The organism is Streptomyces flavofungini, from assembly GCF_014650815.1.
Classification (GTDB): domain Bacteria; phylum Actinomycetota; class Actinomycetes; order Streptomycetales; family Streptomycetaceae; genus Streptomyces; species Streptomyces flavofungini.
In genome coordinates this window covers 573,369-631,039 of the sequence record NZ_BMVR01000004.1, presented here as the reverse complement: position 1 = coordinate 631,039, position 57,671 = coordinate 573,369, and the positions used below count along the sequence as shown (strand labels likewise).

44 protein-coding genes and 1 pseudogene (2 of these 45 cut by a window edge) are annotated in these 57,671 nt (G+C 72.6%); 15 read left to right on the top strand and 30 right to left on the bottom strand.

Going from position 1 to position 57,671, the window contains the following annotated elements; all coding sequences use genetic code 11:
* From IE274_RS13065 to IE274_RS13000, 14 genes and pseudogenes are all read right to left on the bottom strand, one after another.
* Nucleotides 1–980, bottom strand: partial view of an inositol-3-phosphate synthase gene (locus IE274_RS13065; RefSeq protein WP_229909499.1) — the 5' portion only. It extends 367 nt beyond the left edge of the window; the window shows 980 of its 1,347 coding nt (coding positions 1–980); it begins with the start codon at nt 978–980; the stop codon falls past the left edge of the window.
* 382 nt (nt 981–1,362) lie between these two features.
* A complete protein-coding gene (locus tag IE274_RS13060) occupies nt 1,363–2,937 on the bottom strand; it encodes a ThuA domain-containing protein (protein WP_229909498.1) in 1,575 nt (524 codons plus the stop codon).
* Between the two features lie 15 nt (nt 2,938–2,952).
* Nucleotides 2,953–5,412: a PQQ-dependent sugar dehydrogenase gene (locus IE274_RS13055; RefSeq protein WP_190115820.1), complete on the bottom strand. Its 2,460-nt coding sequence runs from the start codon at nt 5,410–5,412 to the stop codon at nt 2,953–2,955.
* Nucleotides 5,413–5,655: 243 nt separating this feature from the next.
* On the bottom strand, nt 5,656–6,660 hold the full coding sequence (locus IE274_RS13050) for a sugar phosphate isomerase/epimerase family protein (protein ID WP_190115819.1): 1,005 nt from the start codon (nt 6,658–6,660) through the stop codon (nt 5,656–5,658).
* 12 nt (nt 6,661–6,672) lie between these two features.
* Entirely contained in the window at nt 6,673–7,905 is a 1,233-nt protein-coding gene (locus IE274_RS13045) for a Gfo/Idh/MocA family protein (protein WP_229909520.1), read from the bottom strand.
* 432 nt (nt 7,906–8,337) lie between these two features.
* Nucleotides 8,338–9,381 carry a substrate-binding domain-containing protein gene (locus tag IE274_RS13040; RefSeq protein ID WP_190115818.1) on the bottom strand — a complete coding sequence of 348 codons (1,044 nt, stop codon included), beginning with the start codon at nt 9,379–9,381 and terminating at the stop codon, nt 8,338–8,340.
* 13 nt (nt 9,382–9,394) lie between these two features.
* Nucleotides 9,395–10,414 (bottom strand): ABC transporter permease, encoded by a 1,020-nt coding sequence (locus tag IE274_RS13035; RefSeq protein WP_190115817.1) that lies wholly within the window; start codon nt 10,412–10,414, stop codon nt 9,395–9,397.
* Nucleotides 10,411–11,994, bottom strand: coding sequence for a sugar ABC transporter ATP-binding protein (locus IE274_RS13030; RefSeq protein ID WP_190115816.1), 1,584 nt, complete (start codon nt 11,992–11,994; stop codon nt 10,411–10,413). The genes IE274_RS13035 and IE274_RS13030 overlap by 4 nt, the downstream gene beginning before the upstream one ends.
* A 167-nt stretch (nt 11,995–12,161) precedes the next feature.
* Complete coding sequence (locus IE274_RS13025; RefSeq protein WP_190115815.1) at nt 12,162–13,343, bottom strand: ROK family transcriptional regulator; 1,182 nt, start codon at nt 13,341–13,343, stop codon at nt 12,162–12,164.
* 307 nt (nt 13,344–13,650) lie between these two features.
* Entirely contained in the window at nt 13,651–14,328 is a 678-nt protein-coding gene (locus IE274_RS13020) for a GntR family transcriptional regulator (protein WP_190115814.1), read from the bottom strand.
* Between the two features lie 157 nt (nt 14,329–14,485).
* Nucleotides 14,486–15,434 (bottom strand): annotated as a pseudogene (locus IE274_RS13015) (beta-ketoacyl-ACP synthase III).
* A gap of 122 nt (nt 15,435–15,556) precedes the next feature.
* Nucleotides 15,557–15,748, bottom strand: a complete 192-nt coding sequence (locus IE274_RS13010; protein WP_190115944.1) for an MFS transporter small subunit — start codon at nt 15,746–15,748, stop codon at nt 15,557–15,559.
* Complete coding sequence (locus IE274_RS13005; RefSeq protein WP_190115813.1) at nt 15,717–17,051, bottom strand: OFA family MFS transporter; 1,335 nt, start codon at nt 17,049–17,051, stop codon at nt 15,717–15,719. Before IE274_RS13005 ends, IE274_RS13010 begins: the two co-directional genes overlap by 32 nt.
* A 192-nt stretch (nt 17,052–17,243) precedes the next feature.
* Entirely contained in the window at nt 17,244–18,173 is a 930-nt protein-coding gene (locus IE274_RS13000; RefSeq protein ID WP_190115812.1) for a LysR family transcriptional regulator, read from the bottom strand.
* An 84-nt stretch (nt 18,174–18,257) separates the two neighbouring features.
* On the opposite strand from IE274_RS13000, the gene IE274_RS12995 reads away from it, so the two are divergent.
* From IE274_RS12995 to fdhD, 8 genes are all read left to right on the top strand, one after another.
* Nucleotides 18,258–19,019: a sulfite exporter TauE/SafE family protein gene (locus IE274_RS12995; protein ID WP_190115811.1), complete on the top strand. Its 762-nt coding sequence runs from the start codon at nt 18,258–18,260 to the stop codon at nt 19,017–19,019.
* Between the two features lie 4 nt (nt 19,020–19,023).
* Nucleotides 19,024–19,512, top strand: coding sequence for a hypothetical protein (locus IE274_RS12990; RefSeq protein WP_190115810.1), 489 nt, complete (start codon nt 19,024–19,026; stop codon nt 19,510–19,512).
* 212 nt (nt 19,513–19,724) lie between these two features.
* Entirely contained in the window at nt 19,725–21,152 is a 1,428-nt protein-coding gene (gene rox / locus IE274_RS12985; RefSeq protein ID WP_190115809.1) for a rifampin monooxygenase, read from the top strand.
* Nucleotides 21,153–21,317: 165 nt separating this feature from the next.
* Nucleotides 21,318–22,298, top strand: coding sequence for a 2-dehydropantoate 2-reductase (locus IE274_RS12980; RefSeq protein WP_190115808.1), 981 nt, complete (start codon nt 21,318–21,320; stop codon nt 22,296–22,298).
* Nucleotides 22,295–24,283 (top strand): molybdopterin oxidoreductase family protein, encoded by a 1,989-nt coding sequence (locus IE274_RS12975; RefSeq protein WP_190115807.1) that lies wholly within the window; start codon nt 22,295–22,297, stop codon nt 24,281–24,283. The genes IE274_RS12980 and IE274_RS12975 overlap by 4 nt, the downstream gene beginning before the upstream one ends.
* A 6-nt stretch (nt 24,284–24,289) precedes the next feature.
* A complete protein-coding gene (locus IE274_RS12970) occupies nt 24,290–26,191 on the top strand; it encodes an NADH-ubiquinone oxidoreductase-F iron-sulfur binding region domain-containing protein (protein WP_190115806.1) in 1,902 nt (633 codons plus the stop codon).
* The gene (locus IE274_RS12965; protein WP_190115805.1) at nt 26,188–27,048 is read left to right on the top strand and encodes a 2Fe-2S iron-sulfur cluster-binding protein; all 861 of its coding nucleotides are present in this window, start codon (nt 26,188–26,190) and stop codon (nt 27,046–27,048) included. The genes IE274_RS12970 and IE274_RS12965 overlap by 4 nt, the downstream gene beginning before the upstream one ends.
* 5 nt (nt 27,049–27,053) lie before the next feature.
* Nucleotides 27,054–27,920, top strand: a complete 867-nt coding sequence (gene fdhD, locus IE274_RS12960; protein WP_190115804.1) for a formate dehydrogenase accessory sulfurtransferase FdhD — start codon at nt 27,054–27,056, stop codon at nt 27,918–27,920.
* Nucleotides 27,921–28,022: 102 nt separating this feature from the next.
* Here the strand turns inward: fdhD and IE274_RS12955 are convergent, their stop codons facing one another.
* A complete protein-coding gene (locus IE274_RS12955; RefSeq protein ID WP_229909519.1) occupies nt 28,023–28,457 on the bottom strand; it encodes a MarR family winged helix-turn-helix transcriptional regulator in 435 nt (144 codons plus the stop codon).
* Between the two features lie 171 nt (nt 28,458–28,628).
* Here IE274_RS12955 and IE274_RS12950 point away from each other — a divergent pair, with 171 nt between their 5' ends.
* The 3 genes from IE274_RS12950 (at nt 28,629) to IE274_RS12940 (ending at nt 33,083) form a co-directional block, all read left to right on the top strand.
* Nucleotides 28,629–29,552, top strand: a complete 924-nt coding sequence (locus tag IE274_RS12950; RefSeq protein ID WP_190115935.1) for a quinone oxidoreductase family protein — start codon at nt 28,629–28,631, stop codon at nt 29,550–29,552.
* Between the two features lie 146 nt (nt 29,553–29,698).
* Complete coding sequence (locus IE274_RS12945) at nt 29,699–31,681, top strand: sialidase family protein (protein WP_190115802.1); 1,983 nt, start codon at nt 29,699–29,701, stop codon at nt 31,679–31,681.
* Nucleotides 31,682–31,748: 67 nt separating this feature from the next.
* On the top strand, nt 31,749–33,083 hold the full coding sequence (locus IE274_RS12940; protein ID WP_372447063.1) for a DUF5005 domain-containing protein: 1,335 nt from the start codon (nt 31,749–31,751) through the stop codon (nt 33,081–33,083).
* Here the strand turns inward: IE274_RS12940 and IE274_RS12935 are convergent.
* Nucleotides 33,019–34,161, bottom strand: coding sequence for a bile acid:sodium symporter family protein (locus tag IE274_RS12935; protein ID WP_229909497.1), 1,143 nt, complete (start codon nt 34,159–34,161; stop codon nt 33,019–33,021). The genes IE274_RS12940 and IE274_RS12935 overlap by 65 nt on opposite strands.
* 195 nt (nt 34,162–34,356) lie before the next feature.
* Between IE274_RS12935 and IE274_RS12930 the strand changes: the two genes are divergently transcribed.
* Nucleotides 34,357–35,253, top strand: a complete 897-nt coding sequence (locus tag IE274_RS12930) for a LysR substrate-binding domain-containing protein (protein WP_190115800.1) — start codon at nt 34,357–34,359, stop codon at nt 35,251–35,253.
* Nucleotides 35,254–35,331: 78 nt separating this feature from the next.
* Here IE274_RS12930 and IE274_RS12925 read toward each other — a convergent pair whose 3' ends face one another.
* Nucleotides 35,332–36,276: an Lrp/AsnC family transcriptional regulator gene (locus IE274_RS12925; RefSeq protein WP_229909496.1), complete on the bottom strand. Its 945-nt coding sequence runs from the start codon at nt 36,274–36,276 to the stop codon at nt 35,332–35,334.
* 162 nt (nt 36,277–36,438) lie between these two features.
* On the opposite strand from IE274_RS12925, the gene IE274_RS12920 reads away from it, so the two are divergent.
* Together IE274_RS12920 and IE274_RS12915 are read left to right on the top strand one after the other, a co-directional pair.
* A complete protein-coding gene (locus IE274_RS12920) occupies nt 36,439–37,962 on the top strand; it encodes an MFS transporter (protein WP_190115798.1) in 1,524 nt (507 codons plus the stop codon).
* 204 nt (nt 37,963–38,166) lie between these two features.
* Nucleotides 38,167–39,990, top strand: coding sequence for an AMP-dependent synthetase/ligase (locus IE274_RS12915; RefSeq protein ID WP_190115797.1), 1,824 nt, complete (start codon nt 38,167–38,169; stop codon nt 39,988–39,990).
* 38 nt (nt 39,991–40,028) lie between these two features.
* Here IE274_RS12915 and IE274_RS12910 read toward each other — a convergent pair whose 3' ends face one another.
* The 10 genes from IE274_RS12910 to pqqA form a co-directional block, all read right to left on the bottom strand.
* Nucleotides 40,029–41,600 carry a glycoside hydrolase family 28 protein gene (locus IE274_RS12910; protein WP_190115796.1) on the bottom strand — a complete coding sequence of 524 codons (1,572 nt, stop codon included), beginning with the start codon at nt 41,598–41,600 and terminating at the stop codon, nt 40,029–40,031.
* 154 nt (nt 41,601–41,754) lie between these two features.
* A complete protein-coding gene (locus IE274_RS12905; protein WP_190115795.1) occupies nt 41,755–42,861 on the bottom strand; it encodes a PQQ-dependent sugar dehydrogenase in 1,107 nt (368 codons plus the stop codon).
* Between the two features lie 56 nt (nt 42,862–42,917).
* On the bottom strand, nt 42,918–43,949 hold the full coding sequence (locus IE274_RS12900; RefSeq protein WP_190115794.1) for a chitinase: 1,032 nt from the start codon (nt 43,947–43,949) through the stop codon (nt 42,918–42,920).
* A 37-nt stretch (nt 43,950–43,986) separates the two neighbouring features.
* Nucleotides 43,987–44,781: a heparin lyase I family protein gene (locus IE274_RS12895; protein WP_190115793.1), complete on the bottom strand. Its 795-nt coding sequence runs from the start codon at nt 44,779–44,781 to the stop codon at nt 43,987–43,989.
* Between the two features lie 7 nt (nt 44,782–44,788).
* Nucleotides 44,789–46,090 carry a glycoside hydrolase family 88/105 protein gene (locus tag IE274_RS12890; protein ID WP_229909517.1) on the bottom strand — a complete coding sequence of 434 codons (1,302 nt, stop codon included), beginning with the start codon at nt 46,088–46,090 and terminating at the stop codon, nt 44,789–44,791.
* Entirely contained in the window at nt 46,087–47,181 is a 1,095-nt protein-coding gene (gene pqqE / locus IE274_RS12885) for a pyrroloquinoline quinone biosynthesis protein PqqE (protein ID WP_190115792.1), read from the bottom strand. Before pqqE ends, IE274_RS12890 begins: the two co-directional genes overlap by 4 nt.
* Nucleotides 47,178–47,507, bottom strand: a complete 330-nt coding sequence (gene pqqD / locus IE274_RS12880) for a pyrroloquinoline quinone biosynthesis peptide chaperone PqqD (RefSeq protein ID WP_190115791.1) — start codon at nt 47,505–47,507, stop codon at nt 47,178–47,180. Before pqqD ends, pqqE begins: the two co-directional genes overlap by 4 nt.
* Complete coding sequence (pqqC, locus tag IE274_RS12875; RefSeq protein WP_190115790.1) at nt 47,500–48,273, bottom strand: pyrroloquinoline-quinone synthase PqqC; 774 nt, start codon at nt 48,271–48,273, stop codon at nt 47,500–47,502. Before pqqC ends, pqqD begins: the two co-directional genes overlap by 8 nt.
* Nucleotides 48,270–49,181, bottom strand: coding sequence for a pyrroloquinoline quinone biosynthesis protein PqqB (pqqB, locus tag IE274_RS12870; RefSeq protein WP_190115789.1), 912 nt, complete (start codon nt 49,179–49,181; stop codon nt 48,270–48,272). Before pqqB ends, pqqC begins: the two co-directional genes overlap by 4 nt.
* 9 nt (nt 49,182–49,190) lie before the next feature.
* On the bottom strand, nt 49,191–49,331 hold the full coding sequence (gene pqqA / locus IE274_RS12865; RefSeq protein ID WP_190115788.1) for a pyrroloquinoline quinone precursor peptide PqqA: 141 nt from the start codon (nt 49,329–49,331) through the stop codon (nt 49,191–49,193).
* 326 nt (nt 49,332–49,657) lie between these two features.
* Here pqqA and IE274_RS12860 point away from each other — a divergent pair, with 326 nt between their 5' ends.
* On the top strand, nt 49,658–50,440 hold the full coding sequence (locus IE274_RS12860; RefSeq protein ID WP_190115932.1) for an aldo/keto reductase: 783 nt from the start codon (nt 49,658–49,660) through the stop codon (nt 50,438–50,440).
* A 45-nt stretch (nt 50,441–50,485) separates the two neighbouring features.
* Here the strand turns inward: IE274_RS12860 and IE274_RS40050 are convergent, their stop codons facing one another.
* The 3 genes in view from IE274_RS40050 to IE274_RS12845 are tightly spaced (at most 1 nt apart) and all read right to left on the bottom strand, a layout consistent with a single transcriptional unit that may run on beyond the window.
* Nucleotides 50,486–54,847 (bottom strand): SAV_2336 N-terminal domain-related protein, encoded by a 4,362-nt coding sequence (locus IE274_RS40050; RefSeq protein ID WP_190115787.1) that lies wholly within the window; start codon nt 54,845–54,847, stop codon nt 50,486–50,488.
* Nucleotides 54,837–56,081 (bottom strand): AAA family ATPase, encoded by a 1,245-nt coding sequence (locus tag IE274_RS12850; RefSeq protein WP_190115786.1) that lies wholly within the window; start codon nt 56,079–56,081, stop codon nt 54,837–54,839. Before IE274_RS12850 ends, IE274_RS40050 begins: the two co-directional genes overlap by 11 nt.
* Before the next feature lies 1 nt (nt 56,082).
* On the bottom strand, nt 56,083–57,671 hold the 3' portion of the coding sequence (locus IE274_RS12845; protein WP_190115785.1) for a VMAP-C domain-containing protein. It continues 202 nt past the right edge of the window; 1,589 of the gene's 1,791 nt are visible here — the last part of the coding sequence; the start codon falls outside the window, past its right edge — the gene reads right to left on this strand; the stop codon is at nt 56,083–56,085.

The following is a 57,671-nucleotide window of genomic DNA, read 5'->3' as shown; positions in this document are numbered from 1 at the left end:
TTGGCGGCGGCCGCGGCGGGGTCGGCGAGGGCGGCGCCGTCGCCGCCGCCGAGGAGGTTGGTGCCGGACCAGGCGCGGACGGCCAGGGCGCGCTGGGCGAACATCGGGCCGAGCACGGACCGGAGCAGGGTCTGCCCGGTCTTGCCGTCCCGCCCGGCAAAGGGCAGCCGGGAGGCGGCGGCCAGGTCGGCGAGGGCGGGGTGGTGCAGGCCGGTTGAGGGGGTGAAGTTGACGTAGGGCGCACCGGCGCGGAGCGCGGCGGCGGCGTAGAGGGAGCTGGGGGGCAGCCGGTCGGCGGAGGCAGTTGCCGATCCGGCGGACGCGGTCGTCGGCCCGGCGGAGGCGGTTGCCGATCCGGCCAAGGCAGTCGTCAGCCCGGCCGAGGCGGGCGCCAACTCGCCTGAGCCTGCACCCGCCCCGTCGGAAGCCGACGCCGACCCGGCCGAGCCCACGGCCGACCGGGCCGGGCCCGCCGCCGACCCGCCCACGCCAACCGCCGGTTCCGTCGAGGCCACGTTGATCACGACCACGCGGGCCAACCCGTGGCGGTGTGCGAAGTCGCGGATTTCCGCGGCGAAGGCGGTGATCAGTTCGTCGTCGGTGCGGGAGTCGCCCGGGAGGGGGCCGCCCGGGCGGATCTCGGCGTCGGCGGCGGCTAGTTCGGCGTGCACGGCTGCCGGGAGGCCGTGGGGCAGGACGCCGCCGGCGGCGAGGTGTTCGGCGCGTTTGGGCAGCGGGCACTCCATGGTGTCGTGCCCGCCGAAGACGAGGGAGGACAACGTTGGCAGTCCGGTGCCGGAGAAGGGAGGTGTTTCGGTGACCAGGCCGGTGGGCGGGTGCAGCCCCGCCGACATCGCCGCGCAGCCCGCGATGGCTGTGGTCGCGACGGAGCCGCGCGCTCCGATCAGCCACACCCCGGTCGGGCCCGGGGCGTCGGAAGCGGTCGGGCCCGCGTTGGCAGAAGGGGACTCGGTGGACACGGCTGCCTCCTGTCGTCAGACACGTACGGTCGTCACCCGCGCCGCGCGGAAGGGGGCTCGCGCCTCGCGGTACATCAGCCACGCCGCACGGTGCGGACTCCACGCCTCCCGGCACGGGATCCACGCCCTGCGGTACCTCACCCGCGCCACACGGACCACAGCCCGCACCTCGCGGCACATCAACCACGCCGCGCGGAACAAGGCCCGCGCCCCGCAGCACATCAACCACACCGCACGGAGCAAGGCCCGCGCCCCGCGGCGCAGGTATCTCACCCGCGCCGCACGATGCGGACTCCGTCCCGCACGGAACAGCACCCGCCCCGCGCGGCGCGGGCCGGGCAAGACGGTGGGCGGAGGTCCGGCGTCCTCCGCCCACCGCCGTCTATCGGCCGCCCGCCTCCTCACCCGCGGGCAGCTCCGTACCGGTGGACAGCTCATGGCCACCGGGCAGCGCCTTACTGGTGGGCAACGCCACGCCGGTGGACAGCCCCACGCCGGTGGGCAACCGCTTGCCGGTAGGCAGCCCCACGTCGAGGGGCAGCCCCACGCCGGTGGGCGCCCCCTTGCCCGCGGACATCTCCTTGCCCGCAGGCAGTTCCCGCACCCGGATGTCCCGGAAAGCGACCTGATCATCAGCCCCGTGGTTCTGGATGCCGATGTGGCCGTCGCGCAGGCTCCGGGCGGGGTCGGTGTTGGTGAAGTCGTTGATCTTCACACCGTTGAGCCAGATCTGGAGGCGTTCGCCCTCGACGCGGAGTTCATAGGTGTTCCACTGCCCCGGTGGGTTCAGGGCCTTGTCGCGGGCGGCGAGGTCGGCGGACTTGAAGCCGTAGACGGAGCCGGTGGTCTTCTCGGGGACGTCGGTGGCGTCGATCTGGATCTCGTAGCCGTTGTTGACGGCGGTCCAGGGGTCGTCGGAGGGCGGGAAGCCCACGAAGATACCGGAGTTGTCGTCCTTGTCGGTGCCGGAGATCTTCCAGTCGAGCTTCAGGGAGTACGAGCCGAACTGCTGGGGCTCGTACCAGAGCAGGCCCATGCCGCCGACGGAGGTGATGGTGCCGTCGTCCTTCCGCTCGAAGGAGCCGGGTCCGGCCTGCTTCCAGCGGGCGAGGGAGGCGGCGGTGCCGTCGAAGAGGGGGGTGTAGCCCTGTTCGGGACGGCAGTCGGCCTGGGCGGCGCCGACGGCGTAGCGGATGCCGCCGAGGAGGTGGGTGCGGAAGGCGGGGTCGGCGTAGGACTCCCTGGTGTGGCCGCCGCCGGTGTAGAAGGAGCGGCCGGGGGTGCCGTCGACGGATCCCTGGCACCAGGCGATCGGGTGGTCGCCGCCCATGGACCCGCCGCTGTAGGACGACTCGTCGAGGGAGGCGAGCACGCGGGCGCGATCGCGCGGGTTGGCGCGGTAGTTGTACCACTCGTCGGTGCGGTCCCAGGCCGCGCCGAGGTGGGCGGTGGCCGGGTGGGCATGGTCCTCGACCTTGATCTTCGCGGGCTGGATCGCGGGGTGGGACTGGAAGTAGGCGCCCGCGAGGCGGCCGTAGAAGGGCCAGTCGTACTCGGTGTCGGCGGCGGCGTGGACGCCGACGTAGCCGCCGCCCGCGCGGATGTAGCGCTCGAAGGCGGACTGCTGCTTGCTGTTCAGGACGTCGCCGGTGGTGGAGAGCCAGATGACGGCGTCGTAGCGGGCGAGGTTCTTGGTGGTGAAGGCGCCCGCGTTCTCGGTCGCGTCGACGGTGAAGCCGCCTGCGGCGCCGAGGTCCTTGACGGCGGCGATGCCCTCGGCGATGGAGTCGTGGCGGAACCCGGCCGTCTTGGAGAAGACCAGGACGCGTTCGCCCGCCTTCTTCCGTTCGCCGTCGGGGCGGGTGGAGTCCGGCTTGGACGCGGCCGGGCCGGACACGCAGCCGATGAGCAGGGCGGCGGCCGCCGTCGCGACGGTCAGGCGTACTGGTGCGCGCATGGGGTGCCCCCTTTCTCAGCTCGTGGTGAAGGTGAAGTCGTCGACGTCGTAGAGCGCTCCGGTGCCTTCGCCCTTGAAGACGAGGAACAGTGCCGTGGTTCCGGCGGGTGCCCCGGCGAGGTTCGCCGAGACGTCGGTGTACGTCTCCCACGACCCGGTGGGGTCGGCCTTCGCGGTGCCGAGGAGCGTGCCGTCCACGGATCCGGCGCGGACTTCGAGGGTGCCGCCGGACCCGGCCGAGGCGACGCGCGCGGTCAGCTTGGTGGCGTTGGAGAGGACGTACGGCTTGAAGGAGATCCAGTCGCCGTTGTTGATGTCGCCGACGGTCTTGCCGCCGTGGGCCGGGGTGTGGCTGACGATGGAGACGCCCTTGGAGTCGCCGTAGTGCTCGCCCTGGCGGTGCTTGGGCTGGACGACGTTCTGGTCGTGGGTGGTGAGGGCGGGCTGGCCGTTCGCGCCCTTGTCGGTGTACTCGGCGTCGAAGACCCCGAAGATGTTCGCGTTCGGGTCGTGTTCGCCGTCCGCGGTGGTCTGCAGGGTGCCCTCGCAGCCGTTGGCCGAGGTCACGGGGTGGCCGTGGCTGTCGTGGCCGAGGATGTGGGTGACCTTGACCTTGGTGCAGTCGATGGTCCCGTCCTCCGGGTCGGTCACGGTGACCTTGAAGGGCACCTTGTCGCCGAAGGTGAACAGCTGCCCGTCCGCGGGGAGTTCCAGCTTCACGGTCGGCGCGGTGTTGCCGACGGTGACGTGGGCGCTCGCGGTGCCGGTGCGGCCCGAGGGGTCCTTGGCGGTGACGGTCGCGGTGTAGACGCCGTTCTTGTCGTACGTGTGCGAGGGGTTCTGCTCGGTGGACTTGCCGCCGTCCCCGAAGTCCCAGCTGTACGTCAGCGCGTCGCCGTCCGCGTCCGTGGCCTTCGCCGCGAACTTGGTGGCGAGCGGGGCCTGGCCGCTGGTCACGGACGCCTCGGCCTCGACGACCGGCGAGTGGCCGCCGGTGGCGTTCTCGATGCGGTAGAGGGCGGAGTGCTCGTCGCCGTTGAAGAATCCGGTGCCGTAGTCGAGGACGTACAGGGCGCCGTCGGGGCCGAACTCCATGTCCATCACCTGGGTGCCCTTCCAGGGGAAGGCGTTGATGGACTTCACGCTGCCGTCGGCGCCCTGGTCGATGCGCTTGATCCAGCGGCGCCCGAACTCACCGGCGAAGTAGTTCCCGTCGTAGGCCTGCGGGAACTTGACGGGCGAGTTCAGCTTGGCGTCGTAGCGGTAGACGGGGCCGCCCATCGGGGACTCCGAGCCGGTGCCGAACTCCGGGACCGAGCCGCCGTCGTAGGGGATCCACGCGGGCTGCGCCGGGGGCAGCGCGGTGAGGCCGGTGTTGTGGGGCGAGGTGTTCTTCGGGGCGGCGCAGTCGAAGGCCGAGCCGGCGGCGCCGGTGGCGAAGTCGTAGTCGATGTACGCCTCGTTCTTGCCGGTGCAGTACGGCCAGCCGTAGTTGCCGGGCTTGGTGACGCGGGCGAACTCGACCTGGCCCGCGGGGCCGCGCTTGGGGTCGGCCTTGCCCGCGTCGGGGCCGTAGTCGCCGACGTACACGATGCCGGTGGGCTTGTCGACGCTCATCCGGAAGGGGTTGCGGAAGCCCATCGCGTAGATCTCGGGGCGGGTCTTCTTGGCGCCCTTCTTGAAGAGGTTGCCGCTGGGCACGGAGTACGTGCCGTCGTTGCGCACCTTGATGCGCAGGATCTTGCCGCGCAGGTCGTTGGTGTTCCCGGCGGAGCGCTGGGCGTCGTAGGCCGGGTTGCGGGTGGCGCGCTCGTCGATGGGGGTGTAGCCGTCGGAGGCGAAGGGGTTGGAGTCGTCGCCGGTCGACAGGTAGAGGTTGCCGGCCTTGTCGAAGTCGATGTCGCCGCCGACGTGGCAGCAGATGCCGCGGCTGGCCGGGACGTCGAGGACCTTCTTCTCGCTCTTCGCGTCCAGGGTGCCGTCGGCCTTCAGGACGAAGCGGGACAGCCGGTTCACGCCGTCGAACTTCTTGAAGTCGGCCGCCGTGCCGTCGTTGGGGGCGTCGCCCGCGGGGGTGCTCAGGGGCGGGGCGTAGTAGAGGTAGACGGCCCGGTTCTTGGCGAAGCCGGGGTCGACGCCGACGCCCTGCAGGCCCTCTTCGTCGTGGCTGTAGACCGGGATCTTCCCGGCGACCTTGGTCTGGCCGGTGGCGTCGGTCAGGCGGACGGTGCCGTCGCGGGAGGTGTGCAGGACGGAGCGGTCGGGGAGCACGGCTAGCGTCATCGGCTCGCCCATCTCCGGCTCGCCCTTGGCGAGGGTGACCTGCTGGAAGTCCTCGGCCTTCGGCTGCGGCCGCGGCTGCGGGTCCGGGTGGGCGCCGGCGTGCGGCGCGGCGAAGGTGAGGGTGGCGGCGGTGAGCAGGGTTCCGGTGAGCAGGGCGAGGCCTCTGCGGTTGCGTGGGCGGAGTCTGTGCACGGAGTCCTCCGGTCGGGGGCCGTTCGCTGTGGGGGTGCGGGTCTGGCGCCCGGGATGCGCCGTCACCCCGGGAGGGGGCTATGTCCTGTACACATCAGGGACGGTAGCCAGGTTTGTCCTCGGCGAAAAGCCCTTGCACAGCCCTTTAGTTGGACTTTTTCCCGTGGCTGGACAAACTCGGTTACGGGCAGGCCGGTGCACCGCGGAGCGCCGCCGATGCGCTCCGCGGTACCCCGTGGTCAGCTACTTGTCGCCGCCGAAGGCCGCGTCGAACGACGCCGTCGGGGGCTCGAAGTCGAAGGTCTTCAGATGCCGCAGGGCCTCCGGAGCACCCTGCAGCCGGTCCATCCCGGCGTCCTCCCACTCCACCGAGACCGGCCCCTCGTACCCGATCGAGCGCAGCATCCGGAACACGTCCTCCCAGGGGACGCCCCCGTGGCCCGTGGACACGAAGTCCCAGCCGCGCCGCGGGTCGCCCCACGGCAGGTGGGAGCCGAGGCGGCCGTTGCGCCCGTCGAGGCGCTTGCGGGCCTCCTTGCAGTCGACGTGGTAGATGCGGTCCCGGAAGTCGTAGAGGAAGCCGACCGGGTCGAGGTCCTGCCACACGAAATGGGAGGGGTCGAAGTTGAGGCCGAAGGCCGGGCGGTGGCCGACGGCTTCCAGGGCCTTGTGCGTGGTCCAGTAGTCGTACGCGATCTCCGAGGGGTGGACCTCGTGCGCGAAGCGGACGCCCTCGGCGTCGAAGACGTCCAGGATCGGGTTCCAGCGCTCCGCGAAGTCCTCGTAGCCGCGCTCGATCATCGACTCCGGGGCGGGCGGGAACATCGCCACCAGGTGCCAGATCGCAGATCCCGTGAAGCCGACCACCGTGTCCACTCCGAAGAGCGCGGCGGCGCGCGCGGTGTCCGCCATTTCCAAGGCGGCCCGCTGCCGTACGCCCTCGGCGTCGCCGTCGCCCCAAATGCGGGCCGGCAGGATCGCCTGATGGCGCTCGTCGATGATCGCGTCGCAGACCGCCTGGCCGACCAGGTGGTTGGAGATGGCCCAGCACTTCAGGCCGTACTTGTCGAGCAGCGCGTGCCGCCCGTCGACGTACGAAGGGTCGGACAGGGCCTTGTCGACCTCGAAGTGGTCGCCCCAGCAGGCCAGTTCGAGGCCGTCGTAGCCGAAGTCGCGGGCCAGGGCGCAGACCTCCGCCAGGGGCAGGTCCGCCCACTGGCCGGTGAAGAGCGTGAACGAGCGGGGCATCGGCGAGCCTCCTCAGACGAGGTTGACGCTGGCGTGGACAGGGGCGGCGGGTACGGGGGTGTACACGGCGTTCTTCTCGGCGCTCTCCTCGACGGCCGCGAGGACGCGCTGCACCGAGAGGCCGTCCGCGAAGGAGGGTGCGGGCACGGTGCCCGTGGCGATGGCGTGGAGCAGGTCGCGGGCCTGGTGCACGAAGGTGTGCTCGTAGCCGAGTCCGTGGCCGGGCGGCCACCAGGCCTCCAGGTAGGGGTGGCCGGGTTCGGTGACGAGGATACGGCGGAAGCCGGACGAGGAGGCCGGTTCGGTGTGGTCGTGGAAGGAGAGTTCGTTCAGGCGCTCCAGGTCGAAGGCCAACGAGCCGTCGGAGCCGTTGAGTTCGAGCCGCAGGGCGTTCTTGCGCCCGGCCGCGAACCGGGTGGCCTCGAAGGTGGCGAGGGCGCCGGAGGGGAAGCGCGCGGTGAAGACGGCGGCGTCGTCCACGGTGACCTGCCCGAACCCGGCGGCCCCGGACCCGGCCCCGCCTCCGGCCCCGGCACCCGGCTCGGATCCGCTCCCGGTGCCCGCCGCCGTGATCCCGGCCGAGGAGCCCTCGGGCAGCGGCCGTTCCCGTACGAAGGTCTCCGTGAGCGCCGAGACGCCCGCGACGGCCTCGCCGGTGAGGAACTGCGCGAGGTCGACGATGTGCGCGCCGAGGTCGCCGAGCGCGCCGGAGCCCGCGCGGTCCTTGCGCAGCCGCCAGGTCAGCGGGAAGCCGGGGTCGACCAGCCAGTCCTGGAGGTAGCTGAGACGGACGTGCCGCAGTGTGCCGAGGCGCCCCTCGGCGACCATGCGGCGGGCGAGGGCGAGCGCGGGCACCCGGCGGTAGTTGAAGCCGACCATCGCCACCTGACCGCGCGCGGCGGCCCGTTCGGCGGCGGCGGCCATGGCCTCGGCCTCCTCGACGGTGTTGGCGAGGGGCTTCTCGCACAGCACGTGCTTGCCCGCGTCGAGGGCGGCGATGGCGATCTCCGCGTGGCTGTCGCCCGGCGTGCAGATGTCCACGATGTCGACGTCGTCACGGGCGATCAGGGCGCGCCAGTCGGTCTCGGCGGCAGCCCAGCCGAGCCGGTCGGCGGCGGCGCGCACGGCGGTGCCGTCGCGCCCGCACACCGCGGCGAGCCGCGCGCCGAGGGGCAGGTCGAAGACGTGGCCGACGGTGCGCCAGCCCTGGGAGTGGGCGGCGCCCATGAAGGCGTAGCCGACCATGCCGACGCCTATCCGGCGGGGTCCGGCGGCGGCCGGTCCCGGGGCGGTGCCGTCGGCGGGGGCGCTGTCGGCGCGGGCGCTGTCGGCCCGGGGGCGCTCCCCCGCCGTCCCGCGCCCGGACGCGCCGCCAGTACTCCCCCCGGCGGCCACCCCGGCCGAACCAGCAGCCGATCCAGCAGCCGAACCGTCAGCCGAACCGACCGACCCGACAGCCGTTCCCTCGGCCCCGGTCCCAGCCCTCGAAGCGGCCCCCGACCCGACAGCCGACCCCCTGACCTCGAGGCCGGCCTCCCCCGCTGCCCCGGGACCGGCCTCGTGCTCCGTCTCACTCATGCGGTAACTCCTCCTCGTCGACGCGTCGACTCAACTCGGCGCTCAGCTCCACGCGTCCGGCACGGGAGCACTCCCGTGCCGGATGCCGGGCGGGCCGCCTCACTTGAAGCCGGTGGGCATGTACTGGTCGACGTTGTCCTTGTCGACGACGGCCGAGTAGAGCGTCAGCGAGGCCGGGATCTCGAACTCGGCCATGCCGCTCACGCCCTTGCCCTGGCCGAGGGCGCGCGCCAGGTCGATCGCGGAGGCAGCCATCGTCGGCGGATACAGCACGGTGGCCTTCAGGACGCCGCGGTCCTGCTTGATCTCCTGGAACGCGGAGAGCGCGCCCGCCCCGCCGACCATCAGGAAGTCGTCCCGCCCGGCCTGCTTGATGGCCCGCAGCGCACCGACCCCCTGGTCGTCGTCGTGGTTCCACAGCGCGTCGAAGTTCTTCTGCGCCTGCAGGAGTTGGGACATCTTCGACTGCCCGGACTCGACGGTGAACTCGGCCGCCTGCCGGGCGACCTTCTCGACGTTCGAGTAGTTCTTCAGCGCGTCGTCGAAGCCCTTGGTGCGCTGCTTGGTCAGCTCCAGATTGTCGAGCCCGGCCAGCTCCACGACCTTGGCGTTCTTCTTGCCCTTGAGCTTCTCGCCGATGTAGTGCCCGGCGTTCAGCCCCATGCCGTAGTTGTCACCGCCGATCCAGCAGCGATAGGCCTGCGCGGACGCGAAGATCCGGTCGAGGTTGACGACGGGGATCCCGGCCTTCATGGCCTTCAGACCGACCTGGGTGAGGGCCTTGCCGTCGGCGGGCAGGATGACCAGGACGTCGACCTTCTTGTTGATGAGGGTCTCGACCTGGCCGATCTGCGCGGCGGTGTCGTTGGAGCCCTCGGTGGCCTCCAGCGTCACGTCCTCGTACTTCTTCGCCCGCGACTTGGCGTTGTCGTTGATGGCGTTCAGCCACCCGTGGTCGGCCTGCGGACCGGCGAAGCCGATGGTGACCTTCTTGCCGGGCTTGTCGTCGGCGACGGCCTGGTTGTTGTCGGACGGCGCGTCGTCGTCCTTGGACTCGTTGCTGGTGCAGCCGGTGAGCACGGCACCCGCCGACACGGCGGCCGCTCCGAAGAGCAGTCCTCTGCGGCTCGCGAAATCTGGCATGACAGTGAACCCCTTACGTGGTAGCCGTACGCCGCTGGACGAGGACCGCGGCGACGATGATCGCGCCCTTGGCGATCTGCTGGACCGCGGTCTCCAGGTTGTTGAGCGCGAAGATGTTGGTGATCGTCGTGAAGATCAGAACCCCGAGCACCGAACCGGTGATGGTCCCCCGGCCCCCGCTCAGCAACGTGCCGCCGATGATCGCGGCCGCGATGGCATCCAGCTCGTAGAGATTGCCGTTGGTGTTCTGACCCGACCCGGCGAGGACGATCAGCAGGAAGGCCGCGATACCGCAGCACAACCCCGACAGCAGATACAGATACAGCCGCTGCCGCCGCACATCGATGCCCGCGAGCCGCGCCGCCTCGGCGTTCCCGCCCACCGCCACCGACCGCCGCCCGAACGTGGTCCGGTTCAGCAACAGCCAACCGACCACCGTCACAGCCGCGAAGACCATCACCAGCGGCGGAATACCCAGCACATAGGAATCCCGCTCCCCCAGCTTCAGGACCCCGTCCACGGTGACCATCTGCGTCTTGCCATCGGTGATCTCCAGGGCCAGGCCGCGGCCGGAGGCGAGCATGGCCAGCGTCGCGATGAACGGCACCATCCCGCCGTACGCGATCAGCAACCCGTTCACGAGCCCGCACCCGAGGCCGACCATCACCGCCGTGAACAAGATCCCCGCGAAGCCGTAGTCCTGCGTGGCCACCGTCGTCGCCCACACCGACGCCAACGCCACGATCGCACCCACCGACAGGTCGATGCCGCCAGAGATGATCACGAAGGTCATGCCGACCGTGACCACACCGATCACGGACGCCTGCGTGAGGATCAGCTGCAGGTTGTCCGTGTCGAGGAACGCCTCTGGCTCCGTGATCCCGCCGATCACGACAAGGGCGGCGAGGACGCCGAGCAGGGAGAGCGTCCGCACGTCGGCGCGGACGACGAAGGACCACCACGGGCGCTTGTCGCCGTCCGTCGGCGGACTCTTCTCGGTGATGGGCCGGGCGGGCGATGCGGGCTGCGTCATGACGCCGGGCTTCCTTCCGTGGTGGCGGGGCCGTGGAGGCCCTTGGCGAGGGTCGGGCCGTGCGGGCTCGATGCCAGGACGAGATCGAGTACGCGGTGTTCGTCGAGGTCGCGCGCGGGCGCGGTGTGGACGACCTGGCCCTCGCGCAGGACGAGGACGCGGTCGGCGAGGCCCAGGACCTCGGGCACCTCGCTCGATACGAGGAGGACGGCGAGGCCCTCGTCGGCGAGCCGCCGGATGACGGTGTACAGCTCCGCGCGGGCGCCGACGTCGACACCGCGCGTCGGCTCGTCAAGGAGCAGCACGCGGCAGCCGCGCAGCAGCCACCGGGCCAGGACCGCCTTCTGCTGATTGCCGCCGGAGAGGGTGCGCACGGGCACCGAGGGGTTGTCGGGCCGCAGCGACAGCTCCCGTGTCGCGGCGCGGGCGGCCTCGCGCTCCTTCGTACGGTCCAGCCAACCCCCGTACGAGAAGCGGGACATGGAGGAGACCGACACATTGCGGGTGACGGACTCCAGCATGAGCAGGCCCTGCGCCTTGCGCTCCTCGGGCGCGAGGCCGAGCCCGGCGCGCACCGCCGCGCGGACACTGCCCGGCCGCAACACCCGTCCGTCGACGCGGACTTGGCCACCCGTCGGCTTGCGGGCTCCGTAGACGGTCTCCAGTATCTCGGACCGGCCTGAGCCGACGAGCCCGGCGAGACCGACGATCTCGCCGGGTCGCAGTTCGAGGTCGAAGGGCGCGAACTCGCCCTCCCTGGTGAGGCCTTGGACGACGAGAACGGGTTCGGACGGGGTCTCCTCCCGATCGCGGACCGGTCGCTCGGGGAAGACGTACTCGACGTTGCGGCCCGTCATCAGCGCGATGACCTCGCGGGTCGGCGTCTCCTTGGCGGGCAGCCCGACGGCGACGGCACGGCCGTCCTTCAGGACGGTGACGCGGTCGCCGATGCGGCGGATCTCCTCCAGTCGGTGCGAGATGTAGACGACGGCGACGCCGTCGGCCGTCAGGTCGCCGACGATGCGGAAGAGGTTGTCGACCTCGTCCGGGTCGAGCGCGGCGGACGGCTCGTCCATGACGATGAGGCGTACCTCGTGGGAGAGGGCGCGGGCCATCGACACGATCTGCTGCTGGGCCGCGGACAGGTCCCCGACGAGCCGCGCCGGATCGATCTCTCCGTGCCCAAGTCGCTTGAGCAGTGCGGCAGTTGAGGCGCGCGCGTCCCGGCCGCGGACCATGAAACCGGCGGCGGTCGGCTCGTGCCCGAGGTAGACGTTCTCGGCCACGGACAAGCCCTCCACCAGGTCGAGTTCCTGGTAGATGGTGGCGATGCCGAGGCGCATGGCGGCGATCGGCGAGCGCAGCGTGACCTCGTCGCCGCGCCAGACGATCGTGCCGTCGTCCGGCTGGTGGGCGCCCGCGAGGACCTTGATGAGCGTGGATTTGCCGGCGCCGTTCTGGCCGAGCAGACAGTGCACCTCACCGGCCTGGACATGCAGGTCGACGCCGTCGAGCGCGCGGACGCCCGGGAACGACTTGGTGATGCCGGACATGGTGAGCAGGGGTGGTTCTGGTGCCATGACGGTTCCCTCGGGGGGTGCGGCCGGTTTCAGGGCAGAGCAGGGCGAAGCGGATGGCGGTGGTATGGAGCCGGCTGAAGAGAGAGCAGGCTGATCTTGTAAAGGGCATGACAATGTCGATCAAGGCGCCGCGGGTCACCGCTCGCGCGTACGGACGTCCGGGGCCGCTAGGCCGGGGAGAACAGGTGGTCGCTGATGAGGCGGGCGCCGCCGATGACTCCGGCGGTGGGGCCCAGCTCACCGAGGACGATGGGGAGGTTGCCGGTCGCGAGGGGCAGCGACTGGCGGTAGACCTGGGTGCGGATCGCGGCGAGGAGCGTGTGGCCGAGGCCGGTGACGCCGCCGCCGATCACCACGAGACCGGGGTTGAAGAAGCTGACGAGGCCCGCGATGACCTGGCCGGTGCGGTTGCCGCCGGCGCGGATCAGGTCGAGGGCGATGGCGTCACCGGCGGCGGCCGCCGCGGCGACGTCGACGGCGGTGAGGGAGCCGGAGTTCTCGAAGCGGGTGCAGAGCTCCGGGGAACTCCCCTGGTGGGCGGCGTCCTCGGCGTCGCGGGCGAGTGCCGCGCCGCTGAAGTACGCCTCCAGGCAGCCCTTGTTGCCGCAGGCGCACGGGCGGCCGTCCGGTTCGACCTGGATGTGGCCGATGTCGCCCGCGCTGCCCGTCGTACCGCGGTACACCTCGCCGCCGACGACGATGCCGCAGCCGATGCCGGTACCGATCTTGACGCACAGGAAGTCGCCCACGGAGCGGGCGACGCCCGCGTGCTGCTCGCCCATCGCCATCAGGTTCACGTCGTTGTCGACCATGACCGGACAGCCGAGGTCCTGGCTGAGCGCCTCCCGGACGGGGAAGCCGTCCCAGCCGGGCATGATCGGGGGTGCGACCGGGACGCCCTCGGGGAAGCGGACGGGTCCCGGTACGCCGATGCCGGCGCCGTCGAACCCCTCCGCCAGGCCCGTCGCCCGCAACTTGCCGGCCATGGCGAGGACTTGCTCGAAGACGGCGACCGGGCCCTCGCGCACGTCCATGGGCTGGTTGATGTGGCCCAGTACCTCCAGCTCGGCATTGGTGACGGCGACGTCGACCGAGGTCGCGCCGATGTCCACACCGAGGAAGCGGAGGGCCGGGGCCAGGCGGATGTTGTGGGAACGGCGGCCGCCGCGGGATGCGGCGAGGCCGTCGGCCACCACGAGTCCGGTCTCCAGGAGGCGGTCCACCTCCACGGCCAGTTTGGACCGGGAGAGGTCGACCTGATCGCCCAGTTGGGCGCGGGAGTTGGGCCCTCCGTCGCGCAGCAGCCGCAGTAGTCGCGCCTGGTGCGCGTTGGCGGGTCGAGCCGTCATACGTCTCACGCGCCCCTCCCCGCCTCGTTCGGCCGAATCCCGTGTGTGTCCGTTGGGCTTTCGAGGGGAACGTAGCAGCGGTTGCCGGGGCTGGGAAGAAGTTGCGTACGAATTCCCTCCGACTTTCTCCAGTCCGAGGACAAAGGGGGGTGGGGTGGGACCCTGCCGGGGGCTCCCCAACCCCGCCCCTTCCCGAAACCGGGGGCTGCGCCCCCGGACCCCCGCTGTCGGCGCTCCGCGCCTCGTCCTCAAACGCCGGACGGGCTAAAGGATTGCCGGAGCGACGTACCAGCCCGCCCCCACCCGGTCAGAGGGCTTCGCGTTCGTGGTATGTCTTGCGCGTGTGCTCCGTGTGCGCCCGCATGACCTCCGTCGCCCGGGCCTCGTCGCGGGCGGCGATCGCGGCGATGAGTTCGCGGTGCTCGATCCAGGACTGGATGCCGCGCTGCCGGGCCACCGGCGTGTAGTACCAGCGGACCCGCCGGTCGACCTGCCCGGCCAGCTCGGCGAGGACGACGTTCCCGGCGAGTTCCATCACCTTGGCGTGGAAGGCGGCGTTGGTGGCGACGACCAGGTCGACGTCCCCGTCGGCGACGGCCGACTCGCCCTTGGCACACAGCTCTTCGAGGGCGGAGATCCCGGCCGTACCGGCGTTGGCGGCGGCGAGTCGCGCGGCCTCGGCCTCCAGGAGGGTGCGGACGGTGAGGAGTTGGTCGGCCTCCTCCTCCGTCGGCTCGTGCACGAACGCCCCTTGCGCGGGCCGCAGATCGACCCAGCCCTCGGTGTTGAGCCGCTGCAGCGCCTCCCGCACGGGCTGCCGGGACACTCCGAGGTGCCCGGCCAACTCGCTCTCGACGAGGTGCTGGCCGGGGCGCAGGGCGCGGATGGTGATGAGTTCGAGCAGCGCCTCGTAGACCCGCTCGCGCAGCGGGCCCGGGCGTTCCAGCTTGGGCACTGTCCCCTGTGGCAGTCCTGCGGACAACATCCCGGCCCCCTCCTGGACGACGTCAAGCCATGCCGACAACGCCGATAGCGCCGACAACACGGATTGGCTTTTGTCTACAGTTTACCGAGCACAAGGGCCAGCACCAGGGGCAGTTGGACGCGTCACACCACGACGCGCCACGCCACGCCGCCCCGCCTCACGGACAGCGCACGACCTGCCCCGCGTACGACAGGTTCCCCCCGAACCCGAACAGCAGCACCGGATCCCCCTTGGAGATCTCCCCCCCGCTCCACCAGCTTCGACAGGGCCAGCGGCACCGACGCGGCGGAGGTGTTGCCGGAGTCCACGACGTCCCGGGCGACGACCGCGTTGACGGCACCGATCCGGTCGGCGAGGGGCTCGACGATGCGCAGGTTGGCCTGGTGCAGGACCACCGCGGCGAGGTCGGCCGGGACGAGCCCCGCCCGTTCGCAGGCGGCGCGGGCGAGCGGCGGCAGCCGGGTGGTGGCCCAGCGGTAGACGCTCTGCCCCTCCTGGGCGAACCGCGGCGGCGTCCCCTCGATGCGTACCGCGTGCCCCATCTCCGGCACCGACCCCCACAGGACCGGACCGATCCCGGGCTCCTCCCCCTCCGCGCACGGCTCGACGACGGCCGCGCCCGCCCCGTCGCCGACGAGCACGCAGGTCGTGCGGTCGGTCCAGTCCGTGACGTCGGACATCTTGTCGGCGCCGATGACCAGGGCCCGGCTCGCCGCCCCGGCCCGGACGGCGTGGTCGGCGGTGGCGAGCGCGTGCGTGAAGCCCGCGCAGACGACGTTGACGTCCATCGCGGCGGGCGAGCCGAGGCCGAGGCGGGCGGCGACGCGGGCGGCCATGTTCGGCGAGCGGTCGATGGCCGTGGAGGTGGCGACGACGACGAGGTCCACGGAGGACGGCGGGCTGCCCGCGGAGGCGAGCGCCTTGGCGGCGGCGTGCGCGGCGAGCTCGTCGACCGGCTCCTCGGGGCCGCCGATGTGGCGGGTGCGGATGCCCACGCGGGAGCGGATCCACTCGTCGCTGGTGTCGACCATGCCCGTCAAGTCGTCGTTCGTGAGCACCTTGGCGGGCTGGTAGTGGCCGACGGCGGCGATGCGAGAGCCGGGCATGGACGTTCCCCTCGTGGTGCTGGAAGTGCGGGACCGTCCAGTCTGCTCAGCGACTCACGGGTAACAGGTGAGGTAATGCGACAGGAATGCGGCGTTTGCTTTGGATGCTTCGCCACATCGTGTCACCCGGTGAAGAGCTGTTTGGCCTTGTGTACGAGTTCGTAGACGCCGTAGGCCAGGGGCAGCCCGACCCACAGCCAGGCGCCGACGATCAGCGGGCGGCGGCCGGGCGGGGACTGCGAGGCGGCGGGCACGGGCACGGCGGGCGTCCCCTCGGCCCGGTCACGTGGCTGCGGGCTCGGCGGCGTCGTCATCGGCCGGCTCCTTCGGGGCGCTGATGTGGTGGCGGGCGTGGACCGGACGTACCAGCTCGTTGGCGATGAACCCGATGACGAGCAGGCCGATCATGATGGTCAGGGAGACGCCGTAGAGGCCGGGGCCGTGTTTGCCCGCCTCCTCCTGGCGGTCGGCCACCCAGTTCACGATCAGCGGGCCGAGCACCCCGGCCAGCGACCAGGCGGTGAGCAGCCGCCCGTGGATCGCGCCGACCTGATACGTACCGAAGAGGTCCTTCAGGTAGGCCGGGACGGTCGCGAAGCCGCCCCCGTAGAAGGAGAGGATGACCAGGGCGCAGACGATGAACAGGGGTTTCGAGTCGTCGCCGAAGCGGGCGATGAGGAGGTACATCAGCGCCCCCGCACCCAGGTAGAGGCGGTAGACGTTCTTGCGGCCGACGAGGTCGGACGCGGACGACCAGCCGATGCGGCCCGCCATGTTCGCGGCCGAGAGCAGCGCGACGAAGCCCGCGGCGGCGGACGCCGAGACGGGCGTGGCGGTGTCCGCGAAGAAGTCGGTGATCATCGGGGCGGCCTTCTCCAGGATGCCGATCCCGGCGGTCACGTTCATGCACAGGACCACCCACAGGCACCAGAACTGCGGGGTCCGCACGGCCTGGCGGGCGGACACCTGCGGCCCGTCCAGCGGCGCCGGGGCCCCGGGCGCGCGGGCGCCCTCCGACCTCGGCACCCGCACGAGGACCACACCGAGCGCCATGAACACCGCGTACGTCAGGCCGTGCACCAGGAACGCGAGCGCGATGCCCGAGGAGTCCGAGCCGAACGTCTCCAGCATCTGCGCCGACCACGGCGAGGCGATCAGCGCGCCGCCGCCGAACCCCATGATCGCGATGCCGGTGGCCATGCCCGGGCGGTCGGGGAACCACTTGATGAGCGTGGACACCGGGGAGATGTAGCCGATGCCGAGCCCGATGCCGCCGACGAAGCCGTAGCCGAGGACGATCAGCCAGTACTGGCGGGTCTGGGCGCCGAGCGCGGCGAGCAGGAAGCCGGAGGAGAAGCAGACGAGCGCGACGGACATCGCCCAGCGCGGCCCGTTGCGCTCCACGAGGGTGCCGCCGAACGCGGCGGACAGGCCGAGCATGACGATGCCGAGCTGGAACGGCAGCGCGCTCTGGGTGCCGCTGAGGTCCAGCGAGGACTCCAGGGGCGGCTTGAACACACTCCAGGCGTACGCCTGGCCGATCGAGAGATGCACCGACAGGGCGGCGGGCGGCACGAGCCAGCGGCTCCAGCCGGGTGGCGCTACGGGGGGCCTCATGATCCCGAACGGTAGGAATCCAGGAGGCTGTTGGGAAGAGGTCGGACGCGGATTGGTCGACGGTATGCAATGTTCGGGTGCGGTGTCCGGGCGCTCTGTTCGGGTACGCGGCCGGGCTCTTCGGGAGCTGCGGTCAGGTTCTGCCGGTTCTGTCAGGGTCGCGGCCAGGATCGGTTCCGGTACGTGGCCCGGCTACCGGTCGGCCTCCTCGTCACCCCCGCCGCACGCCCCCTCCGCCAGCGCCGCCCGCCGCAAGTGCTCGGCCAGCGCCTGTGCCGCCGCCGACGCGGCCCCGTCCGTGACGCCCCAGGCCAGCAGGTGGTGGCGGCGCGCCCAGGGCTCCCGCAGCGCGCACACGTCCAGGGGCAGGCGGGGGTCGACGGCGCGGCGCGGCACGACGGCGAGGCCGACGCCCGCCGCGGCGAGGGAAACGAGGACGTCGAGGTCGGACGCGGTGGTGCGGTGGCGTACGACCGGGGCGTGCGGGCCCAGGTGGTGCTCGATCCAGCGGCGCAGCGAGGAACCCGCGTCGAGGCCGACGAGGGGGTGCTCGGCGACCTCGTCGTAGGTCAGCGCGGCCCGTCCGGCGAGCGCCCCGCCCGCCTGGCCGATCACCACGAGCGAGTCGTCCCCGAGGAGTTCCGTCACCAGACCGCAGTCGCGGGCCTCGTCGTCGACCACGACGCCCAGATCCGCCGCGCCGTCGGCGAGGCGCCGCAGGGTCTGCGGGGTGCGGTGCTCGGACACCGCGACGTCGACGTCCGGGTGGGCGCCCAGGAAGCTGACGAGGGCCTGCGGGACGAGCCGGTAGCGCGCGGAGCCCCCGCACAGCAGCTTCAGGGGGGCGGCCGGGGACCGGGTGTAGCTGGCGACGGCGCTGTCGAGCCGGGCCGTCTGGGCCAGGACCTCGCGCGCGTGCCGGGCCAGGGTCGCCCCCGCCGGAGTGGGCCGCACGCCGCGCCTGCCGCGGATCAGGAGCGGCACCCCGGCGTGGTGTTCGAGGGCGCGCACCCGGGCGCTGGCCGAGGGCAGGCTCAGGTGCACGCGGCGGGCGCCCGCCGTGATGGAGCCCTCCGTCACGATGCCGAGGAAGAGCCGCAGGTCGTCCAGGTCGTAGCGCACCCACGTCAGCCTATGTCAGGGCCTTAGGCTGGGTACGCGGATCACGCATTGTGGGCGCGGTGGCCGGGGGCCGATGCTCGGCAGATGTCCGAGACGCTGTGGGTCCTGCTGGCCGGGGTCGCCGCCGGAGGCCTGAACGCGCTGGGCGGCGGGGGCACGTTCGTGGCGCTGCCCGCCCTGGTCGCGGCCGGGGTGCCGCCGGTGACGGCGAACGCGTCCTCGACCGTCGCCCTGGTACCCGGCGCGGTGGCGGGCGCGTGGGTCTACCGGCGTGAACTCGGCCCGGTCGGCGCGGTGTCCACGCGGACCCTCACCGGGGTGAGCGCCCTCGGCGGCGGACTCGGCGCCGGGCTGCTCCTCGTCCTGCCCGCGGCGTCGTTCGAGGCGGCGGTGCCGTGGCTGCTCGCCTTCGCCACGGTGCTCCTCTGCTGCGGCCGCCGTGTCATCGGCGCCCTCGGCAACGCGTCCGGACGCCCGGTGGACCTGGGACCGCGGGCTCTCCTGGCCGCGCAGTTCGCCCTCGCCGTGTACGGCGGATACTTCGGCGGGGCCGTAGGCATCATGATGCTGGCCCTGTGGAGCGCCGGTCTGGGGCTCGACGCCGCGGCGGCCAACCCGATGCGGATCGCGCAGGTCGCGGCGGTGTACCTGACCGCGGCCGCGCTGTTCCTCGTGGCGTCGGACGCCCTGGACGCCCCGCTGACCCTCGGCGCCCTGCTGACGGGCGCGGTGGCCGGTGGCTTCGGGGGCGCCCATCTCGCGCGCCGCCTGCCGTCGCGGCTGCTGCGCGCCGTCGTCCTGACCACGGCGGTGGCGATGACGGTCCTGTACTTCGTCCGGGGGTGACCTGATGAGCGAACGCGACCCGGCGGCGGGCGGACCGTACCCGAAGACGGCGCGCGCCCGCGTGGCGCTGGCCTACGAGGCGTACGAACTGGCCGAACTCGCCCGCGCCAGCGTCCCGGTCTCCGCCCACACGCCCCCGGGCGCCACGCTGGCCGAAGCGGCCCAACTCCGCAGAGCGGCGCACCGGTTGCTGGAAGCGGCCGCGGTGTACGAGCGCGCCGCCGGGGCGGACTGGCGCGTGATCGGCGCCGCGCTGAACGTCTCCGCGCGGACGGCTCGCCAGCGCTTCGACGCGGCCGAGGCTCGCTTCCATGAGCGCCTGAGCTGCGCCGACGAGCCCAACGGGTGGCGCTCGTACCTGCTCAGGCATCCCCTGGAAGCCGCACAGGATCTCGACGACTGGGTCCTGCGGCACCAGGACGGCGACAGCGACCTCGGGGACGCGCCGGTGTCCGGCCCGCTCCTGCGGCCCACCCCGCGCGGTCACCCGTAGACAGCCACCCGTGAACAGCCATCCGTAAAACGAAAAGGCAAGGAGGGAAACGCCTCCTTGCCACTCTCAAGGTATAGCGCACGGGGGGCCTTGCAGCAAGGCCCGGGGCATGCCGCACAATGATCGACCCAGGTCGCCGAAACGGGCCAGGACCTGCGGGAATGATGAGTTCGCGAAGTACGTGCGCTTTTGTTGAGTCAGTGGGGGATTCCATGTTTGACGTGATCGTCGCCGGTGCCGGTCCGACGGGCTTGATGCTGGCCGCCGAGCTGCGGCTGCACGGTGTGCGGGTGGTCGTCCTCGACAAGGAGCTGGAGCCGACCAAGCAGTCCCGTGCGCAGGGGCTGCACGCGCGCAGCGTGGAGATGATGGACCAGCGCGGCCTCCTGGAGAAGTTCCTGCCGCTCGGCACGACCTTCACGGTCGGCGGCTTCTTCGCGGGGCTCGGCACGGAGTGGCCCGAGCAGCTCGACACGGCGCACTCGTACGTCCTGCGCATCCCGCAGGAGATCACCGAGCGGCTCCTCACCGAGCACGCCGTCGGGCTGGGCGCCGACATCCGGCGCGGCTGCGAAGTGGTCGGGCTGAGCCAGGACGACGACGGGGTGGACGTCGAGCTGGCCGACGGCACGCGGCTGCGCTCGCGCTATCTCGTCGGCTGCGACGGCGGCCGCAGCACGGTGCGCAAGCTGCTCGGGGTCGGCTTCCCCGGCGAGCCCGCGCGGATCGAGACGCTGCTCGGCGCGATGGAGGTGGGCGTGTCGCACGAGACGCTGACCGAGGTGATGGCCGAGGTCCGCAAGACCCAACTGCGGTTCGGCGCCATGCCCTTGGGAGACGGCGGCTACCGCATCATCGTGCCCGCCGACGGCGTGTCCGAGGACCGTACGACCCCGCCGACCCTGGCGGAGTTCAAGCAGCAGCTCCGGGCGTTCGCCGGGACCGACTTCGGCGTGCACTCGCCGCGCTGGCTGTCCCGCTTCGGCGACGCGACGCGGCAGGCCGAACGCTATCGGGTCGGCCGGGCCATGCTGGCGGGCGACGCGGCGCACATCCACCCGCCGACCGGCGGCCAGGGGCTGAACCTCGGCATCCAGGACGCCTTCAACCTCGGCTGGAAGCTGGCCGCCGCGGTGACCGGCTGGGCCCCGGACGACCTGCTCGACAGCTACCACGCCGAACGGCACCCGGTGGCGGCCGACGTGCTGGACAACACTCGCGCGCAGACCGAGTTGATGTCCACCGCGCCGGGCTCCCAGGCGGTGCGCCGACTCCTCGCGGAGCTGGTGCGGTTCGAGAACGTGAACCAGTACCTGATCGAGAAGATCACCGCGATCGGGGTCCGCTACGACTTCGGCGCGGGGCACGAACTGCTAGGCCGGCGGCTGCGGGACGTGGAGTTGAAGCGCGGACGGCTCTACGGCCTGATGCACGGCGGTCGCGGGCTGCTGCTCGACCAGACCGGGCGGCTGTCGGTGGCGGGCTGGGCGGACCGGGTCGACCACGTCGTCGACGTCAGTGAGGAACTGGACGCGCCCGCGGTGCTGTTGCGGCCGGACGGCCATGTGGCGTGGGTCGGTGCGGACCAGCGGGAACTGGTCGAGCGGTTGCCGAAGTGGTTCGGGGCCGCCGCGAGCTGACGGGCGGTCGGCGAGAGAGGGCTCACCCAACCCCTTGCTGCCCCAACTTCCATACTGTAGACAATATTCCATCTACCGTGTGGGGCTTCTCGGCCACGCACGACCAGCGCAGCCTGAGAGCGCTGCCGGTCCGTCGGAACCCTCAACCGAACGGAGCGCGCCATCGTGAAAGTCGCAGTCCTGGGCGCCGGTGCCATCGGCGCCTATGTCGGAGCCGCCCTGCACCGCGCGGGCGCCGACGTCCATCTCGTCGCCCGCGGGCCGCACTTGGCGGCCATGCGGCAGCACGGCGTGCGGGTGCTCAGCCCGCGCGGTGACTTCACCGCGCGGGTGCACGCCACCGCCGACCCGGCCGACATCGGCCCCGCCGACTTCGTGTTCCTCGGCCTGAAGGCCACTTCGTACGCGGCGTGCGGGCCGCTCATCGAACCGCTCCTGCGGGAGCGGACGGCGGTGGTCGCCGCCCAGAACGGCATCCCCTGGTGGTACTTCCACCGGCACGGCGGGCCGCACGACGGGCACCGCCTGGAGAGCGTGGACCCCGGCGGCGCGGTCAGTGCGGTGCTCGCGCCGCGCCGGGCCGTCGGCTGTGTGGTGTACGCGGCCACGGAGCTGGCCGAGCCGGGCGTCGTCCGCCACTTGGAGGGCACCCGGTTCTCCGTCGGCGAGCCCGACCGCACCCGGTCGGAGCGCTGTCTCGCCTTCAGCGAGGCGATGCGCGCGGGCGGCCTGAAGTGCCCGGTGGAGCCGGACGTGCGCGGCGACATCTGGATCAAGCTGCTCGGCAACATCTCCTTCAACCCGATCAGCGCCCTCGCCCGCGCCACCATGCGCGAGATGTGCCTGCACGGCGGCACCCGCCGCGTCATCGAGATCATGATGGCCGAGACCCTGGCCGTCGCCGCCGCCCTCGGCTGCGAGCCGGACATCTCCATCGAGCGGCGGCTCGCGGGCGCGGAGCGCGTCGGCGACCACCGCACCTCCACCCTCCAGGACCTGGAGCGCGGCAAGCCGCTCGAACTCGACGTGCTGCTCGCCGCCGTCGTGGAACTGGCGGAGATCACCGGCGTCCGCGTGCCCACCCTGCGCACCGTGCACGCCCTCTCGGACCTGCTCGCCCACGGCATGAGGAGCGCCGTAGCGTGACCACATCGGACCGCACCACCACCGGGCCCGCCCCGCGCGGGCAGGACCGCGCCCGCAAGGGGCGAGGCCGCGCCCCCACCTCGTACACCCGCCTCACGCAGCCGCTCGTCCGCGACAGCCGCGACGCCCCGCTGCGCGCCGCCACCTGGGACGAGGCCCTGGCCCGGGCCGCCGACGGCTTCCGGCGCGCCCGCGCGGCCCACGGCCCGGACGCGTTCGCCATGCTGTCCTGCGCCCGCGCCACCAACGAAATGAACTACGTGGCGCAGAAGTTCACGCGCGTCGTCATGGGCACCAACAACGTCGACTCCTGCAACCGCACCTGCCACGCCCCGAGCGTCGCGGGCCTCTCCGCCGCCTTCGGCTCCGGCGGCGGCACCTCCTCCTACGAGGAGGTCGAGCACACCGACCTGATCGTGATGTGGGGCTCCAACGCCCGCTTCGCGCACCCGATCTTCTTCCAGCACGTCCTGAAGGGCATCCGCAACGGGGCCCGGATGTACGCCGTCGACCCGCGCCGCACCTCCACCGCCGAGTGGGCGGAGAGCTGGCTCGGCCTGAACGTGGGCACGGACATCGCCCTCGCGCACGCCGTCGGCCGCGAGATCATCCATGCTGGCCTGCACAACACCGCCTTCGTGGAGCGCGCCACGTCCGGCTTCGAGGAGTACGCCGCGCTGGTCGAGCCGTGGACCGTCACCCTCGCCGAGAAGGTGACGGGCGTGCCCGCGGCCGCCATCCGCGACCTCGCGCACGCGTACGCCACCGCCGAGCGGGCGCAGCTGTGCTGGACGCTCGGCATCACCGAGCACCACAACGGCACCGACAACGTCCGGGCGCTGATCAACCTGGCGCTGCTCACCGGGCACGTCGGCCGCTACGGCGCCGGGGTGCAGCCGCTGCGCGGACAGAACAACGTGCAGGGCGGCGGCGACATGGGCGCCATCCCCAACCGCCTGCCCGGCTTCCAGGACATCCTTGACGACGGGCACCGGCACAAGTTCGAGCGGGCCTGGGACACCGTCATCCAGCCGCGCTACGGCATGACGCTCACCGACATGTTCGAGGCCATGGAGAGCGGCGGGCTGCGCGCGGTGTACTGCATCGGCGAGAACCCCGCCCAGTCCGAGGCCGACAGCGCCCAGGCCGCGCGGCGCCTCGCCGCCCTCGACCACCTCGTGGTCCAGGACATCTTCCGCACGAAGACCGCCGAGATGGCCGACGTCGTCCTCCCCGCCACCGCCGCGTGGGCCGAGACCGACGGCACCACCACCAACAGCGAACGGCGCGTGCAGCGGGTGCGGGCCGCCCTCACGCCGCCCGGCGCCGCCCGCGAGGACATCGACATCATCTGCGAGATCGCCGCCCGCCTCGGGCACGACTGGAAGTTCGCCGACTCCCAGGCCGTCTGGGACGAGCTGCGGTCCCTGTCGCCGGACCACTTCGGCATGACGTACGACCGCCTGGAGACGCACCACGGCCTGCAGTGGCCCTGCCCCGACCTCGACCGGCTCCCCACCAGCTTCCTGCACGGGCGGCTCTGGGAGACCGACCCCGCGCTGCGCGGCCCCCGCGCCCCCTTCGGGCTCGTCCGCGACGACCCGCCCGTCGACCTCACCGACGAGTCGTTCCCGCTGCGGCTCACCACCGGGCGGCGCCTCGACTCCTACAACACCGGTGTGCAGAGCGGGAGTTTCGCCTCCCCGCTGCGGCGCGGCGAGTACGTCGAGCTCTGTCCCGAGGACGCGGAGCGGTACGGGGTCGTGGTCGGCGAGGACGTGCGCGTGACCTCGCGGCGCGGTGCCGTCGTCGCGCCGGTCTGGGTCGATCCCGGGCTGCGGCCCGGGCTCGCCTTCATGACCATGCACTTTCCCGACGAGGTCGACACCAACCAGCTCACGATCGAGGCGAATTGCCCGATCGCGGGGACCGCCGAGTTCAAGGCGTCCGCCATCCGCATCGAGAAACTGACCGTGGGGAGTTGACGGTACGTGGACCTGCGCTTCGGCGACAGCAAACCGACCGACGAGGAACGGGACGCGGTGGACGCGCTCCTCGGGGCGCCCGAGTCGGCCTGGGAGGGTGCCGACGACCGCTCGGACGCGGATCTTCGGTGGGCCCGGGGCGGGCGGGCCGCCCGGAAGCGGCGGGATCTGCTGCTTCCCGGGCTGCACGCGCTCAACGATCGCGTGGGGTGGATCAGCGAGGGCGGGCTCGGCTATCTGTGCCGACGGCTCACCGTGCCGCCCGCCGAGGCGTACGGGGTCGCCACGTTCTACTCCTTGTTCTCGCTGAAGCCGCGTGCGCGGACCGTGGTGCGGGTGTGTACGGATCTCGCCTGCGCCGTGCGCGGCGCGCGAGAACCGGCCGAGTTCGGCTCCGCCGAAGGGGTCGAGGTGGAAGGGAGCCCCTGCCTGGGGTTGTGCGAGCGGGCGCCGGCGGTGTGGGTGGTGCGGGCGGGGGGCCCTGGCGGGGCTTCCCCCGATCCCGCCCCTTCCCGGAACCGGGGCTCCGCCCCGGACCCCGCTCCTCAAACGCCGGAGGGGCTGACATGCAGCAGCACATCATCCAGCCCGTCGTGGGGGTCCCCCCTGCTCCTTAAGAGCTCGGGGGAGTTCGAGGACGAGCCGCGAAGCGGCGATAGCGGGGTCCAGGGGCGGCAGCCAGCGGGGGCTCCCGGCCTGATCCTCCTGCGCCGCGCAGGCGTCGTGGACCCCGGCTCGCTGGACGACTACCGCGCCCACGGCGGCTACGTCGCGCTCCGCCGGGCCTTCGCCCTCGGCCCCGCCGAGGTCATCCGCGAGGTCACCGACGCGGGGCTTCTCGGCCGAGGCGGCGCCGCCTTCCCGACGGGACGGAAGTGGCAGGCGACCGCGTCCCAGCCGGACCACCCGCACTACCTGGTGTGCAACGCGGACGAGTCGGAGCCGGGCACGTTCAAGGACCGCGTGCTGATGGAGGGCGACCCGTACGCGCTGGTGGAGTCGATGACGATCGCGGCGTACGCGGTGGGCGCGAGCCACGGTTACCTCTACCTGCGGGGCGAGTACCCACAGGCCCTGCGCACGATGGAGCACGCGATCACCCAGGCCCGCGCCCGCGGCCTCCTGGGCGACGACATCCTCGGCCAGGGGTTCGCGTTCGACATCGAGATCCGCCGCGGCGCCGGTGCGTACATCTGCGGCGAGGAGACCGCCCTGTTCAACTCCATCGAGGGCTACCGGGGAGAGCCACGGGCGAAGCCCCCCTTCCCCGTGGAGAAGGGCCTCTTCGGCAAGCCCACGGCCGCGAACAACGTCGAGACGCTCGTGAACGTGCTGCCGATCCTGACCATGGGCGCGCAGGCGTACGCGGCGATCGGCACGCCCAAGTCCACCGGCCCCAAGCTGTTCTGCGTCTCGGGCGCCGTGGCCCGGCCCGGCGTCTACGAACTCCCCTTCGGGGCGACCCTCGGCGACCTCCTCGGCCTCGCGGGCCCCGCGGACAACCTGCGCGCGATCCTCCTCGGCGGCGCCGCGGGCGGCTTCGTGCGGCCGGACGAGCTGGACATCCCGCTGACGTTCGAGGGCACGCGCGATGCGGGGACGACGCTGGGTTCGGGCGTGGTGCTCGCGATCGACGACTCCGTGCCGCTGCCCCGGCTGCTGCTTCGCGTGGCGGAGTTCTTCCGCGACGAGTCGTGCGGCCAGTGCGTGCCGTGCCGTGTCGGCACGGTCCGGCAGGAGGAGGCGCTGCACCGCATCGCCGACCGTACGGGCGCGGCCGCCGCCGATGACATCGCGCTGCTGCGCGACGTCGGGCAGGCCATGCGGGACGCCTCGATCTGCGGCCTGGGCCAGACCGCGTGGAACGCCGTGGAATCCGCCATCGACCGTCTGGGGGCGTACGAATGACCGCCATCCCGCTCCAGCCACCGCGCCGCCTGGTCGAGTTCACGCTCGACGGCGAGCCCGTGCGCGTACCGGAGGGCGGCACGATCCTGGACGCCTGCCGGGCCGCGGGCAAGGACGTGCCGACGTTGTGCGAGGGCGACACGCTGAAGCCGAAGAACGCCTGCCGGGTGTGTGTCGTCGAGGTCGAGGGGGCCCGGACCCTCGCCCCGGCCTGCTCGCGGCGCGCCGAGGCGGGGATGGCGGTGCGTACGGACACCGAGCGGACCCGGCACAGCCGCCGTCTCGTTCTTGAACTCCTCGCGTCGTCCGTCGACTTGTCGACCACGCCCCGGGCCGCGGCATGGCTGAAGGAGTACGCGGCGAAGCCGGACCGGTTCGGCGCGGACGCGGCACGCCTCGACGAGGAGCCCAGGGTCGACAACGACCTGTACGTGCGCGACTACGACAAGTGCATCCTGTGCTACAAGTGCGTGGACGCGTGCGGCGAGCAGTGGCAGAACAGCTTCGCGATCTCCGTCGTGGGGCGCGGCTTCGACGCCCGGATCGCCGTCGAGCACGACGCCCCGCTGACCGACTCGGCGTGCGTGTACTGCGGCAACTGCGTGGAGGTGTGCCCCACGGGCGCGCTCAGCTTCAAGAGCGAGTTCGACATGCGCGCCGCCGGGACCTGGGACGAGGCCGCGCAGACGGAGACGACCACCGTGTGCGCGTACTGCGGAGTCGGCTGCAACCTCACCCTGCACGTGCAGGACAATGAGATCGTGAAGGTCACCTCGCCGCACGACAGCCCGGTGACCCACGGCAACCTCTGCATCAAGGGCCGCTTCGGCTACCAGCACGTACAGAACCGGGACTGATCGACATGGGACGAGTCACGGAACGCCGCCGCGTCATCCGCATCCGCGACGGCGCGGTCAGCGAGCGGCCGGACACGCTCGTCGCCGAGGAACCCCTGGAGATTCGCCTCAACGGCAAGCCCCTCGCCATCACCATGCGCACCCCCGGCGACGACTTCGCGCTCGCCGCCGGGTTCCTCGTCAGCGAGGGCGTGCTCGGCTCGGCGGACGAGCTGCGCAGCATCGTGTACTGCGCGGGGGCGACGGCGGACGGCTCGAACACGTACAACGTGGTGGACGTGTCGACGGCGGACGGTGTCGTCCTCCCGGACATCACTCTTGAGCGCAATGTCTATACGACCTCGTCGTGCGGGCTGTGCGGCAAGGCCAGCCTGGACGCGGTCCGCACCACCGCACGCTGGCCGATCGACGACGACCCCGAGGGGCACGGCGCTCCCCCGGTCCGGCTGACGCCCGAGCTGCTCGCCCGCCTCCCCGACCGGCTGCGCGCGGCCCAGCGGGTCTTCGACCGGACCGGGGGGCTGCACGCGGCGGCCCTGTTCACCGAGGACGGCGAGCCGATCGACGTGCGCGAGGACGTGGGCCGCCACAACGCCGTCGACAAGCTGGTCGGGCGCGCCCTGCAGGACGGCCGCCTGCCGCTGTCCCGCACCGTCCTGATGGTGTCGGGGCGGGCCTCCTTCGAGCTGGCGCAGAAGGCCGTGATGGCGGGCATCCCGGTGCTCGCGGCGGTGTCCGCGCCGTCGTCGCTCGCCGTCGACCTCGCCGCCGAGACCGGCCTGACCCTGGTCGGGTTCCTGCGCGGCTCCTCCATGAACGTGTACGCGGGCGAGCACCGCCTGGCCCTGCGGACCGCGGCCGCCCGGACCTGACCGGCGCTCCCGCCGCGACACGGCGACGGGGTCCCGGCCCGGCGGGGAGCGCCCCCTGCGCCGGCCGGGCCCCAGCGCCGCCCCCGCGCTTCGGCCCAGGGCTCACTCGCCGACCCGCGCGACCCTTTCGAGCAGTTCCAGGAACGACTCCCGTTCGGCGGCCGACAGCGGCGCCAGCAGGTCGTCGTTGGCGGCCCGCGCCGCCGTGGCGCACCGGCGCAGCAGGGCCCGCCCGTCGGCGGTGAGGGTGACGGCGTTCTTGCGGCGGTCCTCGGGGTCGGGCGTGCGCTCGACCAGGCCCGCGCCCTGCAGGTCGTTCAGGACGCCGACCAGGTCCTTCGGGTCGAGCTGGATGCCCCGGCCGAGGTCGGCCTGGGCCACCGGGCCGAGGTCGGCCACGGCGGCGAGGACGACGTGGTGCCACATCTTCATGCCCTCGGCGGCGAGGGCCTCGGCGACCAGGGCCCGGCCGCGGGCGGCGGCCCGGCCGAGGATCCAGCTGGGGAGGGTGCGGATGGCGGCAGGCGCTGAGGGCACGGCGGGCACTGAGGGCGCGGGCCGTGCTGCGGGCGTCGGCGGCGCGGGCGGGGTCTCGGGCATGGGACGAGCCTATCCAAGAATCGTTGGACTTCCCCACGAGTTCATGGATACCGTTGGGGCTCCCAATGATTTCGGGTGCGATTCCCGAGTGAGCGCGTGGAGGTGCGGATGCGTCGCGTCCGGTACGACCGGCAAGGCGGCCCCGAGGTCCTGTTCGTCGAGGAGGCACCGGTCCCCGAGCCGGGGCCGGGCGAACTGCTCGTCCGGGTCGCGGCCGTCGGCGTGACCCTGCCCGTCGTCCGCAAGGTGCGCGAGGCCGCCGACCCCATCGCGCTCGGCGGCGAGATCGCGGGCGAGGTGGTCCGCGCGGGCGACGGCGTGACCGGCTTCGCGCCCGGCGACCGCGTCACGGGCCTGGTCTTCGGGCACGGCTACGCGGACTACGCGCTCCTGCACACCGCGATGGCCTCCCCCGTGCCGAACGGCGCGAGCGCGGTCGACGCCGTGGCGCTGGTGCGCAGCGGGCTCGTCGCACGGGGCGCCCTGGAGGCCGCCCGGCCCGCCCCGGGCGAGGCCGCGCTCATCACCGCGGCGGCGAGCGGCGTCGGCCATCTCGCCGTGCGCCTGGCCCGGCTGCACGGCGCCGCGCGCGTCGTGGGCGCGGTGTCGGATCCTTCGAAGGCCGACTTCGTGCGCGGCCTCGGCGCCGACGACGTCGTCGGCTACGACGCGCCGGACTGGGGCGAGCCCGTCGACTACTGCCTGGACGGCGTGGGCGGCGAACTCCTCGCCCCGGCGGTGGCCGCGCTCGCGCCGCACGGGCGCCTGGTGGCGTACAGCTCGGGCGGTGGCACCGTGTCGGCCTACGACCTCCTCGTCGGGGCCAAGTCGGTGACGGGCTTTCAGATGGCGCTGATCGCGCGGGGCAGACCGGGGCTGTACGAGGAGTGGCGCCGGGACCTGTGGCGGCTGTTCCACGCCGGTGAGCTGCGGCCCGTCGTGCACGCCGAGTTCGACCTGGCGGACGCGGCCGCGGCACACGCGGCAATCGAGTCGCGCGTCAACACCGGAAAAATCGTACTTACCCCGTAATCTGGCGGCATCCGCGCCCGGCGCCCCGCCGGGATTCCGTTACGCGCACGCTTCTTGTGTTGCTCCAAGGCCCCCAAGTAGCTTCAGTGACGCGCACGTTGGACGTGGGATGTCCGAATGTCCGGTCGACATGAAGGGCCCGCACCATGCCGTCGAGACTCCGTGTACGCCTCAGATCCGCCCGGTCCGCCCGGCCCCCCAGGCGCTCCCGGATCACCCGGTTCGCCCAGCCCCTCCGGTCCCCCAGGCGGCGTACCGTCGCCGCCCTGACCGCCACCGCGCTCGCCGCCCTGGCACTGCCGCCCGTGCTCGGCGAGGCCGCCCGGGCGGCGGGCGCGGCGCCGAGGGCTCCGTTCGAGCAGCAGATCCTGTTCAAGGCTTCCCAGGATCCCGGCTACTCGTGCTTCCGGATACCAGCGATCGTGAAGACGGCGAAGGGAACGCTGCTCGCCTTCGCCGAGGGACGCGTCAACGACTGCAGCGACGCCGGTGACATCGACCTGGTCCTCAAGCGCAGCCACGACGGCGGCCGGACCTGGGGCCCGATGCGGGTCATCAACGAAGGCGGCGGCGACACGCACGGCAACCCCGCGCCGGTCGTCGACCGCAGGACGGGCCGCATCCTGCTCGCCGAGACGTACAACCCGGGCCGCACGGACGGCAAGAACTGCGAGGTGCCGTGCGAGCGCACGCCCCACCTGCAGTACAGCGACGACGACGGCGAGAGCTGGTCCAAGCCGCGGGACCTGAGCGACGAGATCCTGCCCGAGTCCTGGAACTCCTGGTACGCGACCGGGCCCGTGCACGGCATCCAGCTCAGCCGCGGCCGCCACAAGGGGCGCCTGGTCCTGACCGTCAACGCCGAGTCGTGGAACGGCAGCCGGGTCACCGAGAACCACGCCTCGCTGGTCGTCAGCGACGACGGCGGCGACACCTGGAAGATCGGCGCGACGGACTCGTACCCGATCTCCGCGAGCGACGGCACCTTCCGGCAGAAGCCCTCGGAGATGACGCTCACCGAGCGCGCGGACGGCACCGTCTATGTGTCCGGGCGCGAGCAGGACGGCACCGACCTCGGGCACCGCGACCACGTCGTCAGCCGGGACGGCGGGGACAGCTTCACCGGGTCCTTCGAGGCCAGCCCCGACCTGTACACGCCGCAGGTGCAGGGCTCCACGCTCCGGTTCGGCGGCCGGCTGCTGCTCGCCGCCCCCGGCGACCCCGACCGGCGCCGCACCATGACGGTCCGCTCCTCCTACGACGGCGGCCGCACCTGGGACAGCTTCGACCGCTCCACCGTCGTCACCACCGACTGGTCCGGCTACTCGGACATGGTGGCCGTCGACGACGAGCGGGTGGGCCTGATGTACGAGGGCGGCGCGGTCGACGCCCGGGACGAGATCCGCTTCACACGCTTCACCGAGGAGTGGCTGAAGCCGCGCCGCGGCCCCGATCCGCGCACCAGCGACTGGGCGCCGGGCGCTCCGGACGCGGCGGTGCTCGGCGGCGCCCGCCCCACGGAGGGCGTGTTCGGCGGGCAGGCGCTCGCCTTCGACGGGGTCGACGACGCCGTGCGGCTGCCGTACAGCTCCCGGCTTCCGCTGCACAGCCAGGACTTCACGGCCTCGCTGTGGTTCCGCTACTCGGCGACGAGCGGGGAGCAGCCGCTCCTCTGGATGGGTGGCGTCGGCACCGGCCAGCCGCAGGTGTGGCTGCGCGGCGAGCCCGCGAACAACCGCGTCACGGGCCTGATCACCACCCGCGACGGCGCCGGTCCGCCCCGCTCGGCGTCACTGAGCACCGAGGGCGCGTACAACGACGGGCAGTGGCACCACGTCGCGCTGCGCCGGGGCAACGGGGAGCTCTCGCTGTTCCTCGACGGCACCCGCCTGTCCCGGGCCGACATTCCGGGCAGCGTCAGCCGGAACTCGCCGTTCGGCGTGCACATCGGCCAGCGCATGGACAGCAGGGCCCACTTCACCGGCGCCATCGACCAAGTGGGTGTCTTCGAGCGGGCGTTGAGCGACGATGAGGTGACCCGGCTCGGCTCCGACCGGGCCCCGTCCGCCGCTGTGAAGTGGAACACCGTCGCCTGGCTGCCCATGGACCGGGTGCGTCCGGGGAATTAGGGTCCTTCGAATGGATCTCCGTGGCGGAAGAAGCGGGGTCCGGCCGAAGGGCCCTGACGGCCCGGGCGTGTCCGCGGCCACAGCGTCGTACGCGGGGCCGTCCACCACGGGCGGGCCACCGCGCGGCCGGGGCGCGCGCAGGACCTGGATCGTCCTGCTGCTCGCCGTGGCCTGCGCGGCCGTGTTCCTGACCGCTCTCCCGGACGGCGACGACGACCGGGAGAGCGGTCCGGCGTGCGCGGCCACCACCGTCGCCTCGTCCGCGCCCGAGCCGAAGCTCACCGGCGCGTTCGCCTCGTACGGCGACGACGGCGCCCGCACCGACGACTGGACGGGCGGCGACGGCACGCACTCGGTGAAGCTGCCGGACGGGCGGGTGCTCTGGCTGTTCTCCGACACCTTCCTCGGGCAGGTGCACGCGCCGCCCAACCCGCAGGGCCAGCCGCACGCGTGGCGCGACACGAGCGCCCCGATGGTGCGCAACTCCGGTGTGGTGACGGACCGTTCGGGAGCCCTGGAGCGTACGCTGCCGACCCCGATGTTCGCCGATCCGGCGCCGGAGCAGTGGCGCTGGCCGGTCGCCGCGAAGGTGGAGCCGCGCTCGCCGGGCGGCGACGAGGACGTCCTGCGGGTGCTGCTGTGGACCCGCGCGAAGGCCCCGGGCCCGTGGATCTACGGGGCGCCCGCCGCCACGGAGGTCGCCACCCTGTCGCTACCGGACCTGCGGGTCGAGAACATCACGCAGATCTCGGACCAGCGCGGCGTCGCCGACCCCGAGAAGCGCGTCCTGTACGGCACGACGACCGTCGACGACGGCGAGTGGACGTACGTCTTCGGCGGCACCGACGCGCAGGCCGCCGCCCGCCCCTCCTCGCACGCCTTCGTCGCCCGCGTCCCGCACGGCGGCCTGGCCGACCCCGACGCCTGGCGGTACTGGGACGGCTCGGACTGGACCCGCACGGGCAAGCCGCGCCCGGTCCTCGGCAACGGCGCCCACAAGGGCGTGGGCAGCGCGTTCACCGTGGTCCGCACGCAGGGGACGTACGTCCTGCTCACCATGGCCGCGGGCACCGAGGGCCTGACGGACGTCACGTCGTACTGGTCGTGCTCCCCCACCGGGCCCTGGCGCGGGCCCGCCAAGGCGTTCGCGCCGCCGCTGCCGCAGGACGGCGGGGGCAATGGGGGAGGTGGCGGCACGGGCGGCCAGAGCGCGGCGGGCACGGCGGCGGCTCCCTACAACCCGCAGGTCCATCCGGCCGTGAGCGGCGGCGGGCGGCTCGTGGTGAGCTACGACGTCAACTGGCTGGACGCGGCGGCGGCCAACGCGCAGGCGCACATCAACCGGAACGTGGAGTTGTACCGGCCCCGGTTCGTGTCGCTGCGCTTCCAGCGCGAGAGCTGACCGCCTCGGCGGCGCCCCGGGCGGCGCGCGCCTCACCCTGCGCGCCCCCTGACCCGCCCGCCTTCGTGACCCCTGACTCCGCCGCCTCCGCGGCCCGCGCCTCGACCGCCTCCGGGTCCTGCGAGCGGCGCTTGGCGATCACCGCGCAGACCATGAGCTGCATCTGGTGGAACAGCATCAGCGGCAGGACCGCGAGCGAGGCCTGGGCGCCGAACAGGACGCTCGCCATCGGCAGCCCGGCGGCCAGGGACTTCTTCGACCCGGCGAACTGGATCGCGATCCGGTCGGCCCGCCCGAACCCGAGCTTCTTCGCGCCGTACCAGGTCAGCGCGAGCATCGCCGCGAGCAGCACCGCCTCGACACCGAGCAGCGCGCCGAGCCGGGCCGGGGTGACCTGGTGCCAGATGCCCTCGACCATGCCCTGACTGAACGCGGTGTAGACGACGAGCAGGATCGAGCCCCGGTCGACGAGCGAGAGCACCTTCTTGTTGCGGGTGAGGAAACCCCCGACCCACCGGCGCAGGAACTGGCCCGCCAGGAACGGCACCAGGAGCTGCAGCACGATCTTCAGGAGCGAGTCCGCGGAGAAGCCGACCGCGCCGTGGCCGAGCAGCCCGGCCGCGAGCAGCGGCGTGAGCACGATGCCCGCGAGCGAGGAGAACGAGCCCGCGCAGATCGCCGCGGGGACGTTGCCGCGCGCCATGGACGTGAAGGCGATGGACGACTGGATCGTGGACGGGACCAGGGTCAGGAACAGCAGGCCGCTGTAGAGCGCGGGCGTCAGGACGTACGGCACCAGGCCCTTGGCGGCGAGGCCGAGCAGTGGGAACACCGCGAACGTGCAGAGCAGGACCGTGAGGTGGAGACGCCAGTGGCGCAGGCCGTCCATCGCCTCGCGCGTGGACAGGCGCGCGCCGTACAGGAAGAAGAGCAGCGCGACGGCGGTGGTCGAGGCGCCGGAGGCGACATCGGCGGCCGTGCCGCGGGCGGGCAGGAGCGCCGCGAGTCCCACGGTGCCGAGCAGTGCCGCGATGTACGGGTCGATCGGCATCCAGGACGGCCAGGACGGGCGTTTCACAGTGCTCCATGCGCTCGGTCTGCCGGGGGCGCCGTGGCCCCCGTGCTCGGTGCTGGCACGACCGCCGCGCGCGGGCCCTCCGGGCCTCTCCGTGTGAGGCGGTACGTGCCCTCTCCATGCTCCTCCTCCCGGCCGCGATCGGGAATCCCGTACACCGCTCTGACTGTCATCATGTTCCGCGATAGCCTGGGGAGCGTGTACGACCCCGTTCAGCTCCGTACCTTCCTCGCGGTGGCCCAGACGCTGAGCTTCACGCAGGCCGCGCGCCGCCTCGGCCTGCGCCAGTCGACGGTGAGCCAGCACGTGCGGCGCCTGGAGGACGCGACGGGCCGGCCGCTGTTCACGCGGGACACGCACAGCGTGGAGCTGACGGAGGCCGGGGAAGCCATGCTCGGTTTCGCCCGCCGCATCCTGGAGGTGCAGGAGCAGGCGGCTTCGTACTTCACCGGGGCGCGGCCGGGCGGGCGGCTGCGCTTCGGCGCCTCGGAGGACTTCGTCCTGACCCGGCTCACCGACATCCTGGAGTCCTTCCGGCGCGGGCACCCCGAGGTCGACCTGGAGCTGACCGTCGAGCTGTCCGGCACGCTGCACGAGCGCCTCGACGCGGGCAAGCTCGACCTGGTCCTCGCCAAGCGCCGCCCCGAGGACCCGCGCGGCGAACTGGTCTGGCACGACGACCTGGTGTGGATCGGCGCGCCCCGCCTCCGCCTGGACCCCGGCCTGCCGGTGCCGCTCATCGTGTACCCGCCGCCGGGCATCACCCGCGCCCTCGCCATGGAGGCCCTGGAGCGCAGCGGCCGCCCCTGGCGCGTGGCCTGCACCAGCGGCAGCCTCAACGGTCTGGTGGCCGCGGCGCGCGCGGGCCTGGGCGTGATGGCCCACTCGCGTGGGCTGGTCCCGCCGGGCCTGGTGCGGCTGCCGGACCGGGCGGGGCTGCCGGAGCTGGGGTCGGTGGACTTCGTGCTGCGGCACGGCGAGCGGGGGGCGGGGGCGCGCGGCGGCCGGGGCACGCGGGGCGCCCTCAGCGCGGCGGACGCGCTGGCGGCGGCGATCCTGACGGGCGGCGACCGCTTGCAGCGCGGGCGCGGCTGAGCGGCTGCGGTCTCCCGCGGGTGCGTCGTACCTGGTCGCGCGGTTCCCCGCGCCCCCACGGGGCACGGCCCCCTCGGGTCAGCGCCCCGGCCGGTACGTCAACTGCTTGACCCGGCGCAGGAACGGCGCCGTCTCCACGTGCTGCACGCCGTCCAACTGCCCCAACTTGCCACTGATGTACCGATAGAGGCCCACCGTATCGGGGGCGATGGCCGTGGCCACCAGATTCGACGGGCCCGCGGTCGCGGAGGCGAACGCGATCTCGAAGTGCCCGGCAAGCGCCTCCCCCACCGAGTGCAACGCCCCTGGCGCGGCGGTGATCCAGAGGATCGCGGCACTGTGGAACCCCAGCATCTCGGGGCTGTACTCGATGTCGACGAAGACACCCCCCGAGTCCAGCAGCCCGGCGAGCCGCCGCTTCACGGAGGACTCGGAAAGCCCGGTGGCACGCTGGAGTTGGGGATACGTGGCCCGACCGTCCGCTTCGAGGGCCTTCACCAGAGCCTCGTCCTGCGGCGCGATGCGGGCCGGACCCGGCCCGGGCCGCGGGCGGTCCGGCGTGAGAGCGGCGCGCTGCCGATCGGTCAGCGGCGCGAGCTTGTCGAGCCACCCGCGCGGCCCGCCGAAGAAGCTGTGCAGCAGTTGGTGCGCCCGGATCTCGACGATGCTCGGCGTCCGCGGCAACTTGCCGAGGAGCAGGTCCTCCCGGTCACCGGGCGTACGCGGCCGGGTCAGACAGACCACTTCGGTGCCGCCGGAGGTGAGCCCCACCCAGAAGGTGTCCGGACGGCGGGCGAGCGCGTTGGCGATGGTGGTGGCGCCGTCGGGGGCGCACCGCAGGCGCAGCATCCAGTGGTCGCGGCCGAGGCGTTCCGCGTTGCGCATGCCGACGACGCGCAGGCCGCCCTCGGCGGTGAGCCGTCGGTAGCGGCGGGCGATGGTCTGGTCGGAGACGCCGAGGACCTTCGCGATCTTGCTGAAGGACGCCCGGCCGTCGGTCTCCAGGGCCTGCAGCAGCTTCATGTCCAGCTCATCCGCCGTACCCGGAGTGTGGCTTTCCATCGCTGACGCCTCCCAGATGTCGGATTCCGGCGGTACGCGGCCGACAGCCACCGCGATCGTCCACCCCTGACGGATCGTACGACGTCGAACGAAACACCTGACAATCTCGCTAGGAGAACGAAGATGCGCACATGGGGGCCGCTGACCGCGGTGTGCCTGGGCACATTCATGCTGTTGCTCGACGTGACGATCGTGGTGGTGGCGCTGCCCGACATGGCGCGGGCCCTGGACGCGTCGCTGAGCGATCTGCAGTGGGTGATCGACGGCTACGCGCTCGCGCTCGCCGCGCTGCTGCTCGGGGTCGGCGCCGCGGCCGACGTGCTCGGGCGGCGTCGGATTCAGGTCGCGGGCACGGTCGTGTTCGCGCTGGCGTCGCTGGGCTGCGGGCTCGCGTCGAACGCGGAGGTGCTGGTGGCGGCCCGGGCCGTCCAGGGGCTCGGCGCGGCCGCGATGTTCGCGACGACGCTGCCGCTGCTCGGCGCGGCCTACCAGGGCAAGCAGCGCTCGGTGGCGCTCGGCGTGTGGGGCGCGGTCAGCGGCGGTGCCGCCGCGCTCGGGCCGATCGTCGGCGGGCTGCTCACCGAGGGGCCCGGCTGGCGGTGGATCTTCTTCGTGAACCTGCCGGTGAGCGTGGCCGCGGTGTGGCTGACGCTGCGCCTGGTGCCCGAGTCGGCACAGACGGCTCACTCAGCGCAGTCAAAGGGGCCTGCGGCGCGGCGCGTCGACTGGGCGGGCACGGTGACGTTCGCGCTGTTCGCGGGGGCGCTGATCTTCGGGGCGGTGCGGGCCTCGACCGTGGGCTGGACGTCGGCGCGCACCGGCGCGACCTTCCTGGTGGCGATGCTGGCGCTGGTCGCGTTCGTGGTCGTCGAGCGCCGCGCCGCGCACCCGCTGATCGACCTGCGGCTGCTGCGCAAGCCCGCGTTCACCGGCGTCCTGCTCGGCGCGATCGGCTACAACGCGGCCGCGTTCGGCGTCATCCCGTACCTCTCGATCTGGCTGCAGACGGTCCTCGGCATGAGCCCGGTGCGCGGCAGCCTGGTCCTCCTTCCGCTCGCGGCGACGTCGTTCGTGGTGGCGGCGGTGGGCGGCCGACTGCTGCACGGCGCGCCCGCGCGGTACGTCATCGGCGTCGGCCTGCTCCTGATCGGCGCTGGCTGCCTGGCGATGGCGGTGCTCGACGCCGACTCGTCGTGGGGCGCGCTGGTGCCGGGGCTGACGCTGGCGGGCATCGGTACGGGGCTCGTCTCGCCGGGGCTCGCGGGGGCGGCGCTGGCGGCGTTGCCGCCGGAGAACGCGGGCATGGCGGGCGGGGCGGTGAACACGTTCCGGCAGCTCGGATACGCGCTCGGCGTCGCGCTGTTCGGCACGGTCCTGACCTCGCGGATGCAGGACTCGATCGGCCAGGAGGCGGCGCACACGGCGGCCGGGGGCGGGGCGTCCGCACTGGAGGGCACGGTGTCCGCGCACAGCGTGCGGGAGGCGTTCGCCGCCGGGCTCAACGGGGCGTCGCTGACGGCCGGTGCGGTGGGGGTCGCGGCGGGTCTCGCGGTGCTCCTGATGGTCCGGACCAAACCCGCGCGCGTCGCAGGTCAGACCCCGTCGGCGGTCTCGGAGCCGACACCGGAGAAGCAGCTCCAGGGGTAATCGGCAGGTACAGATTCGGTGGAGATTACGCCACCGAAACTTACTCAGCCGTCAGTAATCTGTCCGACCCTTACCCTTGTGGCCGCATTTCACCTGCTGACCTGTGACGATCGTGCCCCTATGGGTGCTTCCCACCCCCCTCCCGGAAGGGATCGGGGTGGGGTACCGTCACCGGCGCTGTGCGGAGCGCCACAAGGAGCACCATTGCGCGAGTTCACGAACCCTCCCATGGCGTCGGCGCCGCGGGTGGGCGGCCTTGCCGACGCCGTGTTCGACCATGCCCTTGAGGATCCGGTCCGCGTCGTCCTCGGCCGCAAGCACGACGGGGTCTGGCAGGACGTGACGTCCGCGGAGTTCCGCGACGAGGTCCTGGCGCTCGCCAAAGGGCTGCTCGCGCAAGGGGTGCGGTTCGGCGACCGGGTCGCCATCATGTGCCGCACCCGCTACGAGTGGACGCTCTTCGACTTCGCCCTGTGGACCGTGGGCGCGCAGGTCGTCCCCGTATATCCGACGTCGTCGGCCGAGCAGGTCTTCTGGATGCTGCACGACGCGCAGGTGTCGGCGGCGATGGTCGAGCACGAGGACCACGCGATGACGATCGGCTCGGTCGTCGACCGGCTGCCGCAGCTGCGCCGCCTGTGGCAGCTCGACGGCGACGCGGTACGCGAACTCACCGAGGCCGGGCGCGACCTGGACGACGAGGTGGTGCACCGGCACCGCCGGGCGGTCACGCCGGACTCCGTCGCCACCGTCATCTACACCTCCGGCACCACGGGCCGCCCCAAGGGCTGCGTCCTGACCCACGCGAACTTCATGTTCGAGGTGGACACGCTGATCGAGCGCTGGGAGCCGGTGTTCCGCTCCAAGCGCGGCGACGAGCCGTCCACGCTCCTCTTCCTGCCGCTCGCGCACGTCTTCGGCCGCATGGTGCAGATCGCGGCGGTGCGCGCCCGCGTCAAGTTCGGCCACCAGCCGAGCCTGAACGCCGCCGCCCTGATCCCCGACTTCGCCACGTTCCGGCCGACGTTCATCCTGGCCGTGCCGTACATCTTCGAGAAGGTCTTCAACGCGGCCCGCCGCAAGGCCGACCGGGACGGCAAGGCGGGCCCGTTCGACAAGGCGGTGGAGGCGGCGGTGCGGTACGCCGACGCGATGGAGGCCAAGGCCTTCGGCACCGGCCCCGGTCCTTCGACGGCCCTGCGCATGCAGCACCAGGTCTTCGACAAGCTCGTCTACGCCAAGGTCCGCGACGCCATGGGCGGCAGGGTGCGGCACGCGATGTCCGGCGGCTCCGCCATGGACCGGCGCCTCGGCCTGTTCTTCGCGGGCGCGGGCGTGCAGGTCTTCGAGGGCTACGGCCTGACCGAGTCCACGGCCGCCGCGACCGCCAACCCGCCCGAGCGCACCCGCTACGGCACGGTCGGCCAGGCCATCCCCGGCACCACCGTGCACATCGCCGAGGACGGCGAGGTGTGGCTGCGCGGCGGCCATGTTTTCCAGGGCTACCTCAACGACCCCAAGGCCACCGACGCGACCCTGCACGACGGCTGGCTCGCCACCGGCGACCTGGGCGCCCTCGACGACGACGGCTACCTCACCATCACCGGCCGCAAGAAGGAGATCCTGGTGACCTCCGGCGGCAAGAGCGTCTCACCGGCGCAACTGGAGGAGCGCGTCCGCGACCACCCCCTGGTCGCCCAGTGCATCGTCGTCGGCAACGACCGCCCCTACATCGCCGCCCTCGTCACCCTCGACGCGGAAGCCGTCGAGCACTGGCTCTCCATGCGCAACAAACCCCCGCTGCCCCCCGGCGACCTGGTCCGCGACCCCGACCTGGAGACCGAGGTGCGCCGCGCCGTCGTGGCCGCCAACACCCTCGTCTCCCAGGCCGAGTCCATCCGCACCTTCCGCATCCTGGCCCACCAGTTCAGCGAGGAGCACGGCCTCCTCACTCCGTCCCTGAAGCTCAAGCGCAAGGCCATCGAGCAGGCGTACGCGGACGAGGTCGAGGCGCTGTACCACAGCTGACCCGCGCCGGACGCGGGACGCGCGCGGCCATCGGCAGGTCAGCCGCAGTCCTCGCTGGACCCGCTCTGGCCGACCCGCAACACCCCGCCCCCCGTGTTCGCGCTGTCGCGGACGCAGTAGCCACGGGTCTGCTGGAAGACGAGGTCGGCGGGGCTTGCGGAGCCGCGTTGGGCGGTGAAGGTGCTGAAGCGGATGCCCGTGCTGTCGTTGGCGACGACCGCGGGGCGGCCGTCGTCGGACGCGAAGCGGACCTCGCTGTCGATGAACGTGACGTCGTCGGCTCGGCGGATGTACCAGCCGTAGCCAGGCCGGGTGCCGATGCTCTTCGGGTTGTAGTCGGTGGACTTGTTGCTGGGGACGTCGGTGGACATGGTGCCGTTGCCGCCGGGGACCGTCAGGTCGACGTTGGTGAAGGTGACGTCCTTGATGCGGCTCTGCCCGGACTCGCCCCACAGGGTCGGCGAGAAGGACGGGGTCGAGCCGGTCGCCTTGACGTTCGTGTAGGTGATGTCGCTGATCGAGCCGACGCCCGGGTTGTTGCCGCAGCGTTTGCGGTTGCCGATCTTCTGCATGATCGGGGAGCGCACGCCGGTCATGGTGATGTCCTTGTAGTGCACGTCGGAGATCCTCGAGCCGTCCATCGACACCATGCCGAGGCCCGACTTGTCCGAGCCCTCGATGCGGATCCGCTCGAAGCGGTAGTCCGTGAAGTCGCCGCAGGTCTCCGAGCCGAACATCAGGGCGTTGCAGCATCCGGCCGACAGATACGAATCGCTCACGCGCACACGGCCGTTGGGGAGTTTCGCGCCCAGCGCGTAGTCGCTCTTGAACGCGAGCGCGTCGTCGTTGGCGTCCAGGTGGGCGCCTGTGACGGTCACGTCGGTGGTGTTGATGACGTTCCAGCCGTCGCGGTCCATCGCGGTGTCGATGGTGAGCCGGTCGGAGACGACGTCGTCGCAGCCGTTGACGAGCGCCGCGAAGTGGCCACCCTCGCGCAGGGTGAGCCCGTCGCCCAGGCGCAGGCCCTTGCAGCGCGTCAGCGAGATGATCTTGTCGGCCTCGCCGGATTCCGGGTTGCCGGTGATCAGGGCGCCGTCGCCGTCGATGACGCCCTCGCCGACGAACGCGATGTTGCTCAGCCGGTCGCCGTGGATCATCGCGTTGTGGAAGTGGCTGTGGCCGTAGTCCTGGTAGTCGTCCCACTCGTTGGGCTCGGGCGGGTCGTAGTCGTCCGCGCCGTTGCCGGAGAGGGTGGCGCCCTTGTCCACCTGGAGCGTCACATCGCTCTTCATGTGGAGGGTGTTCTTGGATTCGTACGTCGAGCCACCGCCGGGCAGGCGCACGGTGCCGCCACCCGCGCTGTTGGCCGCGTTGACGGCCCGCTGGATCGCGGGCGTGTCGTTGGTCGATCCGTCGCCCTTCGCGCCGTAGTCGCGGACGTTGAACTCGGCTGCGGGGAGCGGCCGTTGAGGTGCCGGTGCGCGCGCCGCGGTGGCCGCCTCCGCGCGGACCCGGACGGCTCCGGCGGACGGCCCGTCGAAGACCGCGAGCACCGCGAGCGCGGCGAGGCCCGCGGCCAGGGCTCCGGTGCGTGTGCGTGATCTGCTCATGTCCCGTCCCCTCGCTGTGCGTCGGCGGCCCGGGGCCCGTACGCCCGCGGACCGTTCTCGCTCCCGGCCGGGCCGTTCTCACCCCGGCCTGGCCGGACAGCGGCCGCCCGCCCCCACAGCGCGCGGCCGCCGCCCGACCGGTCGGTGGCCGTGACTAGCCGATGGTCACGCGGAGGATCTTGTCCGCGCCGTCCGGCTGCCCGCCGTTGCCGTCCGCGTTGGTCGTGGACAGCCACAGCGCCTTCGCGCCCGGCACGGTGGTCACCGCGCGCAGGCGGCCGTACTGGCCGACGTAGAACGCCTTGGCCGTGCCGACGTTCTCGTTGTCGGCGTTGATCGGGATGCGCCACATGCGCTGGCCCTTGAGGGCCGCCATGTAGACCGCGCCGTCGACGATCGCCACCCCGCTCGGGGAGGCCTCGGCGACGCCCCACGTCTTCTTCGGGTTGGTCATCCCGGCGACGTTGCAGTTGCCTTCGCAGGTCGGCCAGCCGTAGTTCTTGCCGGGCTTGATGAGGTTCAGCTCGTCCTTGGTGGCGTCGCCCAGCTCGGCCTCCCACAGGCGGCCCTGCGGGTCGAAGGCGATGCCCTGCGGGTTGCGGTGGCCGAGGCTGTAGACGTAGTTGCCGAAGGGGTTGCCGGGGGCGGGCTTGCCGTCCCGGGTCATGCGCAGGATCTTGCCGTTGAGGGAGTTCTTGTCCTGCGCGAGCGGCCGGTCCTGGGCGTCGCCCGTGGTGGCGTACAGATAGCCGTCGGGGCCGAAGGCGAGGCGCCCGCCGTTGTGGTACCTGGCCTTCTTGATGCCCTTGAGCAGCACGGTGTAGCCGCTGAGGGAGGAGCCGTCGTACGTCATGCGCGCGACGCGGTTGCCCTCGGACGAGGTGTGCATGACGTACACGTAGTGGTTCGTCGCCCACTGCGGGTCCACGGCGACGCCCATGAGGCCGCCCTCGCCGCCCGTCGTCTGGGACTCGGGCACCGTGCCGACCTGCTTCTTCGTCGCGCCGTCGGCCGAGATCGACCAGACCCGGAAGTCGTCGCGCTCGGTGACCAGCGCGGACTTGCCGTCGGGCAGCCAGGAGGTGCCCCAGGGTATGGTCCAGCCGGTCGAGACGGTCTTGATGTCGGTGGGCTCACCGGCGGGCGCGGCCGGAGCGGCCGACACCGACGGGACGTACGCCACCACTCCCGCCGCCAGCGCGGTGGCCGCCGCCAGCGCCACCTTCCGCGCCAGGCCGGTGTTCCTCGTGTTGCCGTGCATGCGAACCTCCATGTGGGGGGTCAGATGGGGGTGTCGTACGAGGTGCTGACGCGCCGTCAGCCTCCGTACTGGGCCACGATCTTGGTGAACTCATAAGGCTGCTGGCCGATGCCGCTGCACGAGTCGCCCGCCGATCCGCCGCCCGCGCAGGAGCGGTCGCGGTTGACGGACCAGAAGGCGAAGCGGGCGATGTGGTGCTGTTGCGCGTAGCCGAGGATCTTCTTGAAGTCGGCGGTGGTGACGGTCTCCCCCGCCACGTCCGTCCTGCCGTTCATGGACGAGACGCCGATGTGCCGGTAGGCGTCGGTGTCGCTGTAGCCGTAGGCGCTCCGCACGGTGTTCTTCAGGCCTTCGAGGGCGCTGACGGAGGCCTCGCCCATGGTGCCGCTGTGGCCGTCGAAGTCGAACGGCATGATGACCCAGGCGTCGGCGGCGAGCCCGGCCCGGGCGCCGCGCTGGATGAGGTCCTTGCCGGTGGCGTCGGGGCCGTTCGGGGTGGTGCCGAGGGTGACGTAGGTGACGATGCCCGGGTTCTTCTGCTCCACGATCTTCAGCGCGTCGACGACGCGCTGACGCACGGTCGGGTTGTTGAACTCGGTGTTCTCGATGTCGACGTCGAAGGCCTTCAGCTTGTACGCGTCGATGACCTTCTGGTAAGCGGCCGCGAGGGCGGTGGCGCTGGAGCACTTCTCGCCGAGCTTGGCGCCGCTCCAGCCGCCGACGGACACGACGATGTCGCCGCCCGCCGCCCGGATGGACTTGATGGCGGACTCGTCGGAGCCGCCCTTCAGCGGACGGCTGCCGTCCCAGGCGGGGTTGCAGCCGCCGTCGGACAGGATGAACGCCAGCGTGAACCACTTGACGCCGGTCGCGGCCATCACGTCGGTGGGCTTCTGCGGGCTGCCCCAGCCCAGGTACTCGTAGGGGGCGGCGTGGATGGTGCCCGCGGCCTTGGGGGCGGCGGTCTTGGCGGCGCCCGCGTCGGCGGCCCCGGTGCCCGCGCTGTCGGCGGCCGCGGGCAGTTGGGACAGTCCGAGGAGGGCGGCGGCGGCCAGGGCCAGGCCGCTCAGGGAGGTGAGTCGTCGCACCGTCGATTGCCTTTCGTACGAGCGTCAGCAGGTGGGTTCAGACGAGCTGGTAGCCGCGCATGCCGGTGAGGAGCATGTACGTGTTCTGGAGGGAGCCCGAGGTGTCTCCGAGGGAGCGGTAGATGCCCCACTTGGGCCGCACCCGGTCGGCGAGGAAGGTGTCGATGCCGGTCTTCGACTTGTCGATGACGGTCGTGCCGCCGCTCTTGAGGATCCAGCGCACGGACCCCGACGAGCCGTCGCCGATCTTGATCTGGAAGTCGACGTCGGTCCACTTGTCGTGCAGCGGCGCCAGGTCGGTGCGGCCGATCAGGATGTCGTCGTCGAAGATCTTCAGCTCGATGGTCTGCTTGCCGTCGACGCGGCGCAGCGACTGCACGACGATCGGCGCGCTGCCCGCGCCGGGCTGCTTCATCTGCATGATGTGCGTGAAGCTCGTCGTCGCCTTCAGCGTGCTGGGCAGGAACATGCGGTACGTGACCCGCCAGGTCTGCCCCCGCTGCCAGGTGAGGAACGAGTTGCCGGTGCGCAGCCCGGTGACCTCGTGGCGCTGGCGGTCGTCGCTGGTGTCGCGGTCGACGGTGTGCATGGTGAAGCGGAAGTTGTCGCCCTCGGCGAAGATGTGCGGCTTCGCCGCCGGGTGGGAGTTGGCGCGGTCGTCCTCCAGCGTCTCGAAGGCGCGCAGGCCGACGTCGCGGGCGGACGGGGACCAGCGCAGCTGCCAGTCCGCGGTGGGGGCCGCGGCGGCCGGCGAGAGGCCCACCGCGGTGGCGGCCACACCCGCGCCGGTGCCGAGCGCCGCGGCGAAGAGGGCTCTGCGGGAGGGGGTCATGAGGGGGTCACCTCTGCTTCCTGAGTTGCTCGTTCATGATCAGAAATGCCCCGAGCCCGTGGAAGTCGTTGGTCTGCCGGGGGCGGGCGATGTAGAAGGCGTAGTCGCCGACGTTGGTGCCGATGGAGATGTCCGTGAGGTTGGTCAGACCGTCGGCGCCGAGCGAGATCTTCTTCAGGACGCCTTCGTAGCCGCGGCGCGCGACGCCCTGGTACGACGGCGCGACATAGCCCTTCTCGGCGGCGCGGGACAGGGCGAAGGTGAACATGCTGGAGCAGGACGTCTCCGTCCAATTGCCTTCCTGCGTCCCCTTGTTGACGACCTGGAACCAGCGACCGGTCGCCGGGTCCTGGGCTTTCGCGATGCCCCCGGCCAGCTTCCGCACGTGGCCGAGCAGCTCGCCACGCCCGGGGTCGCTGCGTGGGGTGGCGTCCAGGACGTCGACGGCGGCCATGGAGTACCAGCCGATGGCCCGGCACCACTGCTCCGGGGCACGCCCGGTGTCCTTGTCGGCCCAGCTCGCGGTGCGCGACTCGTCGTACGCGTGCTGGAACAGGCCGTTGTCCGCCTGGAGGTGGCGCGCGTACACGTTGAGCTGCTCGACGGCCTCGCGGTCGGTGTACGCCTCGTCGCCGAACTCCTTGCCGTACTCCACGAGGAACGGCGTGACCATGTAGACGCCGTCCGACCAGAGTTGGTGCGCGCGGCTGTCGGTGTCGGCGTGCCAGAAGCCGCCGTCGCCGGTGCGCGGGTAGCTCTTCAGACGGTCACGGATCTTCCGGGCGGCGACGCGGTAGCGGTCCTCGCCGGTCTCGTGGTGCAGGATCACCAGGAGCCGTCCGGCCTGCATGCTGTCGAGGCTGTTGAACTTCTGCCCGATGTTCCCGTCGCCGTCGACGAACCGGTCGACGTAGCTCTTGATGTACGTCAAGTAGCGGGCGTCGTGGGTGCGTTGGTACGTGCCGTACTGGCCGAAGAGGTAGAGGCCGACGGGGTAGGACCAGCCGCCGATGGAGGTGGGCGTGAACCGGGTCGTGGTCGAGTCGACCAGGGCGCGGGACCAGTCGGTGCCCCGAGGCTGCGCGGCGTGCGTCCGGTCGGGGGCGGGCGTCCGGTCGGCGGCAGGCGGGCCCTCGGCCGCGGCGGGGGCCGTCTGCGCGGTGAGGGCGGCGCAGCCCGCGAGGAGCGCGGCCAGGACGGCGCGGGCCGCCTTGCCGCGCGGTCCCGTGGGCGGGGCGGGGGGCTTGGGCGGGGCGGACTGCAGCGGGGTCGATATCGGTGAGGTGGGTGAGCGATGGCGGCGCATCAGGTTCCTCCCTCGCGGTAGGCGTAACCGGGGTGGTCCGGTGCGGGCCCGCGCGCCGCCTCGACCAGGGCGCGCACCACGCCGTGGTCGGGTGAGCGGTGACAGGCGGGGTCGGTGCGGGCGGCGTCGCCGGTGAGGGCGTGGGCCTGGCAGCGGCAGCCGCCGAAGTCGACGGTGCGCAGCTCGCAGGAGCGGCAGGGCTCCCGCATCCAGCCCTCGCCGCGGTAGCGGGTGAAGGCGGGCGACTCCCGCCAGATCCAGTCCAGCGGCCGGTCCCGTACGTTCGGGGCGTCCGCGCCGAGCAGTTCCGCGGCGGCCGGGCAGGGCAGCACCGTGCCGTCGGGCGCGACGGTCAGGGACACCGCGCCCCAGCCGCCCATGCACGGCTTGGCGGTGGCGTCGACGTAGTCGGGCGCGACCCACACCAGCTCCATCCGGCCGCCGAGCCGGGCCCGCCAGCGCTCCAGGGTCCCCCGGGCGCGGTCCACCTGGTCCGGGTCGGGAAGCAGCGCGTCGCGGTTGCGCAGCGCCCAGCCGTAGAACTGGGTGTTGGCCAGCTCGATCCGGTCGGCGCCCCAGTCGAGGCCCAGCTCCACGAGCGCGTCGAGGGCGTCGAGGTTGGCGCGGTGCAGGACGGCGTTCAGGCCGAGCGGCAGACCGGCCTCGCGGACGAGGCGGGCCGCGCGCTCCTTGGCGCCGGTGGCCCGGGCCCCGGCGATGAGGTCGGCGCGGGCGGGGTCGGCGTGCTGCACGGACAGCTGGACGCTGCGCAGGCCCGCGTCGACGAGCCCGGCGAGGCGGGCCTCGTGCAGGCCGACGCCGCTGGTGACGAGCTGGGTGTGGATGCCGGCCGCGTCCGCCGCCGCGACGATGTCGCGCAGATCGCGGCGCAGCAGCGGCTCACCGCCCGACAGATGCGTCTGGACGACGCCCAGGTCAGCGGCCTGCCGCAGCACGTCGCCCCACTCGTCGCCGGTCAGTTCTTCTGACCGACTGTTCAGTTTGACCGGGTTGGAGCAGTACGCGCAGCGCAGTGGGCAGCCGTGGGTGAGCTCGGCGAGGAGGGCCCAGGGCGGTTCGGGGGCAACGCTCATCGCAGCCACCTCTCCGCCCGCAACCGCCCCAGGAACACCGGCACTTCGTCGCCCACCGGCGCGCCCGGGTGGCGCCGCCGCAGCTCCGCGACGATCCCGGCCACGTCCCGCTCCCCGTCGCACAGCGCCACGATGGCGGCGGCGGCACCGCGCAGCACCACGACGCGCTCGGGCAGTAGGAGCAGGTCGGCGCCGCGGACCCGGTCGCGGCGCAGGACGACGGAGCGGGCGAGGACGGGCCGCCAGTCGGGACGTACGAGCTCGTCCTCGGCGGCGTTCGGGCCGGCCGCGCCGGACGGGCGCTCGCCCGCGACGGCCTCACGCATGACCGCCCCCGTCCCCCGCGCCCTGGCCGTCCCGGCCGGACGCCCCGTCGACGGCATCGAGCAGCGCCCACAGCACGTCGCACTTGAAGCCGAGCGCCGCCACCGCCCGCTCCTGCTCCGCCCGGGTGCGGGCCCAGGCACGCACCAGGCCAAGGGCCTCCTGCCCGTCCCGGCCGCCCTGGCCGACGCGGCCCCGGAAGTAGCTGAGCCCTTCGGTGTCGATCCACGGGTAGTGCTGCTCGAACGCGGCGATGCGGGTGCGCATCAGATCGGGCGCGGACAGCTCGGTGAGGGAGGCGGCGACGGCGTCGAGGGCGGGCCGCAGACGGCAGAAGTTGACGTACCCGTCGACGGCGAGCCGCACCCCGGGCAGCACCCGGGAGGTGTCCAGCAGCTCCGCGCGAGCGAGCCCCGCGGCCTCGCCGAGCCGCAGCCACCGCTCGATGCCGCCCTCGCCGGGGCGGTCCCCGTCGTGGTCCCTGATCCGCCGCGACCAGCCCCGGCGTAGCGCGGGGTCGTCGAACTTGGCGAGGATCAGGGCGTCCTTGATGGGGATGTGCCGCTGGTAGTGGAAGCGGTTGGCGATCCAGCGGCGCAACTCGGCCCGGGTCAGGGTGCCTTCGTGCATGCGTACGTTGAAGGGGTGGCGGTCGTGGTAGCGCGCGGCGGAGACGGCGCGCAGCCGCTCGGTGAGTTCGTCGGGGGTCCAGGGCGCGTCGTCGGCCCCGGCCGCGGAGTCCGCGGCGGTCTTGACGGTTGCGGTCACAGCTCGATCACCATCCGGTCCCGCGCGACTTCGAGTCCCCAGTCGGCGAGTTGCTTGTGCTGCTCGGCGTCGGGGTCGCCGAGCGGGTTGGTGTTGTTCAGGTGCGTGTACAGGCACCGTCCGGGCAGCCCGGCGAGCCGGTGGGCGGTGCCGCCGGGCCCGGCGATGGGCAGATGGCCCATGCCGGTGGCCGTGCGGTCGCTGAATCCGGCTCGTCGGGGTTCCTCCTCGCCCCAGAAGGTGCCGTCGACGAGGACGACGTCCGCCTCGCGGGCGGCCTCCTCGAAGGCGTCGGTCCAGGCGGCGAGCGCCGGGGCGTACAGGACGGTGCGGCCCGTCCCGGTGTCGTGCAGGCGCAGGGCGACGGACCAGGCGGCGTCGTCCGGGCCGAGGCCGGCCGCGTAGCGCGGCCGCTTGGCCGAAACGCGCACCGCATCGACCCGCACTGCTGAATGGTCGTTCAGTTGCTGCCGCGCGCCCGTGAGCTCGCGCCAGCGCGTCCGCGTGTACGGGTCGAGCACGGCACCGAGCCCGAGGCGGTCCCGGACGGCGTCGAGCACCGGCGCGGTGGCGAGCACGTCGACGCCGTCGCGGGCCTCGCGCAGCCGGGCGATGCCGAGGGTGTGGTCGAGTTCAGCGTCGGTGAGGACGACCCCGGCGAGCGGGGAGAGCCGGGTGTCGGCGGCCGGCCCCGGTGCGGGCAGCAGCTCGGGGCAGGCCTCGATCTGCTCGCCGATGTCGGGGGTGGCGTTGATGAGGTACCAGCGGCCGGGGCTCGCGCGCAGGGCGAGCGAGGCGTGCAGCCGGCGGCGTTCCGGGTGGGCGCGCGCCCCGGCACAGCCGGGACACGCGCAGTTCCACTGGGGGAGTCCGCCGCCCGCCGCGGTGCCGAGCACCTGGAGCAGCATCGGGCGGGTCTACCGGTCGGCGAGGCGGTACGCGGTGACCTCGAGCGAGGTCTCCACGATCGTGTACTCCGGGGTCTGCCAGCCGGTGGCGGGCCCGGTCTCGGGAGAGACCGAGGTGACCTCCGACGTCTCCATCTCGTGAGTGTTCATGCGCGTGTTCCTACCCTTCCTGAAAAGTGGGGGTTCAGGAGTCACTGGGACGAAATGCCACGCATGCGTCCAGGGAGTTCACATGGATGGCCTGCGTTCAGTGACGTGCAACAGAGTTGCGTCATGACGGGACGCGGTCAATGGTTCGGACCGATAAGGTCGGAGCTATATCTAGCCATTCTCAGGGCGCCGTACAGCGGGAACGCCACGCCAGGAATGCGCCACGGCCCCTGATCGTTGACCATGGACGTACCACCCGACGACGTCATAAGGATCGAGAGCTCGTGAGCAAGGTCCCCCCGATCATCCTGAACAACGGCATCGAGATGCCGCAGCTGGGCTTCGGTGTCTGGCAAGTGCCGGACGACGAGGCGGAGCGGGCCGTGGCGACGGCCCTGGAGTCCGGGTACCGCAGTATCGACACGGCGGCCCTCTACGAGAACGAAGTGGGCACCGGCAAGGGCATCGCCGCCTCCGGTATCGACCGCGACCAGCTCTTCGTCACGACGAAGCTCATGAGCACCGACCAGGGGTACGACCGCGCGCTGCGCGCGTTCGACGCCTCCCTGGAGCGGCTGGGCCTGGACTACGTCGATCTGTACCTGATCCACTGGCCGGTCCCGTCGGAGGACAGGTACATCGACACGTACAAGGCCTTCGAGAAGATCCACGCCGATGGCCGCGCCAAGTCCATCGGTGTCTCCAACTTCCTTCCGGAGCACCTGGAGCGCCTCATCGACGCCACGTCGGTGATCCCCGCGGTGAACCAGATCGAGCTGCACCCGCACCTCCAGCAGCGCGCCTCCCGCGCGTACCACGCCGAGCAGGGCATCGCCACGGAGGGCTGGTCGCCGCTCGGCCAGGGCAAGGGCCTCCTGGAGGTCCCGGCGATCGTCGCCATCGCCCAGAAGCACGGCCGCTCGCCCGCCCAGATCGTGCTCCGCTGGCACATCCAGCTCGGGAACGTGGCCATCCCCAAGTCGGTGACCCCCGCCCGCATCAAGGAGAACATCAACGTGTTCGACTTCGAGCTGGACCCGGAGGACATGGCGGCAATCAGCGCGCTCAACGAGGACCGGCGCCTCGGGCCCGACCCGGCGGAGATGTAGGTCCTGCCGGACGGGTAACTCCTCCGGACCACCCGCGTCGGCCGTTCAGCGGCGGCGCAGGTGGTCCAGCTCTTCCCGGATCCTGAGGGACTCGGGATGGTCGGCGCCGAGTGCGGGGGCCACATGCTGCCCGGCCCACTCAAGAAGAGCGACCGCCTGCCAGACATCGCCCACGGCGGCACAGTGGTTCACGGTCGTGCGGTACGTCACGACGGCACTCTCGGTGTCACCCGCCTCCGCGTACAGCCAGGCGACGCGACGGACAGCGGCGAGCGTGTCGGGGTGCAACTCCCCCTGTGCGCCGCGCCGCAGCTCCAGGGCCTGCGCGTACGCGTCGAGGGCCAGGTCCAAGTGGTCGGCGTCCAAGTGGACGCGGGCCATGGCTTCGAGCGTCGTCACGGTGTCGGGGTGCTGCCTGCCCAGCGCCGCCGTCCTGAAGTCCAGAACCCTCTTGTACAGCCTGAGGGCTTCCGGCACATTGCCGACCCCTCGCTGGGCCTCCGCGAGCCGGTCGTAGGACGGCCAGGTGTCGGCGTGCCCGTCCCCCAGTGATCTGATCTGAGCGTCGAGGACGCGTTCGTGCAGCGCGATGGCCCTGCGCCAGGACCCGGCGCAGCTGTGCGCCTCGGCGAGGTGTGCCACCGTACGCAGGGTCCCAGGATGGTCTTCGCCCAGCTCGGCGGCGCGGACCGCGAGCAACTTCGCGTACTGCGCGATCGCGCGCTGCCAGTTCTCGTCCCGCGCGTACAACGCCGCGAGCCGGTCCCGCAAGGCCAGGGTCCCCGGGTGGCTCGCGCCGCGTACCACCGTGCTGTGCCCCACCGCCTCCTCATACGCCTCGATCGCCCGGGGCCGAAGGCGCTCGGAGCCTTCGTACACATACGCCAGATCGCCCATGGCCCTGATGGTCCGCAGGTGGTCGTGCCCGAAGACGTGACGGCAGGCGGCCAGCGTCGACTCCGCCGCGCTCCGCGCCCGCGCGTCATCGCCCGCCCTGTGGGCGGCAGCGGACAGCTTGCCGCGTACGTAGATCGTGTGGGGGTGCTCGTCGCCGAGCATCCTGCGGCACTCGGCCAGGATGTCCTCGTACACGGACAGCGCGTCCTGCGCGTCGTCCTCCAGCAGGGTGTCCGCGAGGCCCGCGCGTGCGGTCAGCGCGTGCCGAACGAACTGCGGGTGCCACCCCCTGCTCAGCTGTAGCACCGCGTCGAACTGCTGCCGGGCCTCCGGCACGGACCCCAGTTCCAGGTACGTCGCCGCGAGTTCGAGCCGGAGCTCCAGGGTCTCGCTCCGTCCCGCACCGAGCGCCCTGCCCAGGGTCAGCACCGTGCTCTCATACAGCGCGATGGCCCGCCGCACGTCCCCTGCCGCCCGGTACGCCCCCGCGAGCTGCCCGGCCGCCGCCAGGGTCTCGGGCGCATCCGCCCCGGAGATCCTGCGCAGGCTCTCGACGGCACGCTCCAGCATCCCGACGGCCCGGTCCGGCTGCCCTTGGGCGAGGACGTATCCCGCCGCCAGCGAGAGCGAGGAGGCGAGCGGCGCGGAGTCGTCCTCGGGTCGGACGTGCTCCGCCAACGCGAGGACGTGCGGCAGCACTTCGCGCCAGCGGGGCCAGGCATAGACGGCGTTCGGGTCCCGCGGCAGGGTATTGGCGAGGCAGACGGCGGCCTCGGCGCGGGCCCAGGCGACGGCCTCGCGGCTCCGCAACGGGGTGGAGTCGTCCGCCGTGCGGACCGCGGACTGGACCCCGGGGCGCACCCGGATCACCTCGTCGTCGACACTGACGAGGTCGAGGCCTTCCAGGAGCCGCAGGGCGCTGCCCAGCTCCCGGACGCCCGCCATGCGGGACACCACCGAGCGCGGTACGGGATCGGGTGCCAGCCACGCGAGCATGTTCAGGAGTCGCGCCGCCAAGGGGTCCTTGGACGCGCGCACCACCCGCGGCAGCAGGGAGGTCTCTTCGTGGCCCGGACGGCGGCCGATCAGCGTCCGGTACTCCGCGACGGACATTCCCGTACGGGCGATGTCCGCCGCGGCCCGCACCACTGCGGCCGGATGACAGTCGAGCTCCTCACAGAGCGCCGCCGCGCCGTCCAACACCGCCCCAGCGCCCGCCCGAGTCCTCAACAACTCGACGGCCTCCGGGAGTTGCAGCGCACTGAGCGGCAACGACTTCAGGGCGACGTCCAGGCCCTCATGGAGCATCGAGCCCCATCCGGCCGTGTTCCGAGTGGTCACCAGGACCCGGCCGCCGGAGTCGAGTCGGGCCAGCAGCTCGCGCACCTCGGAGGAGTCGCGCACGTCGTCGAGAACGAGTACCCAGTCCGCGTGCGAGGCCAGCCACCGCACAGTCCATTCGATGCCCGCGCTCCGGGGCAGCGCGGGCACGACAGCCGGGTTCAGCGCGCGACCCATCACGTGCAGGCCCTCGTCGATCTCCTCCCGCGAGTCCGCCCGCACCCACCACCGGGAGCCCCCCGGACGGCTCCGCACCCACTCCGCCGCGAGCTCCGTCTTGCCCACGCCCGCCATGCCGTGGACGACGACCACGCGCAGCCTGTCGGCTGAGTCGCCGGTACCGGAGAAGTCCGCTTCCAGGCGCTGGAGTTCGCTGGTGCGGCCGACGAACGACCTGCCGCGCGTCGGGACGTTCGCCACCGCCGGCACAGCGGGCGCGGGCGGCACGACGGCCGACTCCCCCGCCACCTCCACCGGCCGCTCCACCACCGGAATGGCCCGCCCCCGCAACACCCCCAACGCCTCCTCGCTCACCAACGCGAACGGCTCCCCGGCCACCCCGAGCCCCCGGCTCCCCGCCCCCTGGGCCACCGCCACCACCGCCCGGAACGCGCTGGTCGCCGAGCCCGCCCGGGCCTCGATCTCCGCGCCGATGCGGCCGAGGAGCTCGGCGACGGCGAGGGACTCGGGACGCGGCAGGGTCTGCAGGAGGGCGCTTCGCGCTCCCGGTACGAAGTCGTAGAGGCCGCGGGCCGGGTCGACCGGCTCCAGGAGGCCGCTCAGCAGGACCTCGGCCAGGTCGCTGGGCCGTGAGCCGGGCGTGACGCGCTGCTGGATGAGGCGCATCACCGGCAGCGCGGGCACCGACAGGGCGACGTGCGCCGCGAGGTCGGCGGCCGTGGGCGAGGCGGCCGAATGGAAGCGGAGGATGCGTTCGGTGATGGGCAAATCGCCCTCGTCGGCCAGCGGTTGGTCCTGTGGACGGGCGTCGGGGCCGACGTAGGTGACGGCGGTGTCGCGGTGGTGGTCGCCGGCGGCCATGAGGAGCCCGGCCCAGTCGGCCAGCCACTCGGGGGCCAGTTCCAGGACGGGGACGGGGACCGTCCCGGCGGGGCGGCGGGCGTGGCCGTCGTGCGGGGTGAACCGCAGGGCCGTGTTGGGGGCGCCCGCGCGCGGCGCGATGGCGCGGCCGGGGACGGCGGGGGCGGCGGTGCGGCGCCAGAGGCGTTCGGGGAGCGGCTGGAGGAGGGCGGTGGGACCGCGTCCGGCCCACAGGTGCAGGGCGGGGCCCGCCCGGCCGCCCCACCAGTGCGGGCCCGAGCAGTCGCTGAGGACGAGCACGATCTGACGCCCCGTCGGGTCGACCACGGCCGCGGGCGTGAGGGCGGGGCCCCGCGACGAGGAGCGGACGCCGACGCGCTTCCCGAGGTCGGCGAGGCGCCATACGCGTACGTCCCGGAACGCGCCCGTACGCTGCACCGCCTCCCTCAACTCCCGGACCAGAGGCCGCCATACGCTCATCGCCGGACCGGTGTCGACGACGAGGGCCAGGCTGAAGAGCCGGTCGGTGGCGGGCACCAGGACCGGGGCCCAGGGGAGCGATCCGGGGTGTTCCGCGGCGCGCGCGGCCGTCGCCGCCTCGTCGAGGACGCGGCGGCGCCGGTCGGGGACGCGCTGCTTCAGGGGGCGCAGGGCGCGCTGGATGGCCAGCTCGTGGCGCAGGGCCTGTGGGGCGGGTACGAGGACGTCGTCGGCGTCAGTGCCGGGGCGGGCGGGGCCGCGCGGGAGGTGCAGGGCGGTTCTGGCGGGTCCGGGCGCGCCGTCGGCGGGGGCGTCGGCGCCCGCGCGGGCCGGGCCGGGGGCGTCATGCCCGTCGTGCCCGTCGTGGCCGGGGCTGCCGCCCGTCGCGTCCCCGGATCCGCCGGATTCCCCGGCCCCCTCCACGCCCCCGGCCGCCGGGGCGTGGCCGCCGGAAAGCCCCGGTGTACGGGCGCCTCCGGGCCCGCTCCCCTCGCCGAGCGGAGCGGGCGGCCCACCCCCGGCCGTGCCCTCACCCTCGGCCTCGCCCGGCGGCAGCCGCTCCGCCAGCCACACCATCTCGGCCAGGTCCAGCGGGGTGACCGGCGGGCCGAGGGCGGCAAGGAGGTCCCGCAACCGGTCAAGCGTCATCGGACCGCGCCGCTTCGGCGGTCAGGAACGGCATCACCTGGTCCGCCAGCCTCGCGACGCTCTCGGGCGGTTCCGTGAAGGCCGCGTGGTGGCACATGTAGATGGCGTTGAGAAGCTGGTCGTTGGCGAGCAGACCGCCGCTGCGCCGGTCGAAGAACCGCTGGATGACGTCCTGCACACCGACCGGGAGCACGCCGGTGCCGTCCCCGACGACGGGGCCCAGGTGCTCGCGGACGATGGCGGTCAGCTCGTCGAGGGTGGCGGGCTGCTTCAGGTCCACGGTGACGCAGCGGCGCAGGAACGCGGGCGGGAACTCCCGTTCGCCGTTGCTCGTCATCACCACGAGGGGGAAGGCACGGCAGGTGACGGTGCCGTCGCGGATCTCCACCCGGTCCTTGGTGCTGTCGGCCGTCATCACCCGGGCGGTGGGTGCCGCGCGGCGGGCCAGCTCCACGAGTTCGTACGAGCCCTTCTCGAAGATGGTGAGCAGGTCGTTGGGCAGGTCGATGTCGCTCTTGTCGATCTCGTCGACGAGCAGGACGCGGGGGCGCGCGAAGGGCAGCAGGGCGGTGCCGAGGGGGCCCAGGCGGAGGTAGTCGCCGATGTCGTCGCCGACGGGTCCGTCGCCTGCGGGGCCCTGGCCTGCGCATCCTTGGCTGGCGTCGCCGCGCGTGCCGTCGTGGCGGGCGCGTTCGGCGGCGTAGAGACGGGTCAGGGGGTCGTAGGCGTAGAGGCCGTCGCGGAGTGTGACGCGGCTGGTGATCGGCCAGTGCAGGACCTTGCCGAGGCCCAGTTCGTGCGCGACGGCGTAGGCGAGGGAGGACTTGCCGGTGCCGGGAGCGCCGGTGACCAGGAGCGGCCTGCGCAGATAGAGGGCGGCGTTGACCTGCCGGACGGCGTCCGCGCTCGGGCGGTAGCTGACGGCCGCGTGCTGGTTGCCGGAGTCGCCGGGCGGGGTGGGCAGGGGCGGGCCGCCCTTGAAGGTCCGCCAGGGGGGCGGGGCCGGGAGGCGGGTGATGCCGTCGTGCGGGGTGCGGGAGCCGGAGTAGATCTGCCAGGAGGCGGGGGGTGGGGCCGGGGCGGGGCCGGTGGGCGACGGGGACTTGGACGGCGGGGCATCGGACGACCAGGCCCCCGACGACGCGGACGACGGGGTCTCGGGCCGTGGGACCTCGGACGACCGGCGCCCCGGCGGTGGGACCTCGGGCGGTGGCGCGTTCTCCGACGGCGGCATCTCAGGCGCTCCCTCTGCTCCCCATGGGGTTCCCCATGGCCAGCGGTGGATCCGGCATGCGTTCCGGGTCGTCCCAGAACAGCGTCAGGCGGTGCCCGCAGTGGTCGGCGTCCCCCTTGTGCGGGGAGTGCGCCGCCTTGCGCAACTTCATTACTTCCAAGGGGAGTCGATCGGGCTCAAGGGTGGCCACGGCATCGGCGAGCCGGTCCAGGAACGCCTTCGGCGCGCAGTGCGCGTGCCCGTCGCCGCCGCAGTCGTGCCGCCGCCACAGCATGATGGGTACACCGGTGTCGAGGGCGGCCGACAGCCAGTCGTCGACGGGCCGGGCGGCGTACGCGAGGGCGCACAGGTCGTCGTCGGCGTCGAGCCAGCCGTAGAACTGCTCGTAGCCGTACGGCAGTCCGCACTCGACGGGCACGGGCCGGGTCTCGCCGCGGGCCCGGACGGTCTGCCAGCGTTTGCGGGTGAGCCGGGAGACGGTGAGCGGCTTCAGGCGTTCCACGTGCCGGACGACGACGGGGACGGTGCGCATGGGGCGGGGCCGCGCGGCGCCCGGCTCGCGGATGTGCCACTCCTCGTACGGCTCGCTCATCAGCCCGGGCGGCACCACGAACTCCAGCATCCAGTCGAACTCGTGGATCCTGCCGACCTGTTCGGCGAGCAGCGCCTCGACGCGCGCCCGCAGCTGCTGGCGGCGGATCCGCACGGGCCCGGCCCGCCCGACCGGCACGCCGTCGACGACGGTGCACACGGACAGCTCCAGGCTGCCGCCGCGGGTCATGGGCTCCGCGCGGAACATGACGGAGCCGGTGGGAGCGCAAGCCTCAGCCCGCCCGCCCCCGCCCCATCCCCCCTGGAGACCGCCGTACAGCTCCCCGCCGAGCACCCCCGCACCCGCGTACTCGCCCTCCCCCGGCATCCAGCGCCGCATCCAGGCCGCGATACCCGGCCCGATGCCGCCCGGCGACCACTGCCCGAGCTCCCGCAGCAGCCGGGTGAGCCGGTCGTCGCCGGTCAGCGTCTCGGCGACGTACCGAACCGCCTGCCACCCGGACCGGAGGTGCGGCGGATCGCGCCGCAGTGTGGGGAACGCCCGCCGCACCGCCACCTCCAGGGTCCGCGCCTCGACTTGCACGTCCTCGAACAGGGCGCGGAGTTCATGGCGCGGTGCGGGCGGCAGCCAGTCGAGGGGCAGCAGGTCGTCCAGGGCCTCCCAGTGGCGGCGGATGACGTCCAGGGAGAGCATCCGGCCGAGGTAGCCCTCCTGGTCACCGGCGAGTACGGCGTCGGTGACGATGCCGACGACCTGGCGGGACTCGATGTCGTACACGGCGGCACCGCTGAACCCCTCGTCGAGCCGCTGGAGGTGGGCCTGCTCGACGTCCATCTCCAGCCATTCGCTGCCGAGTTGGCGGTCCTCGCTGGTGCGCAGCGTGACGTGGGTGCCGATCTCCTCGTGGCCGCGGGGGAAGCCGAGGGCGCGCAGTTCGTACGCGGTGCGGCCCTTCCGGGGCCGCAGCGACCCGAGCGGGGCGAACACGCACGGCGGTACGCGCAGGGGGTCGTCGAGGGTGAGTACCGCGACGTCGC

Coding starts and splice junctions, on each gene's coding strand:
- IE274_RS13060 (WP_229909498.1), bottom strand. CDS start 2,937: ATGCGCGCACCAGTACGCCTGACCGTCGCGACGGCGGCCGCCGCCCTG.
- IE274_RS13050 (WP_190115819.1), bottom strand. CDS start 6,660: ATGCCCCGCTCGTTCACGCTCTTCACCGGCCAGTGGGCGGACCTGCCC.
- IE274_RS13045 (WP_229909520.1), bottom strand. CDS start 7,905: ATGGTCGGCTACGCCTTCATGGGCGCCGCCCACTCCCAGGGCTGGCGC.
- IE274_RS13040 (WP_190115818.1), bottom strand. CDS start 9,381: ATGCCAGATTTCGCGAGCCGCAGAGGACTGCTCTTCGGAGCGGCCGCC.
- IE274_RS13035 (WP_190115817.1), bottom strand. CDS start 10,414: ATGACGCAGCCCGCATCGCCCGCCCGGCCCATCACCGAGAAGAGTCCG.
- IE274_RS13030 (WP_190115816.1), bottom strand. CDS start 11,994: ATGGCACCAGAACCACCCCTGCTCACCATGTCCGGCATCACCAAGTCG.
- IE274_RS13025 (WP_190115815.1), bottom strand. CDS start 13,343: ATGACGGCTCGACCCGCCAACGCGCACCAGGCGCGACTACTGCGGCTG.
- IE274_RS13020 (WP_190115814.1), bottom strand. CDS start 14,328: ATGTTGTCCGCAGGACTGCCACAGGGGACAGTGCCCAAGCTGGAACGC.
- IE274_RS13010 (WP_190115944.1), bottom strand. CDS start 15,748: ATGACGACGCCGCCGAGCCCGCAGCCACGTGACCGGGCCGAGGGGACG.
- IE274_RS13005 (WP_190115813.1), bottom strand. CDS start 17,051: ATGAGGCCCCCCGTAGCGCCACCCGGCTGGAGCCGCTGGCTCGTGCCG.
- IE274_RS12995 (WP_190115811.1), top strand. CDS start 18,258: ATGTCCGAGACGCTGTGGGTCCTGCTGGCCGGGGTCGCCGCCGGAGGC.
- IE274_RS12990 (WP_190115810.1), top strand. CDS start 19,024: ATGAGCGAACGCGACCCGGCGGCGGGCGGACCGTACCCGAAGACGGCG.
- rox (WP_190115809.1), top strand. CDS start 19,725: ATGTTTGACGTGATCGTCGCCGGTGCCGGTCCGACGGGCTTGATGCTG.
- IE274_RS12965 (WP_190115805.1), top strand. CDS start 26,188: ATGACCGCCATCCCGCTCCAGCCACCGCGCCGCCTGGTCGAGTTCACG.
- fdhD (WP_190115804.1), top strand. CDS start 27,054: ATGGGACGAGTCACGGAACGCCGCCGCGTCATCCGCATCCGCGACGGC.
- IE274_RS12950 (WP_190115935.1), top strand. CDS start 28,629: ATGCGTCGCGTCCGGTACGACCGGCAAGGCGGCCCCGAGGTCCTGTTC.
- IE274_RS12945 (WP_190115802.1), top strand. CDS start 29,699: ATGCCGTCGAGACTCCGTGTACGCCTCAGATCCGCCCGGTCCGCCCGG.
- IE274_RS12925 (WP_229909496.1), bottom strand. CDS start 36,276: ATGAAGCTGCTGCAGGCCCTGGAGACCGACGGCCGGGCGTCCTTCAGC.
- IE274_RS12920 (WP_190115798.1), top strand. CDS start 36,439: ATGCGCACATGGGGGCCGCTGACCGCGGTGTGCCTGGGCACATTCATG.
- IE274_RS12910 (WP_190115796.1), bottom strand. CDS start 41,600: ATGAGCAGATCACGCACACGCACCGGAGCCCTGGCCGCGGGCCTCGCC.
- IE274_RS12905 (WP_190115795.1), bottom strand. CDS start 42,861: ATGCACGGCAACACGAGGAACACCGGCCTGGCGCGGAAGGTGGCGCTG.
- IE274_RS12895 (WP_190115793.1), bottom strand. CDS start 44,781: ATGACCCCCTCCCGCAGAGCCCTCTTCGCCGCGGCGCTCGGCACCGGC.
- pqqE (WP_190115792.1), bottom strand. CDS start 47,181: ATGAGCGTTGCCCCCGAACCGCCCTGGGCCCTCCTCGCCGAGCTCACC.
- pqqD (WP_190115791.1), bottom strand. CDS start 47,507: ATGCGTGAGGCCGTCGCGGGCGAGCGCCCGTCCGGCGCGGCCGGCCCG.
- pqqB (WP_190115789.1), bottom strand. CDS start 49,181: ATGCTGCTCCAGGTGCTCGGCACCGCGGCGGGCGGCGGACTCCCCCAG.
- pqqA (WP_190115788.1), bottom strand. CDS start 49,331: ATGAACACTCACGAGATGGAGACGTCGGAGGTCACCTCGGTCTCTCCC.
- IE274_RS12860 (WP_190115932.1), top strand. CDS start 49,658: ATGCCGCAGCTGGGCTTCGGTGTCTGGCAAGTGCCGGACGACGAGGCG.
- IE274_RS40050 (WP_190115787.1), bottom strand. CDS start 54,847: ATGACGCTTGACCGGTTGCGGGACCTCCTTGCCGCCCTCGGCCCGCCG.
- IE274_RS12850 (WP_190115786.1), bottom strand. CDS start 56,081: ATGCCGCCGTCGGAGAACGCGCCACCGCCCGAGGTCCCACCGCCGGGG.